56 protein-coding genes, 1 tRNA gene and 1 pseudogene (2 of these 58 cut by a window edge) are annotated in these 55,625 nt (G+C 63.2%); 25 read left to right on the top strand and 33 right to left on the bottom strand.

Annotation, left to right across the window (positions count from 1 at the left end):
• The 3 genes in view from ACFWUR_RS15240 to ACFWUR_RS15230 are tightly spaced (at most 10 nt apart) and all read left to right on the top strand, a layout consistent with a single transcriptional unit that may run on beyond the window.
• On the top strand, positions 1 to 779 hold the end of the coding sequence (locus ACFWUR_RS15240; protein ID WP_378907100.1) for a fatty acyl-AMP ligase. The gene continues 892 nt to the left of window position 1, outside the view; only the last 779 of its 1,671 coding nucleotides appear in the window; its start codon lies off the left edge, out of view; it ends in the stop codon at positions 777 to 779.
• Between the two features lie 10 nt (positions 780 to 789).
• Complete coding sequence (locus ACFWUR_RS15235; protein WP_378907098.1) at positions 790 to 1,056, top strand: acyl carrier protein; 267 nt, start codon at positions 790 to 792, stop codon at positions 1,054 to 1,056.
• On the top strand, positions 1,053 to 5,426 hold the full coding sequence (locus tag ACFWUR_RS15230; protein WP_378907096.1) for a type I polyketide synthase: 4,374 nt from the start codon (positions 1,053 to 1,055) through the stop codon (positions 5,424 to 5,426). Before ACFWUR_RS15235 ends, ACFWUR_RS15230 begins: the two co-directional genes overlap by 4 nt.
• Here ACFWUR_RS15230 and ACFWUR_RS15225 read toward each other — a convergent pair.
• From ACFWUR_RS15225 to ACFWUR_RS15215, 3 genes are all read right to left on the bottom strand, one after another.
• Complete coding sequence (locus ACFWUR_RS15225) at positions 5,420 to 5,821, bottom strand: nuclear transport factor 2 family protein (RefSeq protein ID WP_378907094.1); 402 nt, start codon at positions 5,819 to 5,821, stop codon at positions 5,420 to 5,422. The genes ACFWUR_RS15230 and ACFWUR_RS15225 overlap by 7 nt on opposite strands.
• Positions 5,822 to 5,927: 106 nt before the next feature.
• Complete coding sequence (locus ACFWUR_RS15220) at positions 5,928 to 6,878, bottom strand: RNA polymerase subunit sigma-70 (protein WP_378907092.1); 951 nt, start codon at positions 6,876 to 6,878, stop codon at positions 5,928 to 5,930.
• Positions 6,879 to 6,975: 97 nt separating this feature from the next.
• Positions 6,976 to 8,019, bottom strand: a complete 1,044-nt coding sequence (locus ACFWUR_RS15215; protein ID WP_378907090.1) for a 2Fe-2S iron-sulfur cluster-binding protein — start codon at positions 8,017 to 8,019, stop codon at positions 6,976 to 6,978.
• Between the two features lie 263 nt (positions 8,020 to 8,282).
• On the opposite strand from ACFWUR_RS15215, the gene ACFWUR_RS15210 reads away from it, so the two are divergent.
• From ACFWUR_RS15210 to ACFWUR_RS15190, 5 genes are all read left to right on the top strand, one after another.
• Positions 8,283 to 9,125, top strand: coding sequence for an alpha/beta hydrolase (locus tag ACFWUR_RS15210; protein ID WP_378907088.1), 843 nt, complete (start codon positions 8,283 to 8,285; stop codon positions 9,123 to 9,125).
• Positions 9,126 to 9,127: 2 nt separating this feature from the next.
• Positions 9,128 to 10,027 (top strand): SDR family NAD(P)-dependent oxidoreductase, encoded by a 900-nt coding sequence (locus ACFWUR_RS15205; RefSeq protein ID WP_378907086.1) that lies wholly within the window; start codon positions 9,128 to 9,130, stop codon positions 10,025 to 10,027.
• Position 10,028: 1 nt separating this feature from the next.
• Entirely contained in the window at positions 10,029 to 10,949 is a 921-nt protein-coding gene (locus ACFWUR_RS15200) for a ferritin-like domain-containing protein (RefSeq protein ID WP_378907084.1), read from the top strand.
• The gene (locus ACFWUR_RS15195) at positions 10,946 to 12,466 is read left to right on the top strand and encodes a flavin-containing monooxygenase (protein ID WP_378907082.1); all 1,521 of its coding nucleotides are present in this window, start codon (positions 10,946 to 10,948) and stop codon (positions 12,464 to 12,466) included. The genes ACFWUR_RS15200 and ACFWUR_RS15195 overlap by 4 nt, the downstream gene beginning before the upstream one ends.
• A gap of 92 nt (positions 12,467 to 12,558) precedes the next feature.
• On the top strand, positions 12,559 to 13,311 hold the full coding sequence (locus ACFWUR_RS15190; RefSeq protein ID WP_378907080.1) for a MerR family transcriptional regulator: 753 nt from the start codon (positions 12,559 to 12,561) through the stop codon (positions 13,309 to 13,311).
• 57 nt (positions 13,312 to 13,368) lie between these two features.
• On the opposite strand, the gene ACFWUR_RS15185 is transcribed toward ACFWUR_RS15190, so the two are convergent.
• The 3 genes from ACFWUR_RS15185 to ACFWUR_RS15175 form a co-directional block, all read right to left on the bottom strand.
• The gene (locus tag ACFWUR_RS15185; protein ID WP_378907078.1) at positions 13,369 to 14,529 is read right to left on the bottom strand and encodes a serine hydrolase domain-containing protein; all 1,161 of its coding nucleotides are present in this window, start codon (positions 14,527 to 14,529) and stop codon (positions 13,369 to 13,371) included.
• 139 nt (positions 14,530 to 14,668) lie between these two features.
• A complete protein-coding gene (locus ACFWUR_RS15180; protein WP_378907077.1) occupies positions 14,669 to 15,400 on the bottom strand; it encodes an SDR family oxidoreductase in 732 nt (243 codons plus the stop codon).
• Positions 15,397 to 15,663: an Atu4866 domain-containing protein gene (locus tag ACFWUR_RS15175; RefSeq protein ID WP_378907075.1), complete on the bottom strand. Its 267-nt coding sequence runs from the start codon at positions 15,661 to 15,663 to the stop codon at positions 15,397 to 15,399. The genes ACFWUR_RS15180 and ACFWUR_RS15175 overlap by 4 nt, the downstream gene beginning before the upstream one ends.
• Positions 15,664 to 16,262: 599 nt before the next feature.
• Between ACFWUR_RS15175 and ACFWUR_RS15170 the strand changes: the two genes are divergently transcribed.
• The 3 genes from ACFWUR_RS15170 to ACFWUR_RS15160 all read left to right on the top strand — a co-directional run bounded on the left by ACFWUR_RS15170 (position 16,263) and on the right by ACFWUR_RS15160 (position 21,117).
• Positions 16,263 to 16,640, top strand: coding sequence for a CU044_2847 family protein (locus ACFWUR_RS15170; RefSeq protein ID WP_378907073.1), 378 nt, complete (start codon positions 16,263 to 16,265; stop codon positions 16,638 to 16,640).
• A gap of 173 nt (positions 16,641 to 16,813) precedes the next feature.
• Entirely contained in the window at positions 16,814 to 18,712 is a 1,899-nt protein-coding gene (locus ACFWUR_RS15165; RefSeq protein WP_378907071.1) for an esterase/lipase family protein, read from the top strand.
• Complete coding sequence (locus ACFWUR_RS15160) at positions 18,709 to 21,117, top strand: hypothetical protein (RefSeq protein WP_378907069.1); 2,409 nt, start codon at positions 18,709 to 18,711, stop codon at positions 21,115 to 21,117. The genes ACFWUR_RS15165 and ACFWUR_RS15160 overlap by 4 nt, the downstream gene beginning before the upstream one ends.
• A gap of 652 nt (positions 21,118 to 21,769) precedes the next feature.
• Here the strand turns inward: ACFWUR_RS15160 and ACFWUR_RS15155 are convergent.
• The 8 genes from ACFWUR_RS15155 to ACFWUR_RS15120 form a co-directional block, all read right to left on the bottom strand.
• Positions 21,770 to 21,982 carry a DUF2283 domain-containing protein gene (locus ACFWUR_RS15155; protein WP_378907067.1) on the bottom strand — a complete coding sequence of 71 codons (213 nt, stop codon included), beginning with the start codon at positions 21,980 to 21,982 and terminating at the stop codon, positions 21,770 to 21,772.
• Between the two features lie 38 nt (positions 21,983 to 22,020).
• Entirely contained in the window at positions 22,021 to 22,383 is a 363-nt protein-coding gene (locus ACFWUR_RS15150; RefSeq protein ID WP_378907065.1) for a hypothetical protein, read from the bottom strand.
• 192 nt (positions 22,384 to 22,575) lie between these two features.
• Positions 22,576 to 23,403, bottom strand: coding sequence for an SAM-dependent methyltransferase (locus ACFWUR_RS15145; RefSeq protein ID WP_378907063.1), 828 nt, complete (start codon positions 23,401 to 23,403; stop codon positions 22,576 to 22,578).
• Between the two features lie 686 nt (positions 23,404 to 24,089).
• Positions 24,090 to 24,470: a hypothetical protein gene (locus ACFWUR_RS15140; RefSeq protein WP_378907061.1), complete on the bottom strand. Its 381-nt coding sequence runs from the start codon at positions 24,468 to 24,470 to the stop codon at positions 24,090 to 24,092.
• Positions 24,471 to 24,587: 117 nt separating this feature from the next.
• Positions 24,588 to 25,313 (bottom strand): class I SAM-dependent methyltransferase, encoded by a 726-nt coding sequence (locus ACFWUR_RS15135; protein ID WP_378907059.1) that lies wholly within the window; start codon positions 25,311 to 25,313, stop codon positions 24,588 to 24,590.
• Positions 25,310 to 25,990: a B3/4 domain-containing protein gene (locus tag ACFWUR_RS15130; RefSeq protein WP_378907057.1), complete on the bottom strand. Its 681-nt coding sequence runs from the start codon at positions 25,988 to 25,990 to the stop codon at positions 25,310 to 25,312. The genes ACFWUR_RS15135 and ACFWUR_RS15130 overlap by 4 nt, the downstream gene beginning before the upstream one ends.
• Complete coding sequence (locus ACFWUR_RS15125; protein WP_378907055.1) at positions 25,987 to 26,283, bottom strand: hypothetical protein; 297 nt, start codon at positions 26,281 to 26,283, stop codon at positions 25,987 to 25,989. Before ACFWUR_RS15125 ends, ACFWUR_RS15130 begins: the two co-directional genes overlap by 4 nt.
• On the bottom strand, positions 26,283 to 26,606 hold the full coding sequence (locus ACFWUR_RS15120) for a hypothetical protein (protein ID WP_378907053.1): 324 nt from the start codon (positions 26,604 to 26,606) through the stop codon (positions 26,283 to 26,285). The genes ACFWUR_RS15125 and ACFWUR_RS15120 overlap by 1 nt, the downstream gene beginning before the upstream one ends.
• Positions 26,607 to 26,778: 172 nt before the next feature.
• Between ACFWUR_RS15120 and ACFWUR_RS15115 the strand changes: the two genes are divergently transcribed.
• Positions 26,779 to 27,996: a helix-turn-helix domain-containing protein gene (locus ACFWUR_RS15115; protein ID WP_378907051.1), complete on the top strand. Its 1,218-nt coding sequence runs from the start codon at positions 26,779 to 26,781 to the stop codon at positions 27,994 to 27,996.
• On the opposite strand, the gene ACFWUR_RS15110 is transcribed toward ACFWUR_RS15115, so the two are convergent.
• On the bottom strand, positions 27,993 to 28,301 hold the full coding sequence (locus ACFWUR_RS15110; protein WP_378907049.1) for a putative quinol monooxygenase: 309 nt from the start codon (positions 28,299 to 28,301) through the stop codon (positions 27,993 to 27,995). The genes ACFWUR_RS15115 and ACFWUR_RS15110 overlap by 4 nt on opposite strands.
• Before the next feature lie 112 nt (positions 28,302 to 28,413).
• Positions 28,414 to 32,565 (bottom strand): MobF family relaxase, encoded by a 4,152-nt coding sequence (mobF, locus tag ACFWUR_RS15105; protein ID WP_378907047.1) that lies wholly within the window; start codon positions 32,563 to 32,565, stop codon positions 28,414 to 28,416.
• Between the two features lie 454 nt (positions 32,566 to 33,019).
• On the opposite strand from mobF, the gene ACFWUR_RS15100 reads away from it, so the two are divergent.
• Positions 33,020 to 33,382, top strand: a complete 363-nt coding sequence (locus tag ACFWUR_RS15100) for a hypothetical protein (RefSeq protein ID WP_378907046.1) — start codon at positions 33,020 to 33,022, stop codon at positions 33,380 to 33,382.
• Positions 33,383 to 33,387: 5 nt separating this feature from the next.
• On the opposite strand, the gene ACFWUR_RS15095 is transcribed toward ACFWUR_RS15100, so the two are convergent.
• The gene (locus ACFWUR_RS15095) at positions 33,388 to 35,127 is read right to left on the bottom strand and encodes a recombinase family protein (protein ID WP_378907044.1); all 1,740 of its coding nucleotides are present in this window, start codon (positions 35,125 to 35,127) and stop codon (positions 33,388 to 33,390) included.
• Between the two features lie 105 nt (positions 35,128 to 35,232).
• Here ACFWUR_RS15095 and ACFWUR_RS15090 point away from each other — a divergent pair, with 105 nt between their 5' ends.
• From ACFWUR_RS15090 to ACFWUR_RS15080, 3 genes and pseudogenes are all read left to right on the top strand, one after another.
• Positions 35,233 to 35,883: a transcriptional regulator gene (locus ACFWUR_RS15090; protein ID WP_378907042.1), complete on the top strand. Its 651-nt coding sequence runs from the start codon at positions 35,233 to 35,235 to the stop codon at positions 35,881 to 35,883.
• Between the two features lie 40 nt (positions 35,884 to 35,923).
• Positions 35,924 to 36,293 (top strand): annotated as a pseudogene (locus ACFWUR_RS15085) (SDR family oxidoreductase).
• A gap of 134 nt (positions 36,294 to 36,427) precedes the next feature.
• Positions 36,428 to 36,742, top strand: a complete 315-nt coding sequence (locus tag ACFWUR_RS15080) for a hypothetical protein (protein WP_378907040.1) — start codon at positions 36,428 to 36,430, stop codon at positions 36,740 to 36,742.
• Positions 36,743 to 37,302: 560 nt separating this feature from the next.
• On the opposite strand, the gene ACFWUR_RS15075 is transcribed toward ACFWUR_RS15080, so the two are convergent.
• The 3 genes from ACFWUR_RS15075 to ACFWUR_RS15065 all read right to left on the bottom strand — a co-directional run bounded on the left by ACFWUR_RS15075 (position 37,303) and on the right by ACFWUR_RS15065 (position 38,912).
• Positions 37,303 to 38,046, bottom strand: coding sequence for a DUF2071 domain-containing protein (locus ACFWUR_RS15075; protein WP_378907038.1), 744 nt, complete (start codon positions 38,044 to 38,046; stop codon positions 37,303 to 37,305).
• An 11-nt stretch (positions 38,047 to 38,057) separates the two neighbouring features.
• Positions 38,058 to 38,396: a metalloregulator ArsR/SmtB family transcription factor gene (locus ACFWUR_RS15070; protein WP_378907036.1), complete on the bottom strand. Its 339-nt coding sequence runs from the start codon at positions 38,394 to 38,396 to the stop codon at positions 38,058 to 38,060.
• Positions 38,397 to 38,621: 225 nt separating this feature from the next.
• On the bottom strand, positions 38,622 to 38,912 hold the full coding sequence (locus ACFWUR_RS15065; protein ID WP_378907034.1) for a hypothetical protein: 291 nt from the start codon (positions 38,910 to 38,912) through the stop codon (positions 38,622 to 38,624).
• A 249-nt stretch (positions 38,913 to 39,161) separates the two neighbouring features.
• Between ACFWUR_RS15065 and ACFWUR_RS15060 the strand changes: the two genes are divergently transcribed.
• The 3 genes from ACFWUR_RS15060 (at position 39,162) to ACFWUR_RS15050 (ending at position 40,875) form a co-directional block, all read left to right on the top strand.
• A complete protein-coding gene (locus ACFWUR_RS15060; protein ID WP_378907032.1) occupies positions 39,162 to 39,656 on the top strand; it encodes a hypothetical protein in 495 nt (164 codons plus the stop codon).
• A 166-nt stretch (positions 39,657 to 39,822) separates the two neighbouring features.
• Positions 39,823 to 40,035, top strand: a complete 213-nt coding sequence (locus tag ACFWUR_RS15055) for a chitin binding peritrophin-A domain-containing protein (protein WP_378907030.1) — start codon at positions 39,823 to 39,825, stop codon at positions 40,033 to 40,035.
• A gap of 546 nt (positions 40,036 to 40,581) precedes the next feature.
• Positions 40,582 to 40,875, top strand: a complete 294-nt coding sequence (locus tag ACFWUR_RS15050) for a hypothetical protein (RefSeq protein ID WP_378907028.1) — start codon at positions 40,582 to 40,584, stop codon at positions 40,873 to 40,875.
• A gap of 294 nt (positions 40,876 to 41,169) precedes the next feature.
• Here ACFWUR_RS15050 and ACFWUR_RS15045 read toward each other — a convergent pair whose 3' ends face one another.
• Genes ACFWUR_RS15045 through ACFWUR_RS15035 form a run of 3 tightly spaced genes read right to left on the bottom strand, consistent with a single transcriptional unit; the run spans position 41,170 to position 43,356 of the window.
• A complete protein-coding gene (locus tag ACFWUR_RS15045) occupies positions 41,170 to 41,607 on the bottom strand; it encodes a hypothetical protein (protein ID WP_364582456.1) in 438 nt (145 codons plus the stop codon).
• On the bottom strand, positions 41,604 to 42,242 hold the full coding sequence (locus tag ACFWUR_RS15040; RefSeq protein WP_378907026.1) for a hypothetical protein: 639 nt from the start codon (positions 42,240 to 42,242) through the stop codon (positions 41,604 to 41,606). Before ACFWUR_RS15040 ends, ACFWUR_RS15045 begins: the two co-directional genes overlap by 4 nt.
• Complete coding sequence (locus tag ACFWUR_RS15035; protein ID WP_378907024.1) at positions 42,226 to 43,356, bottom strand: hypothetical protein; 1,131 nt, start codon at positions 43,354 to 43,356, stop codon at positions 42,226 to 42,228. The genes ACFWUR_RS15040 and ACFWUR_RS15035 overlap by 17 nt, the downstream gene beginning before the upstream one ends.
• Positions 43,357 to 43,856: 500 nt before the next feature.
• On the opposite strand from ACFWUR_RS15035, the gene ACFWUR_RS15030 reads away from it, so the two are divergent.
• The 3 genes from ACFWUR_RS15030 to ACFWUR_RS15020 all read left to right on the top strand — a co-directional run bounded on the left by ACFWUR_RS15030 (position 43,857) and on the right by ACFWUR_RS15020 (position 45,928).
• Entirely contained in the window at positions 43,857 to 44,150 is a 294-nt protein-coding gene (locus ACFWUR_RS15030) for a hypothetical protein (RefSeq protein WP_378907022.1), read from the top strand.
• A 217-nt stretch (positions 44,151 to 44,367) separates the two neighbouring features.
• Complete coding sequence (locus ACFWUR_RS15025; RefSeq protein WP_378907020.1) at positions 44,368 to 45,090, top strand: tyrosine-type recombinase/integrase; 723 nt, start codon at positions 44,368 to 44,370, stop codon at positions 45,088 to 45,090.
• A gap of 427 nt (positions 45,091 to 45,517) precedes the next feature.
• Positions 45,518 to 45,928, top strand: coding sequence for a hypothetical protein (locus ACFWUR_RS15020; protein ID WP_378907018.1), 411 nt, complete (start codon positions 45,518 to 45,520; stop codon positions 45,926 to 45,928).
• Between the two features lie 21 nt (positions 45,929 to 45,949).
• Here the strand turns inward: ACFWUR_RS15020 and ACFWUR_RS15015 are convergent, their stop codons facing one another.
• Genes ACFWUR_RS15015 through ACFWUR_RS15000 form a run of 4 tightly spaced genes read right to left on the bottom strand, consistent with a single transcriptional unit; the run spans position 45,950 to position 48,481 of the window.
• Complete coding sequence (locus ACFWUR_RS15015) at positions 45,950 to 46,573, bottom strand: HEAT repeat domain-containing protein (RefSeq protein WP_378907016.1); 624 nt, start codon at positions 46,571 to 46,573, stop codon at positions 45,950 to 45,952.
• Positions 46,570 to 47,865 carry a putative toxin gene (locus ACFWUR_RS15010; RefSeq protein WP_378907014.1) on the bottom strand — a complete coding sequence of 432 codons (1,296 nt, stop codon included), beginning with the start codon at positions 47,863 to 47,865 and terminating at the stop codon, positions 46,570 to 46,572. The genes ACFWUR_RS15015 and ACFWUR_RS15010 overlap by 4 nt, the downstream gene beginning before the upstream one ends.
• Positions 47,866 to 47,871: 6 nt before the next feature.
• Positions 47,872 to 48,159 carry a WXG100 family type VII secretion target gene (locus ACFWUR_RS15005; protein ID WP_378907012.1) on the bottom strand — a complete coding sequence of 96 codons (288 nt, stop codon included), beginning with the start codon at positions 48,157 to 48,159 and terminating at the stop codon, positions 47,872 to 47,874.
• Entirely contained in the window at positions 48,149 to 48,481 is a 333-nt protein-coding gene (locus ACFWUR_RS15000) for a WXG100 family type VII secretion target (protein WP_378907010.1), read from the bottom strand. Before ACFWUR_RS15000 ends, ACFWUR_RS15005 begins: the two co-directional genes overlap by 11 nt.
• 817 nt (positions 48,482 to 49,298) lie before the next feature.
• Between ACFWUR_RS15000 and ACFWUR_RS14995 the strand changes: the two genes are divergently transcribed.
• Positions 49,299 to 50,159: a hypothetical protein gene (locus ACFWUR_RS14995; protein ID WP_378907008.1), complete on the top strand. Its 861-nt coding sequence runs from the start codon at positions 49,299 to 49,301 to the stop codon at positions 50,157 to 50,159.
• Between the two features lie 1,031 nt (positions 50,160 to 51,190).
• Here the strand turns inward: ACFWUR_RS14995 and ACFWUR_RS14990 are convergent.
• From ACFWUR_RS14990 to ACFWUR_RS14975, 4 genes are read right to left on the bottom strand one after another with little or no spacing between them, the layout of a single operon-like run.
• Positions 51,191 to 51,574, bottom strand: a complete 384-nt coding sequence (locus ACFWUR_RS14990; RefSeq protein WP_378907006.1) for a MafI family immunity protein — start codon at positions 51,572 to 51,574, stop codon at positions 51,191 to 51,193.
• 16 nt (positions 51,575 to 51,590) lie between these two features.
• Positions 51,591 to 52,958: an EndoU domain-containing protein gene (locus tag ACFWUR_RS14985; protein ID WP_378907004.1), complete on the bottom strand. Its 1,368-nt coding sequence runs from the start codon at positions 52,956 to 52,958 to the stop codon at positions 51,591 to 51,593.
• 4 nt (positions 52,959 to 52,962) lie between these two features.
• Positions 52,963 to 53,256 (bottom strand): WXG100 family type VII secretion target, encoded by a 294-nt coding sequence (locus ACFWUR_RS14980; protein ID WP_378907003.1) that lies wholly within the window; start codon positions 53,254 to 53,256, stop codon positions 52,963 to 52,965.
• 54 nt (positions 53,257 to 53,310) lie between these two features.
• On the bottom strand, positions 53,311 to 53,631 hold the full coding sequence (locus ACFWUR_RS14975; protein ID WP_378907001.1) for a WXG100 family type VII secretion target: 321 nt from the start codon (positions 53,629 to 53,631) through the stop codon (positions 53,311 to 53,313).
• 497 nt (positions 53,632 to 54,128) lie between these two features.
• Here ACFWUR_RS14975 and ACFWUR_RS14970 point away from each other — a divergent pair, with 497 nt between their 5' ends.
• Complete coding sequence (locus ACFWUR_RS14970; RefSeq protein ID WP_378906999.1) at positions 54,129 to 54,419, top strand: hypothetical protein; 291 nt, start codon at positions 54,129 to 54,131, stop codon at positions 54,417 to 54,419.
• 405 nt (positions 54,420 to 54,824) lie between these two features.
• Here the strand turns inward: ACFWUR_RS14970 and ACFWUR_RS14965 are convergent.
• Positions 54,825 to 54,897 (bottom strand) — tRNA-Asn (locus ACFWUR_RS14965).
• A 211-nt stretch (positions 54,898 to 55,108) separates the two neighbouring features.
• Between ACFWUR_RS14965 and ACFWUR_RS14960 the strand changes: the two genes are divergently transcribed.
• Entirely contained in the window at positions 55,109 to 55,354 is a 246-nt protein-coding gene (locus ACFWUR_RS14960) for a hypothetical protein (RefSeq protein WP_378906997.1), read from the top strand.
• 23 nt (positions 55,355 to 55,377) lie between these two features.
• Here ACFWUR_RS14960 and dnaG read toward each other — a convergent pair whose 3' ends face one another.
• Positions 55,378 to 55,625: the 3' portion of a DNA primase gene (gene dnaG, locus ACFWUR_RS14955; RefSeq protein ID WP_378906995.1), read on the bottom strand. The gene runs 1,678 nt beyond the window's last position; only the last 248 of its 1,926 coding nucleotides appear in the window; its start codon lies off the right edge, out of view; the stop codon is at positions 55,378 to 55,380.

The raw sequence follows: 55,625 nt of genomic DNA, 5'->3' as shown, positions 1-55,625 counted from the left end.
TCGCCGCCGCCGGATGGCGCCCGACCGCACTGCTGCCCGCCTACGGTCTGGCCGAGGTGACGCTGCTCGCCACCGCGGGACCGATCGACGCGCAGCCGGTGGTCACCGACGGGCCCGACAGCGTGCTCGTCGGTTGCGGCCAGGCGGCGCGCGGACTCACCGTCCGCATCGTCGACCCGCACACCGGGCAGCGGGCCCTCGACGGCGCCGTCGGCGAGATCTGGATTCGTGGCGACAGCGTGGCCGCCGGCTACTGGAACCGGCCCGAGGAAACTCGCCACACCTTCGACGCCTATCTCGGCGACGAAGGGCCGTTCCTGCGCACCGGCGACCTCGCGATGTTGCGTGACGGCGAACTGTTCGTCACCGGCAGGCTCAAGGACCTGCTGATCATCAACGGCCGAAACCTCTACCCGCAGGATGTCGAGGAACTGGTGGAGCAGCTGCACCCCGCACTCACCACCGGCGTCGCCGTCTCCGTCGAGGCAGGCGGCCGGGAAAGGCTCGTCGTCGTGCAGGGCGTCAAGACCGCGCTGCTGCGCGGCACCACCCTCGCCGAACTGACCTCGACGATCAAGATCGCGGTTGCCCGCGGATTCGATGTCCCCGCACCGAGCGTCGTCCTCGTCGAAAGCCGCTCCGTGCACCGCACCACCAGCGGCAAGGTCCAGCGCGCCTCGATGCGCGAGGCCTTCCTCGACCACAGCCTCGCCACTGTCCTGCACGAAGATCTCGAACCGGCCCTGAGCCGATCATCGACCGCCGGCCCCACCCGCTGAGGAGCGAAACATGTTCAGCACCGTCCGCACCCACTCCACCACGATCAGGGACTGGCTCGTCGAGCGCGTCGCCGACTACACCGAACGCGCGGCGCACCAGGTGGACCCGACGATTCCCCTCGCCGAACTCGGCATCGACTCGGTGTCTGCGGTGGCGCTGTGCGGCGAGATCGAAGACCGCTGGTTGCTCGACATCGACCCGACCCTGGTCTTCGAATACCCCACCATCGCCGCCATCGCCGCCCACCTCACCGCTGAGACCGCCGTCGCGGCATGACCGACATCGCCGTCGTCGGCCTGGACTGCCGCTTCCCACACGCCGCCGACCCGGCGCAGTTGTGGCAGCTGCTGATCGAGGGAGGCGACGCGATCTCGGAAGTTCCCTCCAGCCGCTGGAACGCCGACGACTTCCACGACCCGGCAGGCGCACCCGGCACCATCAACACCCGCAGCGGCGGATTCATCGACGACGCCGACGCGTTCGACCACGAGTTCTTCGGCATCACCTCCCACGAGGCCGAGTCGATGGACCCCCAACAGCGACTGTTGCTGCAGGCCACCTGGCGCGCCTTCGAAGACGCCACCCTCGACCCCCGCGCTCAGGCAGGTTCACGGACCGGGGTCTATGTGGGCGTGATGGCCAACGAATGGGCCAACCTGCAGATGAGCGACTACGCCGCGATCACACCGCAGCACGGATCCGGCAACGGATACTTCATGACCGCGAACCGACTGTCCTACCAGTTCGACCTCTCGGGACCGAGTATCGCGGTCGACACCGCATGCTCGTCGTCGCTGGTCGCGGTCCATCTCGCCTGCGCTGCCCTGACAGCGGGTGATTGCGATCAGGCCGTCGCGGGTGGCGTCAACCTCGTGCTGACCCCGGCTGTCGGCGTGTTCTACACCCAGGCGGGTCTGTCGGCACCGGACGCGCGGTGTAAACCGTTCAGCGGCAACGCCGACGGGATCGTGCGCGGGGAAGGCGTCGCGGTGCTCGTCCTGCGACGCCTGTGCGACGCGCAGGCCGCGGGGCTGCCGATCTACGCGGTGATCAAAGGCAGCGCGGTCAATTCCGACGGACGCAGCAACGGCATCACCGCGCCGAACCGGTGGGCGCAACAGAACGTGATCGGCGAGGCCTACCGTCGGGCCGGAGTACGCCCCGACGACATCGCCTTCATCGAAGCGCACGGCACCGGAACAGTTCTCGGCGACATGATCGAGGTCAAGGCACTCGGCAAGCTGCACGCCAACCACCGCGCCCGGCCGTGCGGGATCGGATCCATCAAGGGCAACCTCGGCCACACCGAGGGCGCGGCGGGCGTGGCCGGGCTCATCAAAGCCGTTCTCAGCCTGCACCACGGCGTGGTCCCGCCGTCGAGATTCGCCGACCAGGAGAATCCGGGCCTGCGGATGGCGCACCACGGCCTGCGTCTGCTCGCCGACCGCATGACACTCGACGGACCCGCGCACTGTGGTGTGAGCAGCTTCGGGCTGGGTGGAACGAACGTGCACATGGTGTTGGGGAGCGCCCTGGCGACCGAAACCCCCGCGACGTCCAGGGGCGGGGTGCTCACCATCTCGTCGGACAACGAGGACGGATTGCGGCGCAACGCGCTTCGTATGGTCGAGGCATTGAAGTCGATGCGGCACAACCACTTCGATCAACTGTGCTGGACGAGCAATCAGGTCAAATCATCGGGCCGCTACCGGCTCGCTGTCGTCGCTCACGACCGCGACGAGGCGATCGCGCAGTTGCGCGTCGGCGACCCGGACGTGGGCCGACAGTGGCAGGCGCCTCGGGGTCTCGCGCGGCCGGTGCGCGTCGGCTGGCTGTTCACCGGCCAGGGATCGCAGTTCCCCGGTATGGGGCGGACTCTGCACGAGGCGAGCCCCACGTTCCGGCGGGCACTCGAACTGGTCGAGGGCGCCATGTCCGCCCACCTCGGACGCTCGGTCCGCGACCTGCTACTCGATAGGCACGCCGAGATCGACGACACCGCCCTCGCGCAACCGGCGATCTTCGCCATGGAGTACGCGCTCGCCAAGACGCTCGCCGACCTGGGCGTGCGCCCCGCCTGGGTGCTCGGGCACAGCATCGGCGAGTTCGCCGCGGCCGCGGTCGCGGGCGTCTTCGATCTCGACGACGCCTGCAGGCTGGTCGCCGCGCGTGGGCGACTGATGCGAGACCTGCCGACGGGTGGCGCGATGCTGGCCGTGCGCACCACTCCCGAGCAGATCGCCGATCTGCTCGCCCTCGAGCCCGCTGTCGTGGTCGCGGCCGTCAACGGACCGCGCGATCTCGTTCTCTCCGGCGACGCCGCCGCGCTCGCCCGCGTCCGTTCGGTACTGCGTACGCGTTCGGTGATCTCGAAGCCGTTGTCGGTGTCACACGCGTTCCACAGTCCCCTGATGGCGCCGATGTTGAACGAGTTCGAGGCCGTCGCCGGTACCTGCGCCTACCGCGCCGCCGCGCTGCCGATCTACTCGACCGTGCACGGCCGTGTACTCGACGCCGACGAGGTGATGGATGCCGAGTATTGGACCGAACACGTCCGCGCCACAGTGCGTTTCGACGCCGCTGTGCGCGCCGCGCTCGACACGGCCCCGACGCACCTCGTCGAGGTCGGACCGAGCCGGGTGCTCGCCGCGGCGGTGCGCGGCATCGACCCCGAGCTCGGCGCTCGCTGCCTGTGCGCGAGCACCGGTCCGAGCGCCACCGGAGACGAACTCGCCGCTACCGTCGCCGCGCTCTACCGCGACGGCCTCGACCCCGAATGGAACGAACTCTACGAACCGGCGCAGCGCGTGCGTCGGCGGCTGCCGGTGTACGAGTTCTCTGTCGCGCACCGATTCTGGGTGGAGCCACCCACTGTCGGCGAAGTCGGGGCGGCGGTTCCCCCACTGAAACCCGCACCAGTGCAAGCACTTACCGAGGGAACAGAGATGGAATCACTGATCGCGCTCTTCCGTGAACAGAACGCCGTACTGGCAAGCATGCTGTCGGCACCCGTCGAGCGACACGGCCTCGAAACCAGCTCCGCGCCTGGCAATCTCACCACGGACGCGGTCGCGAGCATCGTCCGTGCCGAACTCGCCAGGGTGAGCGGTTTCCCCGCCGATCGGCTGGACGAGAGCCGAACACTCGGTGACGGCCTCGGACTCGATTCGCTCATGCTCACCGATGTGGTCACCGGCCTGGCACGCAAACTCCCCGGCACGACGATCGACCCGGCCCGGGTCACGGCGACGACGACCCCGGGCGAGGTCATCGCCCACCTCACCGGCCAACTCGCCGGGGGAAACGCGCGGACCCCCGGTGCGGACACAGTGCTGATCCGCACCCCCGAAACCGCCCTCCCCGCAACCGAAGCCACGCCTACCACGGTGACACCCGAATACCGGATCTCCGACTTCCCCGAGGTGCGAGCCATCGCCGATCGGCTCGCCGGTGCCGAAGCACTCGGCCTGGCCAATCCGTACTTCCTGATCAACGACGGCGTCACCAGGGACACCTCGTTCATCGACGGCACCCAGGTGGTCAATTTCGCCGGCTACAACTACCTGGGAATGTCCGGCCACCCCGCTGTGGTCGCCGCCGTTCAAGACGCCGTGGCCCGCTACGGCAGCTCGGTCTCGGCCAGCCGCCTGCTCTCCGGTGAGAAGCCGATCCACCGTGAACTCGAGGCCGAACTGGCCGCCCTGCTCGGCACCGAGGACGCGATCGCCCTGGTCGGCGGCCACTCGACGAACGTGACGATCATCGGCCATCTCGTCGGTCCGCAAGACCTGGTGATCCACGACAGCCTCGCGCACGACAGCATCCTGCAGGGCTGTCGACTGTCCGGCGCGACCCGCAGACCGTTCCCCCACAACGACCACACCGCCCTCGACGGGTTGCTGACCGAAATCCGTCACCGATACCGCCGGGTCCTGATCCTCATCGAAGGCGTTTACAGCCAGGACGGTGACATCCCGGATCTGCCCGCGATCATCGCGATCAAGAAGAAGCACCACGCACTGCTGATGATCGACGAGGCCCACAGCATCGGAGTGCTCGGCGAGACCGGCGGCGGCATCGGCGAATACTTCGATGTCGACCGCCGCGACGTCGAACTGTGGTCGGGCACGATGTCGAAAGCGCTCGCCGGCTGCGGCGGCTATGTGGCAGGCAGCGCGGACCTGGTTCAGTTTCTGAAATACACCACCCCGGGCTTCGTCTACAGCGTCGGGATGACACCGATGAACGCCGCCGCCGCCGTGGCCGCGATGCGCCTGTTGCGTGCCGACCGCGAGCCACTGGACCGGCTCCGACACAATGCGCAGCTGTTGCTGCGCCTCGCCCGCGAGGCGGGCATCGATACCGGCGACAGCCACAACACCCCGATCATCCCGTGCATTGTCGGCGACTCGATGAAGACGCTGGAACTGTCCACCGCACTGCTTCGTCGCGCGATCAACGTCAACCCGATCCTGTATCCGGCCGTCGCGGAAGACCAGGCCCGGCTCCGCTTCTTCGTCACGGCCTGCCACACCGAAGAGCAGATCCGCGAGACCGTCAGCGCCCTCGCCGAGGAACTGACCCGAATTTCCCCGCAGAGCATCGTCACTCATCAGCCCGGCGAAATCGACACCGTTACTCAGTGATTCACATCCGGGAAGGAGTGGTGTTCGTGGGCGATCACCCAGCGTCCGCGATCCTTGCGCAGGCCAAGGGTGAGTCGCAACCGCGCACCCGGTTCAGCGGCGATCGACTCCGGAGTTCCGCAGCGCAACAGCGCGTGTGCGTAAGCGACATCGGCGCCCGCGGTCACCTCGAGTTCGACGATCTCGAACACGGCGCCCTGCGCGAGCCAAGCGAAGAACGGCGGCCAGGTGTCGCGATAGGCCTCGATCCCACGCACACCGTTCTGCGGCGGCGGAACATCGAACATCACGATGTCGGCGGGGTGATCGGCCAGTACGCCGTCGAGGTCTGCCTCGCGGACCGCGGTCGCCCACCGGTGCACCATGGCGCGGATCTGGGCGTCGTCTTCGGACATGTCGTTCTCCGTTCGCTGGGCCGAGCCCTCGGGTCTCAGCCGGTGGGGATGTCCCACTGCCTCTATGACCCGGCGAGAGGTGCCGAAGTAATCGTCGGCCGCGAAATCAGTCGGACACAGTCGCGGGGAGGGTGAACCGAGGAAAGAGCGTCGGGTCCAGAAACGACACCACTTCGGCGATCGCCCCGTCGCGCACCACCAGCACATCGAGTGCCATGGCCGCGAATACACCGCTGTCGGCGTCCCACCAATAGGTGCCGAAGGCTGGTTGACCATTGGCCACGGTGGGCAGGAAGCGCCAGCGCCAGCGCAGCGGACCGGTGACGATGAAGTCCCGGATGGCTGCTTGCCCGGCATACCATTCGGGCAGCGGCGGCATGGCGTACCGGGCATCGGCGGCGAGTAGTCCGACGATGGTGTCCACGTCGGCCGCCTCCCACGCGGCCGCGTAGCGCAGGGCCAGGTGACGAGTGTGCGGATCGCCGGGGTCCTGGGAGGACGCGGACCTTTCCTGTGCGACGTGCGCGCGTGCGCGCTGCAGCGCACTGTTGGCCGAGGCGACTGTCACATCGAGCAGTTCGGCTGTTTCCTGTGCCGTGAAGCCGAGGACATCGCGCAGGATCAACGCGCCGCGCTGAACACCCGGCAACTGCTGGATCAACGCCACAAAGGCCAATTCCACGGCTTCTCTGGCCGTATAGCGAGCCTCCGGTCCCGGCTCGCCCACACCGACGCCTGGATAGGGCTCGAGCCAGATCCGCTCGGCCGCAGGCGCATTCGGCGCACTGTCGGTGGGTAGTTCGCGACGCCCCCGCTGCTCGAGCATCGTCAGACAGCGATTCGTGGCGATCTTGTACAGCCACGGCCGGAACTTCCGTGGGTCGGTGAGGTTCGCGCGGGAACGCCACGCACGCAGCAGGGCTTCCTGCAACGCGTCATCGGCGTCGTGCACCGAGCCCAGGAATCGGTAGCAGTGCACGTGCAATTCCGCGCGCAGCGGGCCGACGAGTCGATCGAAGTCGGTCCGGTCGATGGTCGAATCGCCCGCAGGGTCCATCCTGCCGATGATGGCACACCGCCCGAGGCGATGCGGTCGCCTCACCACCCCCTGCCGGACGTCGGCTCGCTCGCACCGGTTCCGCGATGCTCGCGAGTCACTGGTCGAATGCGAGGTCGAGGATTCCACTTCGAGGCAGTGACTGACAGGCAAGTCGAACACCGCGGGCGAGGTCGTATTCGTCGAGGGTGTGGTTCTCGCGCAGGTGGACGTCACCTCGGCGCAGGGTGTACGCGCATCCGCCGCAGGTTCCCTCGCGGCACACGTAGGGCACGTCCAGTCCGCGAGCGAGCAGCACATCGAGAAGCACGGCATCCCTCGGCCAGGTGATGGAATGCACCTCGTCGTCGAGCTCGACCGTTGCGGTCGAGCTGGACGCGCTGTCACAGATCGCAGGCGCGGGTGCGCTGAAAGCGTCGGTGGTCAGCGAAGTGAAGGTCTCGGTGTGAATGTGGGGCGCGGCAAGACCGTTGGCAATCAGTGCGCCGCGAGCTGCCGCCATGAACGGGGCCGGTCCGCAAAGATAGGCGTGCGACTCAGCGGGCGCGGTGAGCCAAGACCGGAGTGCGGCCTCGGTGGGTCGACCGGATTCCGATTCCAGCCACTGCGTGATGGTGAGCCGGTCCGGGTGGCGTCGGGCCAGTGCATCGAGGTCGCGAGCGAAAATGACGGATTCCGCGCAGCGGTTGGCGTAGGCCACCGTGATCGGATTGTCGTGCAGGGCAAGGGCTGTCCGCAGAATCGAGATGATCGGGGTGATCCCGCTACCCGCGGCAACCAGTAGGAACGGCGCGGTCCAGTCTCGCGGGACGAAGCTGCCCGCCGGTGGGAGAACGTCGAACAGGGTGCCGGTCGCCGCGTTGTCGCAGATCCAGTTCGACGCGCGGCCGTCAGGCACGCGCTTGACCGTGATGGTCGGGCGTGTCGGCGAGTGCGGTGCGCTCGACAACGAGTAGCAGCGGGTCAGCGGGCCGTCCGAGCACGGCACGCGCAGGGTCAGGAACTGTCCGGGCCGGTAGTCGAACGAGGCCGACGGGCCCGCCACCGTGTCCAGCGTCAACGACACCGCATCGGCCGTCTCCTGGATGACATCACGCACTTCGACTCGGTAGATATGCGGGTTGAGATCTGTGGCTGACATCGTCGTGCAACTCCCTTGTAGCAGGTAGCGAGCCTCTCGGCCCACCATGGGCCGATAATGTGCCATTGACAAATGGCACATTAGATGATGACACTGAGGCTATGACAACGACAAGGTCAACGGCGACCTCACGGTTGGCGACGACGATCACGAGGAAGCCCTCACGGCGATCCCGATGGGCACTGACAGCGGGCCGCTCTGTGTTGCGTCCCGTCAACTGCGCACTGCCCCACAATCGGCTCGGCATCGCCGCGGCTCGAGGGATGACCGCCGCGATAATGGCCGCCGGCGGCCCGACTCCACGGGGAACCCAGGTCACACCGGTTCGGTCGGGTCCCGTTCGCGGAGACTGGGTTCGCGCCGCGGGTGTCGAATTCGGTGACCGGGCAATCTATTTCGTCCACGGCAGCGGATATGTCCTCTGCTCTGCCCGCACACACCGCGGGTTGGCGGCCCGGCTCTCCCGGGAGACCGGATTGCCGGTGTTCGTGATCGACTACCGGCTCGCACCGGAGCATCGGTTCCCCACCGCGGCCGACGATGTCACGGGCGGATACCGCTGGTTGCTCGACAACGGCCGTCGAGCAACGGATGTGGTCATCGTGGCCGACTCCGCCGGTGGCCACCTGAGCGTGGACCTCCTGCTGGACAACGCCAGGACCTCGACCCCGCAACCCGCCGGTGTCGTACTGTTCTCGCCGCTGATCGATCTCTCGTTCACCTTGGCCGAGCACCATCAACGCCACGGCGCCGAAGCCATGGCCTCGGCGCGCGTCGGCCGCAGAGCAGCTGAGCTCTACATCGCGCAGGAACCAGCCGACTCGCCGCGACTGCGACTGCGAGTCCCGCCGGGAACCACGCTGCCACCGCTGTTCGTGCAGGCCAGCGACGCGGAGATGCTGGTAGGCGACGCCGTGCACCTGCGCGAGATGGTGGTAGCCGCAGGCGGCTCCTGCGAACTCGAGCTGTGGCCCGGACAGGTCCACGTCTTCCAAGCCCTGCCACTACTCGTGCCCGAGGCCACAGCGGCGCTGCGCCGAGCGGCCCGTTTCATCGCCGACGCACTGGCGAATTCGAATACCTCGACCCGAGAGCGAGTGAGCTGACCGTGGGAATTCTGGACTTTCTGCCGGGCAACAGCCGACGATCCTATGGCGCCAAGGCCGTGGTCACCGGGGCGGGCAGCGGTATCGGGCGGGCGTTCGCGCTCGAACTCGCCGCCCGCGGCGGCCAGGTGGTGTGCGCCGACATCGACAAGGATCGAGCCGAAGAGACTGTGCGGTTGATCGCACGCGTGCACGGCGCGACCGCACATGCGCTGTTCTGCGATGTCGCCTCCCGCGCCGACATGGAGAGCCTGGCACTGCACACCGAACTGCTCCTGGGCGGCCCGCCCACGCTGGTCGTCAACAATGCCGGCGTCGGCATCGGTGGAAGCCCCGTCGGCGACATCGGTCTCGACGACTGGCAATGGGCACTCGGCATCAACCTGTGGGGTGTGGTCCACGGCTGTGAGCTGTTCACCCCGCAACTGCGTGCGGCCGGCCGCGGCGGCATCATCAATGTCGCTTCCGCGGCGGGGTTCGCCGCGGCACCGACCATGGGCCCCTACAACGTGTCCAAGGCCGCGGTCATGTCGCTGTCGGAAACGTTGGCCGCCGAGCTCTCGGGGAGCGGGGTCGCGGTCACCGTGCTGTGCCCGACCTTCGTCAAGACCAATGTGGCCCGCGACGGCCGGATCGACGATGCCGCGATGAACCTGGCCGAAACGCTGATGCGCTGGACCGGCTACTCGCCCGAGCGCGTCGCCCGGATGACTCTCGATGCCAACGACCGAGGTCGGCTCTACGTCTTGCCCCAACTCGACGCCCGCCTGATCTGGCTGCTCAAGCGGCAATTCCCCACCCTTTACACCCGCGGCCTCGGCACGCTCAATCGTCTGCTCCCGCATGCCGATTCGAACCCGAAGCCCGCCCCGACCGCCGACACCGAGAAGACAGGAGTCTGAGATGTCCTTCGACTTCGACGACATGCTGGCCAAGATCAAGGCCCGCCAGTGGGCACTGGCCGATATCGACTGGGACGCGCCGGGCGCCGAACTCGTCGACCCCGACCTGCACGCCAAACTCAAGCCGTTCATGGCCGATCTGATGTGGATCGAGAACGTCGGCGCCCGCGGATTCGCGGCCATGGCGCAGAAGGCGCCCACCGAGACGCTGCGCGAGATCTACCGCTACTTCCACGCCGAAGAGCAGCGCCACGCCAATGCCGAGCTGGCGCTGATGCGCCGCTGGGGCATGCTCGACGGCGACGAGATCCCGGAACCCAACATCAACGTCAAGCTGGTGATCGATTTCCTGGACAAGCATGCCGACGGCATGTCGCTGTCCTTCCTCGGCACGGTTATCCCGATGCTCGAGGTCGCCCTCGACGGCGCGCTGATCAAATTCATCACCGACGAGATCACCGACCCCGTCGCGCAGGAGGCGTTCAAGAAGATCAATGCCGACGAATCCAGGCACCTGGCCACCGATTACGCGGTCATGGAGCTGCTCGGCCATTCCACCGCTCGTAAACTGTTCATCGATCTGGTCGGCGGCTGGGCCAAACCATCGCTGCTCATCGGTGTCTTGAGCTATGTGCCGCTGTTGAACAAGATGCGCGACAATGTCGTCGACATGGGCGTGGACGAGGAGCGTCTGTACGCGGCGATGCGGCGCTTCAAGGCCGTCGGTGAACGCAATCCGATCGCCAACCGCGTACCCATGTATCGCATCGTCAAGATGCATGCCAACTGGGTGATCAACCGCGACCACCCCTACCACCTGCTTGCCGACGCGCTGGTGAAAATGACCGCGCGCGTTCCCGACCGCTTCCTCGGACCACAGCCCACCTGGTCCAAGGAACTGACCTACGAGCCGGTCGCGTGAGCACCGCCGAGCCACTGGATGTGGCGATCATCGGCGCGGGTTTCGCGGGCATCGGCACCGCGATTCGACTGCGACAGAAGGGCATCACCGACTTCGCGATCTTGGAACGCGGGTCTCGAGTGGGCGGCACCTGGCGGGACAACACCTATCCCGGTGCGGCCTGTGACATTCCGTCACGGTTGTACTCCTACAGCTTCGCGCCCAACCCGGACTGGTCACACACCTACTCCGGCAGTTCCGAAATTCTCGACTACATCGAGTCGATGGTCGACGGATTCGGCCTCCGGTCCCGGATCAGGTTCGGGCACAACGTCACCGGGACCACGTTCGACGAGGCGAGCGGGCTGTGGAACATCACCATGGCAGGTCGCCGACGCGCGGTGCAGGCACGCACCATCGTCATCGCCTCCGGACCGTTGTCCAATGCCGGCTTTCCCAGCATTCCCGGGATCGACGACTACCAGGGGCACAAAATCCACAGCGCGCGCTGGGATCACGACTACGACTTCACCGGCAAACGAGTCGCCGTGGTCGGCACCGGCGCCAGTGCCGTGCAGATAGTTCCCGAACTCGTGCGCCGAGCCGCGGCGGTCAAAGTGTTCCAGCGGACTCCCGGTTGGGTGCTGCCCCGGCTGAACCGTCCGACCAGCGCACGTACCAAACAGCTGTATCGTCGGCTGCCCGTCACCCAGTCCCTCGCCCGCCGAGGGTGGTTCTGGGGGCACGAATCGGTCGCGCTCGGGGTCGTCTGGAACACCCCGCTGACCCGAGTCGTCGAATCGGCGGCCAAGCTGCACCTGCGCACCCAGGTGCGCGACCCGTGGCTGCGCCGCCAGCTCACCCCCGGGTTCCGCGCAGGCTGCAAGCGCCTGCTGATGACCAGCGAGTACTACCCAGCGCTGCAACGTGACAACTGCACCCTGGTCACCTGGCCGATCGCGCGCATCAGTGAACACGGCATCCGCACCGCCGAGGGTATCGAGCACCGCTTCGACGCCATCGTCTTCGCCACCGGGTTCGAGGTCTCCAAGACCGGCAGCCCGATTCCGGTGACCGGCCGCGACGGACGGGTGCTCGCCGAGGAGTGGCGCAAGGGCGCGTACGCGTACAAGAGTGTCGCCGTGGCCGGATATCCGAACCTGTTCCTCACGTTCGGCCCCAATTCGGGACCCGGCCACAATTCGGCGCTGGTGTACATGGAGGCGCAGATCGACTACCTGACCGACGCCATCGACATGATCCTGACGCGGAAGCTGCGAACCATGGAAGTACGCCGCGACAAACAGGACCGGTACAACGAGCGGCTGCAGAAACGCCTGTCGGCGACGACGTGGAATTCCGGCTGTCGCAGTTGGTATCTCACCGAGGACGGCTTCAACGCCACGATGTTCCCGGGCTTCGGCAGCCAGTTCGTCCGGCAACTGGCCGTCGTCGACCCCGACGACTTCCTGCTCACCCCGTCGGATGCGCAATCGGCGAGCGGAACCAGCGATCGTGCCGTGGTCCCGCTCGGCTAGGGTGACAACGACCCCTGTGTCCATGTCCCCGGGGATGCACCCGGGGACATGGACACAGCCGGTGGCCGCTGGACGAACAGGAGACGAGACGGGTGTCGGAGTACCGCATCGATGATCTCGCCCGCGCCGCCGGGACCACCGCCCGCAACGTGCGTGCTTACCAGGAGCGCGGACTGCTCCCGGTGCCGACCGCTCGCGCCGGGCGCGCCCTGATCTACGACGACTCCCATCTCGAGCGCCTGAAACTCATCGATGCGCTGCTGCAACGCGGCTTCACCACCGCTCACATCGCCGACTTCATCACCAGTTGGGAAACCGGCAAGGACCTCGTCGATGTCCTCGGATTGCCGCGTGCGGCGACCCCCGACCCGGCCACCGCCTCGCTCGAGGTCCCCCTCGAACTCGTCTCGACCTTCCTGGGCGCCGAAGCGAACGATCCGACGATGCTGACCCGCCTCAGCGAACTCGGGGTGCTCCGAGTCCGCGGCGACATGGTGGAATTCACCGATCCACTACTGCTGGAGACCTTCGCCGACCTGCGCGAATACCAGTTCGACCTGCGCCGCCTCGCCGACCTGCAAGCAGTGGTCCAGCATCGTCTCGACGACATAGCCCACCAGATGTTCACCGTCACCCGAGATCATCTCGTCGAACTGCACGGCCCCGGATGGCTGCCCACCACCGACGCTGAGATCAGCGAAACCACCACCATGATCAACCACCTGCGCAACGTCGCCGTTGCCGCCGTGCAGCACACTCTCGTCCAAGCACTCGACCGCGCGTTGACTCAGGAACTGGGCGAATACCTCGCCGCCACCGCAGAGGCTGCCGCAGACCCGCAATAGCGGGTCCAACCAGGTCGGCCGCTGCTCGGCGGAGGTGACCGCAGTGCCCGGCTCCGCTCAGGGAACCGCCGGCGGGCGGTCGGGAACCAGCAGCGTGGCGATCTCCGTGCCGATGCCAACGGCGTTGTTGTTGTCGGCGTCGGAGGACGGACCGAGGGTGGCGTAGACGACGACGGTCGTCTCGGTTTTCGTGTCGTAGAAGGCGACACCGTCGTAGCCGCCGTAAGACGGATTCATGAACAGCCAGTCGCCGAGGTGGACCACGCCGAAGGCGAAGTACTTCTCTGCCGTGAAGGGGCCGAGGCCCGCGGTAGACGGGCCCATCATCTGCTGGAACTGGTCGGGGGTGAGCCGTTCGCCCGTGCCGAGGGCGCGGACCCAGCGGCCCACGTCGGCGACGGTGGAGTTCATGTTGCCGCTGTGCAGGAAAGCGGTGGGGTTCCAGAAGGTGGAGTCTTCGAAGAACCCTCGTTCATTGGTATAGCCGTGCAGGATCGGTTCGTCGACCTGTGGAGTGAGCACTACCTCGCTGTCGTGCATGCCGAGCGGGTCGGTGATGTGTTCGGCGATCAGCTCGCCCAGGGGCTTGCCCGCTGCCTTCTGCAGCACTTCGCCGAGGACGACGAGGTCGCTGTGGGCGTAGGCGAAACTTGTCCCCGGTTCGAACAGGGGCGGACGGGCGTTGGCGCGGTCGAGCAGTTGCGGGGCGGTCCATTCGCGAATCGGGTTCTCGCCGAAGATCTTCAAGAACTCCGGTTCGGTCACGTAGTCGGAGATGCCGGAGGTGCTGTCGGCGAGCATGCGCGGGGTGATCTTGTCGGCACGCGGGAAATCGGGCATCCAGCGGGCGATGGGCTCGTCGATTCTCAGCACACCCTGTCCGTCGAGTCGCCACAGGACTGTCGACAGCATGGGTTCCATGGGCTGGCCGACCCGCAAGCGCATCTGCGCTGTCGCGGGCACACCGAGCGGCGATCCGCCCTGCGCCCCGAGCGCGAGCTGCTCCTCGCCCCGCCATGCGCCGTAGACCGCCGAACTGAGATCGAGTTCAGCCATCTTGGCGCGCACGATGTCGGCGATCTTCGCCGCCTCGGCACTGTCCACCGGCGAGGACGGCGAGCCGGCGGACTTCTCCTCCGCGGCGCAACCGCCCGTGACGACGGCGAGCACGACCGCGACCACCCCCCATGCTCTGCGATACCGGGGCAACACGCTCATGACGGCGATCCCTTCGTCGAGGAATGCTCACGATCAGCAGCGATGTCGAATCTACGCTCCGCCGCCGCTCGACCGGCTGAGGCTCGCGAGATACAGCGATCGACACGATGGACCGTCGCTACCGACCCGAGTTGGTCGGCTATTGGGCGCTGGCCGCGGGGCGGACGACGATCTCGTTCACGTCTACTTCCGCTGGTTGGCCGATGGCGAAAGCGATGGCGTCGGCGATGGCAGCAGCCGGGATCGCGACGGATCGGTAGGACTTCATTTCCTCCCTGGCTGTGCGGTCCGAGATCGACTCTGCCAGTTCGGATTCTGTGACGCCGGGCGAGACCGTCGTCACCCGGACGTCGCCCGCTGATTCCTGGCGCAAACCCTCGGAGATTGCCCGGACGGCGAACTTCGTGGCGCAGTAGACCGCTGCGGTCGGGACCACCTCGTAGGCGCCGACCGAGGCGATGTTGACGAAATGCCCGCTGCCCTGGGTCCGCATGATCGGAAGGGCGGCGGCTATGCCGTGCAGGACGCCGCGGACGTTGACATCGAGCATGCGGTTCCACTCGTCGATCTTCAGCGCGTGCAGCGGTGAGAGCGGCATGACGCCCGCGTTGTTGACCATGACGTCGATGCGGCCGAAGCGCTGGTGGGCGGTGGTGACGAACGCTCGCACGTCGTCGAGGTCGGTGACGTCGACGCTGTGGAAGGCCGCCTGCCCACCCGAGGTGCCGATTTCCTCGACCAGGCGGTGCAGGCGGTCGGTGCGGCGTGCGCCGAGGAATACCTGGTGGCCGTCGGCGGCCAGCTTCCGTGCGGTGGCTTCTCCGATACCGCTGCTGGCTCCGGTGATCAGCACTGTCTTGGGCTTGGTCATGATGTTCGGTCCTCTCGATACAGGACGAGGTGCTCGTGGTACAGCACGCCGTCGCGGATATCCCCGGTCGCGGTGAAGCCGAGGTCGTCGATGTAGTCCAGATGATTTCCGGTCACCGTGTAGCGGCCGGTGTAGGCGCTGCGGCGTGAGCCCCTGGCTTCGTCGTAGCGACCGTCGGCGCGCAATTCCTGCCGGATGTGCCCATCGCCGGTCACCCACATGCCGACGACGTCTGCCCTGTCGATGGTGGTCCTTGAATGCATGACTCGAGTCTGTCCAGGTCCCAGCAGCGCGAACAGGCCGCGACCCACCTGGGTGCCGTACACCCTGGCAAGGCTGAAGCGGCGCCGCTGCCCCCGCTTGGGTAGGTGTATCGCGCCCACCTACGAGCCCGGATCCGGAACTACGCTCGATTCATGTCGTCCAATGAGCTCGGAGATTTCCTCCGGTCGCGTCGCGCGCAGATCTCGCCCGAGCAAGCCGGAGTTCGGACCTACGGCGTTCGTAAAGTAGCGGGCCTTCGGCGCGAGGAGGTCGCGTTCCTCGCCGGGGTGAGATGTTCGTTACACACTCCTTGCTCCTCGTGCGCATGAGGTACTCGACGATGTCGCCCCTTCGCGCATCGTCCTAGCATCTCGTTGTCTGGCAGCCCTCAACGAAACACAGGACCGCATCCGCTCCACTAACAGACTCGTTTTGGGTGAAACCGACTGCAGGTTCGAGTCTTTCGCAGCGAAACATTCACTCGGTACCTCCATCGCAGGCAGCCATTTGTGTGTACGGTAAGTGTCCGTCGCGGCATGTGTGATCCACAGGTTGCGCGTCTCCAAGCGCTGTTCTCTATTCAGTTAGGTGGTATGCGGTGGCTGGTGTCATGAAGGAGATGCGGTTCGGCGATTTGGAGGTGCTGGTAGAAGCGGTTTCGGTTCCCGGCACCGAGCGTACGAGCACTGGGACCGGGCCGTCAGCCGGTCGGATGGTTGATGCGCTCGAACGGGCGCGGGCAGTCATCAACGCAGCGGCCTCCTCGACCGCGAACACGGTGCGGGAGTTGGGGGACAAGACTCGCCCCGATAGACTGGAAGTGGAGTTCGGGGTCGGGTTTTCGGCTAAGGGCGACATCATTGTGGCCAGCGGCTCAGCCAATATGACCCTGAAGGTGAAGCTAATCTACGACGCACACACCGTAGAAGCCACAGAGGACACTAGCGCTGACGACTCCCTGCCACTTTCGTCGTGACCATCGGCAGTACTGCGAATGACCTGGATATGCGGGTACCTGCATATTTAGGCCGGATCCTGTCCGGAGATATTCCTATGGGGACTTGTTTTCAGGTCGCACCTGGGGTATTGGTTACCGCGGCGCACGTCCTAGATCAGGTCGGTGCTCGAGATCGAGATGCAGTCGTGCGGGTGGACGCACTCGCCGGTGGGATGCCAGCGTTCGATGCGCGTGTCGCCGCAGTGGATCTTTTGCATGATCTGGCGGTGCTAACCAGCCTGACAGCTCTGCCAAAATCCATTGAGGGCTGGGCGGCCACCGACTCGGTCATCTTGAGCACGAACACGATCATCACCGGCGTGGTGGAGGTTCCGGACCACGAACACACCTACCGATTCCTTGACGCCCCCGGTTGGTGGGAGGGCGGTACCACGCGTGATGACCAAGTCCGCCTCGGCCGGGTAAAGGCATCGACAGTGATGAGGGGGATGAGCGGGGGTCCAGTTCGCCGCGCGTCCGATGATTTCGTGGTGGGGGTGGTTTCTGCCCGATACAACAGTGTCGACGGTTGGGGCCGTGACAGCGTATTCGTCGCCCGGATCGAAAATCTACAGTCTCTACTGGAGGGGATAGTCAACATTGAGATTGCTGGGCCTCTACCGCTGGAAAGCCTGCCGGTAATACAAGCTGAGGCTGCTCCGGGCGCCCCGATGATTGTCGACCATGCTCTAGTCTTCGTAAACATACAGGAACAGGCCACCTTCCACCCCTTCGAATTTCAGACTTCAAGTTTGAATCTACACAAGCTTCCTGGGTCTAGAAAGTCGCAGTCTGTGATTGTTTTCGTCCACGGACTTAACGGTAACGGCTACAGCACTTGGGGAGAGTTCCCGTCGTTCATATATCACAATTCAGTCGGCGTTCGCATAGACATAGCTATGTTTGATTACTTTAGCGGGCACAGACGAAGATTCAAGAGTCGGGCGAACGTAGACGGCATCACAAGCCTTCTCGCCGAAAGGCTGAGTCAACTCGCCCGGCTATACGACGAAATATATATTGTGGCCCATAGCATGGGCGGATTGGTCGCGCGGGATGCGATCAAAAAATACGTAGACATTTTCGATCGCTCCGAAGGGCTGAAGCCGATAGCGGGGCTAATACAGTTTGATACACCCCTTGAGGGATCCGGATGGTCCCCAAGAATGGCGAGAATCGTTTTTACCGAAGCCAGAATTCTTCACCGCTGGTCGAAGTACCAACTAATGTTGCGCAAATACTTTGACAACCATTTCGATGTGCACGATAGTTCCAACCTTGGTAATAGGAACTACTTAATGCCCATATATGCCGGATATGCGGAGCTGGATTCTATCGTCACAAAGGAAAGCGCTACAGCAGGTATTCCAGAAAGGCAATGCTACGGTTTTAAAACAAGCCACTCGGATATCGTCAAGCCGCAAACATCCAACGATGAACAGGTCAAGTTCGTCTTGAATGCTGTGATAAGAACAATGGGGAATAGGGCAATCCGGCGAGTGCACTGGATGAGAGAGAAGCGAGACCAAGGCGCCAGCGGACAACCGGAGAGCATGGAAACCCGGCCATCCAAACCCAGCGACCTATTGATTACTGACGTTTTCCTGGATCCCGATTCCATCAACTGGAAGCAGATCTATGACGAGGTCTTGCGGTCAGTCTCGGATACTTATCCTCGCGTTCAGGTCGTTGACGTTGCGACAGTTGCTTACGACTGGAAACCCGAGCTTTTGCTATCTATTCACGACTCGTCTCGAATTCGGTCTGGCGACCCGGGATCAATTGAGCTCGTTCGACAAGTCAGGAAAAGATACGATGAGCTCGACAGTGAGACACGGCTAGTATCAGTTGGAAGCGAGAATGAACATGCGATACCTAGAATATCGGTGGCGGCTGGGCTGGACGGAGTCGGCAGTCGTCCGCTTCGCCGGCGCATAATGATAGATTCAGCGGAGGACGACGACGAACTAAGGGAGCGGTTGCACATACACGTGGAGACCTTGGTTACCGAAATTGAGAATCGTCTCGATAAGCCAAAGGACCGTATATGAACCTCGCATGGCTTGTTGCAATCTATAGTCCGCATGAAATCGCCGCTCACCCCAATTTCAACACGGAAATTGTTCGTGCGGAGGCCGAGCTCGCCGCGATTTTGCTGGATCGCACCCCGCCGAGTAAAGCCTTCAAATTTCCCGGGATAAAGCAATCCGCAGGGGTAAACGACCCTGCCGTGGATCTCATTTACGGTTTGATCACCAGCCAGTCGGGTGAAAACGGCCTGGAAGAGCTTGGCGGCGCTATCACTGCGACGGATCCTAATGCAGACCTCGCCAGGATCACGGCCTTGGCAACGGTTTTTTCTACCCTTGGCGGAGACAGCGAACGGTACGATCTAATCGATCGAGTACTCACAGTTACACTCGCGCGATTCAATGGGCGCCACAGCTCGCCATCTAAGCTGTGCCAAGCAGTATTGTACCAACAGCGAGCCTTGCGTAAACGCGACTTTGGGTTCAAATTCTCGGACGACGTAATTTCCGCCGCGCGCGCACTCTCAGAAGTCGAGATCGATTCGTGCCTCAATTTCGAGCTCAATGATGTGACTGCCTATACGCCAGAACTGATAGTAACAAACATTATCGAAGGGCTGAAGCGAGCCATCTGGAGCGTTTATCCCGAACGAAATATCAAATCCTCCGGTCTGACGTCGCTAATCCCCCCTCTGATGAGCCAGATTGTTCAGGTTCGCGCCGAGAGCCTATATGTCATCCACCAAGGTGAGTCTCATCAACTCGGTCGGTTACTTGAAGAGAAATACAAAGAACAGCTAACAAGGAATTCCTCGCAGACTTTCGGAAAATCGGCACCGGATATCTACTTTCAGACACTGGCCTACGGCCTTCTCGGACACGCTGCAGTCTATGCGTCGCGAAAAGAACTCGCTATTATGCGTATAGTTCGCCATCTGCCTGATCTGAGCGGCGTAAATGTTTCCCATTGCCTACGCCTTCTACGGCTCGCGTGCGCCAACTCCGAACTCACGCTGCTGGTGGATAGGCTTATCTATGATGGACCACTCGATGCCTTGATCCAGGATGCAAGCAACATCTTGAATTTTCGGACACACATCGATTCTATTCGCGCCGGCGAACTGCAAGTGCTCAGCGCCGCAGCTGAGCTCCTTTCTAGCACTGACGCCGATCGAGCCTTACATATAGCGTTGAGTGTTCTGGACAAAGGTGGGCCGACTCTGCCACCAGGAAATTGGCAGACAGCCTCCACTTTGAATGAACCTGCCTGGCTGGCGGCGGCGGATCTCGCCTCTCGTATTGGCGAAGATTCCGCTCTCGCCGAGCGCCTACTTCGGGCTATGTCGAGCCCGGATAGTCAGGATGAGCTGTGGGATCGAGTCTTTTCCAAAGTCATAAGAAGAATCCGTTGGGAGCTGGTCGACCTACGATTGCAGAATGAGTGCAAACTGATTTTCGAAGGGCTCCCCGGTGAAGTATTCGAGAGTTCCCGGAATCAGCTCATAAGGGCTAAAGTCTTGGATGATCGACCTCCAACCATATCCAATACGGGAGACACCTATACCGACCTCTCTGATGCGCTTAGCCATTACTTGCGAACGGAGTCTGCACCGCCTCAAGAACTCGTAGATAAGATCGTTCAAACTTCAGTTCGGGGAATGCGTACAGTACGTGAAGAAGCACGTAGCGGACAACATAGTGGTATGGCTGTCGATCCAAGTACACTGGCAGCCTTTGTCGTAGAATTTGATAAGACAAGCGAACTCACTAGCGAATTGCTCGCGTTCGTCACCGACCAAAATGTTTTCCAGTCAGTTCGCAGGCATGCACTGAAGATACTGTCCGAGTCCAACGTATCCATTCCACAATCCATCATTGAGCGCCATCGGGACCGGATACTGTTGGAAATCAGCGCGCCGGACACGAGTTCGATTTCCTGGTTCGAAGAAGCAACTAGGGGAATTCCCAACATCGCTGCACTGCGGTTCGTCGCAGCACACGATATCTTGCCTACGCCCGTAGTGATTCGTACTATTTTTCCGTGGGTCACGTCGACCGACCGTCGACTGCGCAAGGATACCGCGGAGGCGATCGCGCAATTCATTTCGTCGCAGCCTAGCGTGCCGTTACAGGGTATGGCGATCCAAATGAGTTACGATCAGGACGCTGAGGTGAGGGCGGCAATAGTTCCCGGCCTGGTTGCCTCTTCTCAAGCAGCGCTTTTATTCTCAGATGAGTCGAAGGCTAGATTGATAGAAATGTTGGACGATGACGGAATTCTTGTTCCTCTTGTTGTCCTTCGGCGTATTTGCAATCTCCTGGACTCCACATGGCCCAAGCGTGAAAAGATCACAGAGATTCGTTCTAACCACCCGTCACGCAGAATTCGCGATGCTGCCGCCAAGATATCCTTACCTCAAGGATGAGTCCTACCAATTTGCATCGCCACCGATTACCGAGCTACCGATGGTCCGGCACGGGGGAACGATTTTGTGCAGGTCCCAGCATCATCTGAGTTCCCTTCCGGTCGTGGCGGATCGCCAGGCGGCAATATGCGGCCAGCGTTCGGAAAGCCAACATGTTCGGTGTTGAGATTCCCTACGGTGATGACGACGAACCGCTAGACGCCAGCCAGCGGCTTCCGGGGGCTTCGCGCGGGTGTACGGTCTCCCAACGGACGGAGCGACTCGATCATCAATGCCATGACCGCTCCTCACGGGCATGCGTATTGTACGCAGTTCGGACCGCAGGGAGTGCGGAGGTGATGCCACTCACTGGGGAGAGATGTTCGTTACACACTCCTTGCGCCGCGACAGTGCATCACGCGTGAAGTCCTGACAGGTGATTTGTGGCAAGCCCCGAAGGGGTGCGGCAGCCGCTCTGTTTGGGCGGCGAGGCGGGCGCGTGATCTGGGAACTCATCGCGCCCGACTGCCTCGCCGCGTAAACGAGCATAGCTCTCGCCGAGTCGGGGCTCGTCGGCCACGTTCGGCCCCGAAAGGGGTGGTGGCAGTTCGGATGCCACGCGGGTGATTCGACTGCGGAACAGGCGCGAGGCTGCCCACAGTCGAACCAGCGATCAGCTCATCTGCTCGGCTGCGCTGAGTGCCTCCGCGGAGATGACTGCTCGTGCGCCGATGACCTCGATCCCGAGCAGCATGTCATCGGTACCGAAGTCCAGCACGAGGTCCGCCACTTCCAACGTGATGGTTTGCTGCCGTACTGCTTCCCCCGGTTCGATACGGCCGTTGAGGTAGATCATCGCGGCGTTGGCTTCCGCGTCATAGGTCATCCGCACGGGTTCAACTCCTGTCGGGTTGGTCGCACTTGTTAGTTCCATCCTGTCGACACGACGGCGCAGTTTCCGTTCAGCACAACCCATACTTTGTCCCCGACGTATTTGATCGTGTCCTCGCCTTTGCGCTTGTACCGCTTACCGGTGCGGTTGGCCTGGGCGATGGCTTGGTCCATCATGTCTTCGGAGATGCCTCGTGATTGTGCTTGCTGGCGGCCGTGGTTGGTGAAGCTGGCCACACTGTTGCACAGCGCGATGAACGACAGATCCTCGCGCGCGACCACCGCCGCCGATGTGCCCGTACCAGACGACGGGCTTGCCTGGGCTGGTGCGCCCGTGACCACTATGGCCCCCGCTACCGCGATAATGGCGGTCGCGGCCCATTTCATGATGTGCATCGGTTCTCCCCTCGTTCTTCCACACCAACGGTGTGGAAGTCCCTTCAACGGCTTAGACGCCGCGAAGGTGGTTTCGGTTCCCTCGCAGTGGATATCGGTACGGGCCGGGCTCCGGTCGGGTCCAGTAGGTGGAGTGGTCGACGGTGCCCGGTTCACGATGGTGCGGGGCCTCGTCGTCGCTGCGATGAGCGTCTACGGTCGATGGAGCTGGCCTACTGCGGCATACGCGCTCAGCTCCCACGCCGCGCGATGTCGTGGCGTGGAGACGGAAAGTCGGGGCACCCCGTTGTCGTCGCTGTCACTGGGCGCGGGTGTCCATCGGTGCGGGGCGATCAGACCGGGCGCGAGGAGTTGGTACCCGGCGAGCATGGCCGTGATCTCGTCTCGTCCGCGTGGGTGATACGGGATGCCCACGCCGCTCAGGGTTTCGGCGGCGGTCTGGATGTGGTGGGGATAGAACTCGTCGGTGATGTGGGTGAGCACGAGCCATGTCCCGACCGGGAATCGGTCGGCCAACGCGGCGAGCACGGCGGGGGCGTCGCTGATCAATTCCGCGGTGCCAGAGACACACACCGCCAACGGTGCCGTCATGTCCATCACCGTGGTGATATCGCCCATGATGGCGTCGGTGTCGGTGATGTCGATGTCGGTGAAGAACCGGGTAGGCGGTTCGTGCAGCATCGCGCGACCATGAGCGGCCACGACGGTGTCGCAGTCGACGTACAACGTCCGGGCGGTGCTGTTGTGTTGTTCGGCGATGTCGTGGATGTTCGGGGCGTGGGGCAGGCCGCACCCAAGTTCGACGACCTGGGACACCCCGTGATGGTCGGCAAGGTATTCGACCGCGCGTCGGGTGAAGCGACGGGATTCGGTGAGCGCGGGCCTGATTGTGCTGCTCGACAGGGCCTCGGCTAGCGCCTTGTCGGTTTCGTAGTGGTCCTTCCCACCGAGGAACACGCTGTGCAGGCGTGCGGGAGTGGGCTGGTATGGGTCGATCAAGTTCGGTGGGCGGGTGGTCACGGTGGGGGCTCCTGCCGCGTCGTGTGAGACGGAAGGCCCCCGACCAACTCCGGGTGTCCGTGGCGAGGGGCGCACGGTCTGGGGGTTGGTCGGGGCCTTCCGGTGTTGCTGGTCAGTGGGTGGTGTGGGTGCTCCCGGAAGCCGGTTGGGCGGCCTCCGGGAGCGTTTCCCCACCCTCGAACCGGCGCGGCTCGGGGGTTGTCGCCGGTGGTTCGAGGTATTCAGGTGGTCTTGACGTCGCGGCCGTGCCCGTGGCAGGCAGTCGCTTACGTTGGTGCGGATCGACAAGTTTTGTGGACCCCGGACATCGCCACATCGCCGGGTACGAGTCCGGGGCCGCCTTCGCGCGTGCCGTGGTGAGGGTGTCTCGGGCCTCACCGGGTGCGAAGGTCATTCAATCGGTCGGGATTTGCCTACTAACTGTGCAGGTCAGGGCAGTAAAGATAGTTGCTCATTGGGAAGTCGCGGCAGTCCGACACAGTGACCCGAATCGACTGCGACGGTGCAGGGTCGGCGGGCGGCCATGTCTTGCACGAACACCAACGCAGCCGTCAGGCACGCAGCGAAATCCATTCGGACACTAACGAATTGAATCGTGAGGTGGATATCGGGTTCGTCGGGGCACGGCGACAGTACAAATAGATCGGGATTCGGGTGTGGCACGGTCGGTGTCCTTCCCGGCGAGGTCAGTAGGGACCGTGGTTGCGTGGCTTGGCCGCGTCCAGGACGTGGCGGACGCACGCCAGGACCGTGGCCCCGGACGGCCGGAAAGGGGTGGTCGCGGGAACTATCCACGTTCGGTGGGCGTGGTGGTCTGGGCTCGGGGTCGGCAACACGATGTTGCCGTCGCGGATCACGACGACGTGCGCGCGCCAGAGTTCGGCGAGCGCGGCGGGGTCACCGATCGGGCGCATGTCTGCGGTACGGACAAGGTAGGACCATGCTCGCGCGCGCGGGTGGCCGATGGTCGGGCACGGTCCGATGTTGCGGCGGTGCAGCTCGACCTTGACCCGTTGGGCGAGGTCGGTCGGCATCATGATCGCGCCAGTGGATCCGGCTGTCATCATGATTTGGCCTGTCACGGTGTCTACGAACGTCGGCAGGCTACAGATTCGCCGGTAGAACATGCTGCGTGTCAGCGGCGAATCTTGTATGGAGGCCGGGCTTTTCACGTGTGCCATCGTTCACCCCTCGGGTGAGGTGCCAGGAGTCGCGGTGGCGATAGCGACGATGCGGTCGATGTCGGTGACTTCGCAAACGAAACCGGCGGCCTCGAGTAGGTCGGTGAGTTCGCCGACCGTGAGCGGCCATTCGCCGTAGGTCGAGAGCAGCCCAACCGCCTCGGTATGGGGCAGGTGCGGGTAGAACGTTTCGGCCACTGCCGCCCGCATTGCCTCGACCGACAACGGCGGGTCGGGCTGGATCTGGTCGGCCAGGATCAACATGCCGTCTTCGCCGAGCACGCGCCGCAACTCCCGCAACACCGCCAACTGTTGGGTGGGCGGTACGTGGTGGAGGGTGAACGTCGACACAACCAGATCGAACCCGCCGTCATCGAACGGTAGAGCGCACAGGTCGGCGTAGACGAACGACAACGACCCGCGAGCTTTGTGGGGTGCGTGGACTCTGGCCTGGTGCAGCATCGCCGGTGACAGGTCGCAACCGACGATGTCGGACTCGGGGTGTAGCCCCTGGATCAGCCGTGCCATGGTCCGTCCGCTGCCGGTGCCTGCGTCCAGTGCGGTACAGGGCCCGGTGGGCAACTGCCGCGAGATCTGTTCCAACACCTCTTCGCGCACAGGTGCTCGGGTGAAATCGGTGTCGAACCCGTCCGCGCGGCGGTCCCAGTGTGCCTCGCGCGCTTCGATTCCCGGATCGGCGGTCGGGGTGGTGTCGTATTCGGTACTCATGGCTGGGCCTCGAGATCGATCGGTGGCTGTGCGCCAAGGTGCTCGGCCAGCAGGGCCGCGAGTCGGTCTCTGGCGGTGGTGAGGTCTGCGCGGTCGCGGCCTGGGCCTGCGTGGATGATGAACAGTGCGTCGCTGGTCTGCGGGGTTGCTTTGGACTTCTCGCACTGGCGGACCTCGAGGCGGCACAGCACGTCTTCGTGATCGAGGTAGGCGTATTCCCCGGCGGGCACCGGTACGGGTTCGGTGGCACCGAGGGGGACGAATCGTTCATGTCCGGTCGTCATCGCCAACCGCACACCACCGGCGATCGCTGCCAGATCGTGTGCGCCGAACGCCAACCGGGTTTCTGCCGAGACCAGGTTGTAGATATCGACAAGCGGGTTGATACGGGGCAACCGTCCGGCGCGGTGCAGCAACCGCAACAGTGTTTCCGGCGCGGCGACTTCACTTTTCGCGGCCTTGCCGACCTGGGCGTGTACTGCCCGGAAGGCTTTGAACTCGGGTTCGGTCTTGAGGGTCTTCGGGTCGGTCGCGGCGAGTATGGACTTCTCCGAGGTCTCGATCTCGTGGTTGAGCGCGGGGCTGGTCTCTGCTGGCACGCTGATGCCGGGAACGACGAACGCGATGGCGTAGATGCCGAGATCGCTGACCTGTGGATCGATGCTGAACGACTTCATTTCGTCTCCTCGTCAATTGGATGAAATGCGTTGCAAGGGTTGATCAATCGTTGATCGCGTTGCCTGGTCGCATCGTCTGCGGGTGTGGCGGGCGCTGTTGTGAGCCACCCGGCTTCGCGCATCGCGTCGAGCGTTCCGAGTAGTTCGGGCACTGACGGGGGCGTGGACGTGACGGGAAGGTAGCTCATCGCGCGGCCTGCCTTATCGGAGGGTTCGGGCGTTGCCGCGTCGACTGTGGCGGCGGTGTCGGAATGGAGCACGGTCAGTTCGCGTGCCAGGTCTTCATCGTTCATCAGATCTCGCCCGGTTCGAGCTGCCCGACCGATTGGCTTGGGGACATGATCCCGCGCTCCACCAACAGCGCGAACGCACACCGCTTCGCCGGGCACCCTTCTCGGTTGCAGACCCGATGCTGCCGCATCAGAATGCGGGCATAGTCGACCGTGATCGGTCCGCGCGGTGCCGCATGGTCCAGGACCGGCGACGGGCGGCCCTCATCTTCGTGCTCGCTGTTGATGCGGTCCATGATTTCCTGCACCGTGACCGCGTTCGCGGCGGTGCGCGGCTCCGGCATTCGCTGCTGCTCCGGCTCCTGAATTTCGCGCTGTAACCACATGGTGACCTCCCGAGTCCTGTGGTGCTCGTAGTCCCCTACGGCGGGGGCGCAATGTGTGATGAAAGCAACCCGCCGTGGAGGTAAGACCATGATGTCTCAGCGCAAAAGCCTGAAGGGACAAGAAATTTGCTCCTTGTAGCCATACGTTTGGCCCCTCGTGCACACTTGACGTGTGGTAGCACCCCAGGTTGACAGGACCGCATTCGCTGCGCGGCTCAAAGAGGCTCGGAGGCTGGGCGGATACACCCAAAAGTCGCTAGCCCCGGTCGCTCACGTGTCGCTCTCGCTGCTGAAAAAGGTGGAGCGTGGAACCGCGAACCCGACACCGGCGTTCATTTCGGCCGTCGCGGGCGCGCTACGCGTCGCACCCACTGACCTCACCGGGCAGCCCTACGCGCCTGTCGAACCCGAAGACGCCGAAGCGCATTCGGCTGTGGCCGTGCTGCGCATCGAGCTAGCCGCCTACGATCTCGACAACGACCGGGTGATCGAACCTCGCCCGGTCGCCGAATTGGAACCCGTCGTCGCTCAGGTGTGCAAATGGCGGCGCGCGGCTAGCTTTCACAAGCTCGGCGATGCGCTGCCCGCACTCCTCGGCGAACTCCGCGCTGCGGTGCATCGTTGGTCGGGCTCGGACCGGGACCGGGCGTTGGTGATGTTGTGCGAGTGCTACTACTCGGCGCATTCGCTCGCCTACAAGCTGGGGTACAGCGACCTATCCGCCCTCGCCGTCGACCGGATTGGTTGGGCGGCAGGCGAAGCAGGCGACCCGCTGTGGTTGGCGGTGGCGCAGTTCCAGCGTGGCGCGATGCTCACCAGCGGCGGCGACTGGAACGCTGCTCTCCAATTCCTCGAACGATCCCGCGCCCAGATCGAACCCCGGTTGGGCGTCGGCCACCGTAACGACCTCATCGCTTGGGGTGGCTTGCACCTGCAATCGGGTTTAGCCGCTGCACGCTCAGGTCGTCGTAACCTCGCTGACGACCACCTCAGAGAAGCGACCGCGACCGCGCTGCGGCTCGGCGACGACCGCGACAGCATCCTGTCGTTCGGTCCGACGAACACTGGCATCTGGGGAGTGGCGCTCGCTGTGGAGGCAATGGAAAGCGCAACAGCTCTGGACCGTGCACGGTCGCTGGTGATTCCAGCGGGGTCGCCATCGGAGCGCGTGGGGCACCACTACATCGACCTGGGGCGGGCGTTCCTGTTGCATGGCGATCAGCGGCGGGCGTTCGATGCATTGCAGACGGCGCGCAGGATCGCACCGGCGCAGACCCGCTATAACCCGATGGTGCGGGAGACGACGCGGCAGATCGCGCGGGCCGACGCGCGAACAGTCGACAGCGTGCATGGGTTCGCGGTGTGGTTGGGAATCGCGGACCGGATCTAGGCAGGTAGACCTTTCGCGGGCCCGTCGTTGAGGAACTCGACGCGGGCTGACGCAACGTATTCGCTGCGGCCGTCGAGGAATGCGCGGGTGTGTGGCTGGCGTTCGTGTTCGTCGAACGCTTCACGGTCGCGGTAGACCTCGTAGAAAAGGCGCGACAGCGGGGCGTCAGCGACGGGGTGTGTGGAGTAGACGAGGGTGCCGGGCTCATGCTTGACGATCTGAGTGACGAGCTCGGACACGGTGACGTCGAAGGCGTCGGCGGCGGCCTGGTCGTGGAGGTCGAATCGGACGACGAGTGCGAACATGTCCCGACGGTAACGCAATCGGGTTGGTGACATGCATCTTGGGGGGTGGCCCCCGGTCCACTGGGGACGGAACTCCGACTAGCGCCAGCAAGTTCGAGCGTCTTGCGGTGGATTACAAGTCGACTTCGTAGCCGGTGTCAGGCTCCCAACCGGTGTGTTCGAACTCGTCGTCGGCGGTGTCGGCCTCGGACCAGTCGGCGAAGGTGTCGCCCAATGCGGCATCTACGGCGCTGGTAATAGTCTGCGCTTGTGGGTCCGGTTCGTAGGCGGTCGGGTCGGGTGCGTGCTGGGTGGTGATGTCGGCGGACTCGGGCGCAGCGGCGGCGAGGTCGGTGTCGGTGATTTCCAGTCGTGCCCAGAGTGCGGCGGCGGGCATTTCGTCGGGTAGTGGGCGGGCGCCGGCTGCATTGGTGAGCTGGTCTTCTATGTCGAGGCCGGCGCGGGCGGCGGCCTCGATGTTGGTGGCGATGATCGGCCAGGTGGGGTCGGTGCTGATGCGGGGGTCGATGCGGTCGACGGTAGCGGCCCAACGGTGTTGGGGTAGGCGGGTGTTGCCGTCGACTTCGAGGATGCGGCGGTGCAAGTGTTGTTGGTGCGCGCGTTCGATCGCGATGTATCGGGCGGGCCCGGTCGGGCGGGGATCAGCCTCCGGGACGTGCAACCCTGCACGCCAAATGGCAAGGTCTGCAACGAGTTCGGGATCGGTACCGAGCAAGGGTCGCGCCCATTTCGGGGCGGTTGCGGTGGTCCAGGCGCGGGCGGTATTGCTGATCTGTCGGGCGAGTTCGGCCACGATCCGTTCGCGCGCTTGTACGGGCACGGTGTCGTTGTCGGCGGTGGCTGTCTCGGTGGGTAGTCCTGGCGTCCATGCCAGCGGTCCGGGTCCGGCGGAATGGTTACCGGTGGGGTCCAGTCGCCAGTCCAGCACGGCGGCGGGGTCGGTGACGGTGTCGAGTTCGCGGGCGGCGATGGCGGTGCGGAGTTCGGTGATCGGGTCGGCCCCGGATAGGGCGAGCATGGCGAGGTGTTGGCGCAGGACCGAGTAGGCGGGGCTGTCGGTCAATCCGGGTACGAGTTGTTCGGCGATGTGGTCGATGGTGTCGAGTCGTGTTGTGCCGATGGCGTTTTCGGCGGTCATGCCGAGTGTGTCGAGGTAGATGTCTACTGCGCGCCCGATCCGGCGGGCGGGGTCGAGTGCGTCGCGGAGTTCGGTGTGGGCGGAGGTGCGTGCGCCGTCGCGGTCCAATACGTGGTGTAGGTGTTCGACTGCGGTGCGCGGGTAGTGCGCGGGCACGGTGTAGATGTCGCCCTCGTCGCCGTCGAGCGCGGTAGCGATGTAGGCGTGGTTGGCTTGGCGTCCGCGTGTCATCGCGACGTAGAACTGTTGGCGTGACTCACGTCCCGACATGGCGACATGGCAGGAATCCGCGGTGATGCCCTGCGCGGAATCGATGGTCGCGGCATAACCCAGGTGCAGGTGTTCGTTCACGTACTCGCCCGGCAACCGCACCACCGCGTCGGTGTCGCGACCCTGCACGCGCCGTACGACGGTGACCGCGCCGTCGGAATGCACTTGCCGGATGGTCCAGGAGTAGCCGTTGCGCACCCAATCACGCGCGCCGACTCGCAAGCGGGGGTCGTTGCGGCGGGTGCGCACGATGTCACCGGCCGAGGCCACCAACCTGTCAGCAAGGAACACATGCGGGTCGGGCGCACCGGTCGCCGTGATCGCGGGAGCGGTGCGCGCGATCCGGTCGGCGCGTGCGCGCACGTTCAACGCGCTCACGATGTCGTGAGTTGGTGCGAGCATGACCGCGTCCCACCCGTGGGCGATGTCGGCGGCCCACGCTCGGTAGGCGTCTGCGTAGACGGTGCCGAGGTGTCCGGCGTGGATGCGGCCGTTGTCCAGATACCAGGCCAATGCGAGCGGGTCACCCTCGCGTAAGCCGGTCGAGGCCAATGCTTCGCCGCGTTGGGCGAACCGCATCACCTCGGTCAAGGTCGGTGCTTGCTCGGGTGCGGCGTGGGTCATGTCGGCATGGACGCCACCGGCATCGATCGCCGAGAGCTGTCGGTCGTCACCGATACAGCGCACGGTCGCACCGCGCCCGGCCAGATACCGCAGCAACTGGAGACGTTTGGTGGTCGGCAAGGTGACGTGTTCATCGACGATCACCAACGTGGTGGTGTTGATATCGAGGACCCATTGCGGCAGAAACGGCAGGTTCTCGCTGGCGTTGTCGGGGCGGTGGGCGTCGATGACGTGCAGAAGTTTGTCCACGGTTTCGGCGCGGGTGCCGATCGAGTCACCCAGCACGGACGCGGCGGCGGCTGTGGGTGCCATCCCGAGCACGGTTCCGCCGCCTGATTCCCACGCGGTGGCGAGTACTTGCATGGCGGTGGTTTTGCCGGTTCCGGCGGGGGCGTTGGCGGTGTGGACACGCATTCCGGCGCTGGCGAACGATTCGATGACCCGAATCTGACCGGGATTCAAGGGTTGGTCGGGGTGGGCGGTGTTGTAGGCGTTGACCGCGTTGAACACCAGTTCGGGGCTCAAGATGAGCCCGCCGGGCTCGACGGAGAGCGCGATCAGTTCGGCTTCGGCGGCCAAGGTGGATTCGGTGGTGTAGATCTGGGAGTTGGCGCGGGTGTGGATCGGGGTGCCGTCGCGGCGACGCAACCACGCCGGGACCGCGCGTAGGTCGGGTTGTTCGGTGACGTCGGGGTCACCGCGTGCGACCGATGATGACGGCGATAATGCTTGTGCCAGCACCTTTTCGGTCGCGTCGGCCCATTCCGTGGGGGTGATGTTCCCGCGGATTTGGCGTTCGACTTCGGCCCGGAGGTTGAATTCACGCCAGGTCGCGCGCTTGTCCGACACTGCGGCTAGGGCTTGGTCGGCGAGGTGGGTGATGAACGCGTGATCGAGTTCGCGGCGCGGGACGTGCGGGGCGGCGAGGGCGCGCACGAAAATGTCGTCTACCGCGTCGGGTCCACCGAGCAGCGTTTCGGCGTCCGCGCGCCAGAGCGCGCGTTGTTCGGTGCGTGAAGCGGGCGCGTGTTTGCGGGGGCGGGTTTCCAGGGTCGCGCGTTGGCCGAGGTCGTGGACTTCGCCGGGGGTCGGTTCGCGTCCGAACGTTGTTTGGAATGCGGCGGTGAGGGTGTCGAGTCGGTCAACGATCACGACGGTACGTCGCGACCAGTGGTGAATCAATGACAGGGGAACGCCGACGATTTCGCGGACGCGGACTTGGTGGATGTTGCGGTCGGGGCGGGTCTCGAACCGCACCCCGATCGAGGTTTCCAAATAGTGCTCGAGGCGGGTGTCATAGATTTCCGACACCGTGACCACCGCTTCATGGACCACAGTGCCGTTGACGGTGCGCCACTTTCCGTCCTCGGTCCGCACCCGATTCGCGACCAAAACATGGGTATGCAGGTCCGGGTCACCCGCGCGCGAATCGCGGTGATCGAACGTCGCGGCGACCGCTCCTTGCACGTCGACGTGTCGAACCCCGTTGCGACCCAACCGGGTGAACAGCGCATTGTTCTCCAACCACGACAACGCGTCGGTAATCGCGGCACGGTGAGCGGTCTCGATCTTGTGCGCAAGCTCCGGTGTCGCGATCGCCCACAACGCCGACACCGACTTGACGGGGCTGAACGTGAAATCGAAACCGGCCACCGCTGTACGGTCCGGGCGCGAATTCTTTGCGACCCATCCCGACAGTTCGCGCGGGTCCAACGGGCCGCGTCCGTACTCGGTGGTGAACATTTCGGTGGCTACGTCGGTGCGGATCTGTGCGCGTATCGGGTCGGGAATGTGGGCGGTGACGCACTCGCCATGGCTGGTGTTGTAGTCGCGATATGCCTGGGCGGTGGCGGCGGGGAACCCCGAAGTAGTCGAATAGACGGCGAACTTGTTGCCGAGTTTGGTTGCCATCTCAGCCAATCGGGCGGCGTAGGCGGGACGCACCCCGGCCGCGAGATGGTGCGCTTTCACACGTTCGCGGACCTGATCGGCGTTCGGGTGCATCCCGGCACCGAACAGAAACTTCATCTGTTCTTCGGTGACTTCCTCGCCGGGGGTGATCTCGAGGTCGGAAAGTCCGCTGCCGTGCCAGGTTCCGGGGGCTTCGCCGTGCTCGTTGTAATAGTCGGACAGCGAGGCGCGCCCGCGCGCTGTGGTGTCGTTGGCGGCGGTGTTGCGCAGGTAGTACTCGTAGCCGTTGCCTGCGGCGACCTTGTGCATGGTCGCGACCATGCCTCCATGAGACACCCAAAACAGGCAAATTCAAGGCGGCCTAGTCTGTGAATCCTTGCCGCAGACAGCGTTTCCGCAGGACGTTATCAACTCGTTACCCTGAGATGAAAGATGTCTGAATGTGAAGGAGGGAAAAATAGGGGTAGGGGGTATATGGAAATAAGGGTGAGTTTAGTTGTGGGGGTGGGGCATTGATGGGGTGGGGTGAGATGTTTTGCGGGGGTATGGGTGTGAATGGGATGTATTGGGTACCGATGGGATGGGGTCGGTAGGGGCTGAGGCGTTGAATCCGGCGCACGGCGCGGCCGGACGCCGCTCGCGCGCGACGGCACCGCCCGGACGCAACTAGCGGTACCGAAATTTGCACACTTTGCCGACCTTCGACCAATGGCACACTAGAAAGCGGAAGAGCCGCGAGATCAGGGGACAAATCGACAACCGAAAAGGAACACAAATGTCCCTCCACAACAGAAAAGTTCGTCCACACACCGGCAAGTCCGGCGTCTCTCAGTCGGGCCGACCTGACGAGCAGGCTCCGCCGGACTCCGACTCCCCGGCAGCCTCGGCACCGGCCGACAGTGCGGCCACCGATGGCGCGGACTCCGATACCGCAGGCCACAACAACACCGACAGGCACGGGCCCGCGCTGATCGGACCGACCAGCGAAGCCACCCGCCGCTGGGTCGCCGAAAGTCGGATGCGGCAAGGGCTATCGCCTCGCATCACCGATCCCGTCGTGCTCGATTCACTGGCGCTGTTCCTGCGCAACGCGATCGACTCCCTCGACCGCGACCACCGCCGCCGCCGCGACATCTGAGGCGCTCACAACGCACGCCAGACGATTTCGACTGAGGACTTGTCGAAACGCCACACGCGCCCGTTCTGGTCTTCCCACTTCGCGGCGTAAATGTTCGCGGGCCGCACGATCACTTTCTCGATCACGCGGGCGGCGGCTTCGTGCCGCCACCGCGAACCCTTAGTGGTCCATGCCTTGCGCAACTCACCCGGTGTGGAACCGAGGTCGGCCAACACCGCCAGCGCCTGACTCGAGCGCAACGAATCCTGCTCGGCACGCAAGTTCTTCAAGCTGGCTTTGAGTCCGGTGATGGTGCGGTCGATAACCCGCAAGTCGAACTCGTCACCGGCACCGGACAACACCTCGGTGCGGCGGTCGGCCTCGGCGTCCAAGTTCCCTGCGGTGGTCTCGATCCGTTTCTGCAACACGGCGATCCGCTCGGCGTTGTCGTTGCCGCGATCCAACCGGGCGAGGATCTCGGGGTTCTCGTACTCAGCGATCACCGCTTGCCCCACGAACGTCTCCAACGCGTCCGCGTCACGGAACACCCGCCCGCACGCGCACGCGACGTTGAACCCGTCCTTGGACCGGCACCCGTAGCGGCGCTGAACCACCGGGGCACCGGTCTTGCGCTTGCGTTCCAGCGCTGAGCCGACCAACCATCCCCCGCAATATTCCCCCGCGCGGTCGGTGTCGTCTTTCCACGTGCCGCCGCACTCGGCCAACCCGGTCAACCAGTAGAAGGCATTGCGTTGGCGTGGCCGGTCGGGGTTCTTGGACCGGCGGTGCGCGGTCACTGCCGCGCGCATCGCGTCGTGTTCGGCGCGAGTGAAGATCGCGGGCCACTGCGCACGATGACGGGTGCCCGTGCGCTCGTGGAAGCGAATGCCGTTGCCTTCGGGATTGTTCAGGCACTCGCAACGGTCGCCGTTGGCGTCGGTGTGCTCGCCAAGGTCGTAGGTCACATAGGCTTCCAACAGCAGCAATTTGGAAAGCTTGCCCACCCGCCACCGATCACCCTCGGACGTGGTCACACCTCGTGTGTTCGAGTCGGTAATGATCGCGGTCTGTGTCTCACCGTTGATCAACCGGTCACGGCCTTCGCGCAACACCGCGACTTCCTCGTCTCGCAACGCGCACCGGTCCAGGATCTCGGCACCGGTGATCGGGTGCGTGCCCGCGACTTTCCCGTAGCCGAAGCGGCGCGAGCCACCCTGCATGACACCCTTCGCGGCTTCCTCGCTCATCCGCTCCAACAGGTTCTCGGTGTTGACTTCGCGGTACTCGACCGCCTCGGCTACCGCGACCATGAAATTCTTGCGACCCGCACCGGTGGTCAGGTCGTAGTCGGTGGCGTTGACGAAGCAGTACCGCACACCCTCATCGCGACCCAGCTTCATCAACTCGTTGCCCAGGTCATAGTCACGGGTCAACCGGGACACGTCACGAGCAAGGACGACACTCGCCGGACCACCGGTGGCCAACCCCAACACTTCCCGCAACGCGGGGCGGTCCGCGTCGGCACCGGACATGTCGTTGTCGCAGAAGATCCGCGCCAGCGCCAGTTTCTTGCGCTTGGCGTGCTTGACCTGGTTTTTCGCTTGCAGGTGCACGCCTTCGGCACGGTCCTTCTCATCACGGGAGATACGCACGTAGCCATACACCCACTGAGCGGGGTCGACATCGGCCACAGCAACGGCCAAAGCCGCATTGATCTCGGTAAGCCAAGCGGGCTCTACCTGGGTCTTTGTCTTCGATCGCGTCATGTACCAATTTTATGAGAAGGAGTGCATAACGGGTACCTTCCTGGACTCAGCGCCGACTACTACACGCGTTTGGAGCAGGGGCGTGAACGTAACCCCTCGGCCCAGGTGCTCGACGCGCTGTCCCGCGCGCTCGAACTCGACGCCGATCAGGAAATGCATCTGTACCGGCTGGCCCGGCTGGTGCCGGCCTCCCGCGGAGGTGGTGGCCGAGAACCGGTGACCCCCATGCTGTTACAGCTGATGGACACCTACGCCGCTACACCGGCGTTCGTGCTGAATCGGACGCTGGACATCCTGGCCATGAACCGTCTGGCCGAGGCGCTGTACTCTTCCTTCGCCGCTACGGACAACCTCGTACGCATGGTGTTCACCGACCCCGCGGGCCCGGAATTCTTCGTCGAATGGCATCGCGCGGCGCAGGCCACAGTCGCGTCCCTGCGTCTGGCGGTCGGCCACGACCCCCACGACGCCCGCCTGACCCGGTTGGTGGAAGAGATCTCCGCGGCGAGCCCGGCCTTCCACCAGCTCTGGGAACAAGGTCATGTGCGCGGCAAAACGGCGGAGGCCAAAGAACTGCTGCACCCCGATGTGGGCCGGCTCAGCTTGACCTTTCAGGCATTCGACGTGCGGGACAAACCCGGTCAGCAACTGGTGATCTATCAAGCCCAACCCGGATCACCCAGTGACCACGCCTTGAAGCTTCTGGAATCGCTGTCGGCGAATTACCGCGACCACGAGGACGCCGACCTCCCATAGGTAGCGCGTATCGGCCCACCATTCCAGTGGGTGCGCGGCCCTGCAGGCCGCCGCCGATCGGATCCGCACCGAGCTCGGTCACGTCGATCTGGTCTTCGCCAACGCCGGTATCCAGTTGATCTCCGAGATCGTGGACCTGAAGGTGGTGGACTGGGACACGCAGATCGACCTGAACATCAAGGGCGTGATGAACACGATTCAGGCCTTCGTCACCTCCCTCGTCGATCGCGGCGACCCGCGTCCTCGAGAAGTTCCAGGTCTATTCCGGCACCAAGGCCTACATCAGCCAGCTCACCCGTCTGCTGCGCACCGAACTCGGCCGAAAGAATGTCCGCGTCGCCACGATCAACCCGGCATGGTCGACACCGAACTGCCCGACCACGTCACCGACCCCGACGCCAGCACTTTGATGGCCGACCTCGGCCAGAACAGCACCGAACGACGAACGCACTCAACTGCCGAAAAGGCGCACTGTGTGTGGCTATCCGCCGATAGTCTGTGATGGGGTTCCGGCTTGGCTGAATGCACAGGGAGGAACGCCAGCATGACCGTCAATACCTACCCGGCGACCGCCGCACTTTCCGAGAGCATGTGGGTTCTCGAGGTGTATGGACTGCCCGAGGGGGTGCGGAGCGTGACTGAGGGCCACACTGTTCTGGAGGCGCGAGCGGTGGCCCGCGAGGATGTGGCGCGACTGCTCAAAGTCACCACCGACGCGATAGATATCTCTCTCTGGTGTGACGCCTGCCTGCTCGAACATGATGCCGCCGCAGTCAAGGCATACGGCGATGCTGAAGGCGTATTCTGCTCGCCCTGTTCAGGAGGACCACGTTGCGAGTGCTCGTTCTGCCAAGGATGAGAGTTCGCTGCGTGACGCTGGACCGCCTCCGACAACGCACTGAAATGCCGTGATGTGAGCGTTGGCGACCGTCCGAACCGGTTGGCCGACAGCGGGCCCAGTAGCTGGTTCAGTTCGTCATGTCATCGTGCCGCCGTCTCCGAGGCCCACCCAGTCGTAGGCGTCCTCGAGAGGTTTATCGAAGTTTCGAACGCCTGGCGCATCGGCCACTCCGCGCCGTGAAACGTCCGCTCATCCCGCGACCCGCGCGTCTCGGCCAACACCGGCGAGTGGAAGATCAATGGGCCGTGCGACCTCCGGCCGTTGGGTATGCGCGCTCTTGCCGATGAGCGAGTGTCGGTGCCGAATCGTAAGGTGGCGGGGCCGAGCCGAGGGGGCGGATGTCTATGACTGAGACCATCAGGGGGCTGACGGAAGAGGGCTGGCGGACCATCGCGTTCGTGGTGAGCTGCTCGTTGAACGATGCGATAGACCGGGCTGAGCTGCGCAAGTGGTGTGAGCACCTAATCATCACCACGGACGCTGGTCGAATGCCCAAACCGGATGGCGGACACTGCTTCTCAGCGGGCGCTGGACCCGCCGGTGGCGTAGTCGGCAACGACGTGCTGAGGTTGCAGGGGCCGCCAGGTCACCGGGACTTGGCGCATCAGTAGCGCACAGTCGAGTTCCGCGCTGCCCGGCGGGAACCGGTCCGGGTCGTCGAAGATCGTGGACCGCACCGATTGGACGTCGACGGGCTCGACCTGCCATGCGTCTGTTCGAAGCTCGAGCCCGTCCAGGCGTTGGCCGCCTCGGGTGGCCGAAAATCCGGCCGAGCCCTGCCTGAAGAACTCCGATGCCTGCGCTAGATCGGCGAACAATTCGCTGCCCTGGAATCGCTCGGTGGTCCGCACGTCCACACTCACGGAGATGGTTTCGTCGCGGGTGCGGTAGGCGACGTGGAGGTCCTGCGCTGTTTCGCGGACGTCGAACCGCGCAGCATTGTGCTCGCCGGGAAAGAGTCGACCACCGGCCAGGACATTGATCAGCGAGCCGCTGTCGCGACGTGCGATATATACACCGGTCGCGCGTCCCTGCGGGCCGTCCCATTCGACCGCGATGCGATGTGCCGCGTTCTCGGTACGCAGTCCGGCCCAGCCCGGTAGCGCACTGGGCCGGAACTGTCCGAGGCGGATCAGGCAGATGCCGGCGACCGCCCAGCCGTTGACCAATTGCGGTCGCATTGTCGGCGGCATCAGTGTTGCGGCGATCGCGGGGTCGACTCGGTAGTTCACAAGCAGGCGTCGTTCTATGACGCTGGACATTCGCGGTGGTCTCATCCGGGTTCCTCGTTCTTGGTGGTGCGGGCTCTGCGTTGCCTGACGATGACCTGTTCGGGGCAGATAACGCTCAGAAATCTGCCGACGCACAACGCCAGGCGCTCCTCGTTTAGCGAGTAGAAGATTCGATTGGCGTCTCGACGCTCCCGGACCAGCCCGGCGGCCTTGAGCACGCCCAGATGCCGGGAGATCGAGGGGCCACTGATCGGGAATCTCGCGGCGATGTCACCCGCGGTCAACTCGCCGGAGCGGAGGTCCTCCAAGATCTGGCGGCGCGTCGAATCGGCCAGTGCGAGGAATACTCCCGCTTCGTCGGCAGGGTCGATCTCGGTCATGTTCGCAATTTAGCACTCTAGCTAAGTAGCGAACAAGGGTCGCGACAGGCGGTGTCGACAAGATCACCCGTCATACCGCGGCCTGACGAGCGCGCGCTTCGTCGTCCTACGTGTCGGTGAGGAAGGCGCACTGATCTGCCGATTCAGTGCGGACTGCGGCGTGCGTGCCAGACGGATCATGGCGCTTCGAACGATGATCTTTCAAGGAAGTGATTCACCAGACTGTCAAATGATCGGAGAGGGCACCCTCGATATTGCCGCGATCTGCGCATCATCAACCGAACGGTGCGGCCCGGAAGCAGGCCAGAAAGACGCATTGTTGCGGAGGGCTTCGAACGACAGGTAGTAGGCGTGCCCGGCCGAATCAAGGAACGGCTCCTCGCCCGCCTCGAGTGTGCCCTCTTCTCGGGCCACCTCGTACCAGAAGTCGTAGTCGAGGCGGACAACGAACACTGGCATGAGAACGACGTCGGCATACAGCCACGAACCCGTAGCTACGATCTCCCGCCTGTTCATGACGCCCAGATGCTACGCAGGGGTTGAGAGACCCTCGCTTCGGTGCTTGGCCAACGTCCTGTATTGCCGCGACCCGCGCGACTCAGATGACCGCGGCACCAGCCGACAAACGCACTCAACCGCCGGTTTGCACTCGATCAGGAGATAGGCGAGAGACCCCGCATTTTCCCTTCTGCCTATGCTGGCCTCTTCGCCGTGTGCAGGGCTGCTCTTGCAAAGCATACGGTCGGTGTGGCAGAGGGAGGGGTTTTGGCGCATATCTGGGTGGTTGTGTGCTTGCCGCCGGAGGCGATCGACGGCGTGGAGTCTGCCCTCACTCGAGCACTCGCTCCGTTCGAGATGTACGAACAGCCCCCTGAGCGAGGTATGTGGGACACATGGCGGATTCGGGGCGGTGGTGAAAGAGCCGGGTTCTATGTACGACCGGGCTATGAGGATGATCCCCGGTTGATCCACGACACCCCCAACTACGCAGGCGAGGTGTTGCCCACCAACCGCGGCGAGTGCGCCGGCGGGCCAAAGGCATTGCTGGACCTTGCAAGGCAAACTCTCGAATGGTTCGACGTGCTCACTCTCGACGGTTGGTGGGTGGAGGACAGTGGTGGCGGCTGGCACAGAGACGATGACGAGCACACGTCCGACGAAGTCAGGCCTGGGTGCCCGATTCCTCCTGGCGGCAACAAGAACTACCTCGCGACGCTCCCCGAAGACACGGTGCTTGTACGGGTTTATTGCCACGGTTGACAACGCACTCTCTTGCTGTCTATCGCGCGAAGTGGTGGGTCATGAACGAACTGTTCTGCCCCACCGGCGACCGAGTCGGCATCCGCTGGAAATCGACATCTCGCACACCACACCCATTGGGGCGCAACCCGTGTGCGATATCGACGGGTTGGAGGATCATTGGTCTATGGCTGATCAGACTCAAGCAGACGGCATGTACCCCCACCCGGACGACCTGACCAAGATGTACCGAATCATCGACGGTAAGCGCCACGATTTCCAGTGCGGGCCGAACACCTACTATCACCCGGAACTTGAGGCCTGCGTCCACGCTTGGCAAATGCCGGAGGGCCTCAGGGATCAACTCCCGCCCGGGGCGCTCGCTGATCCCGAGTCCTGACCTGCCCGGAACAGCCCTTTCCGACCGCCGACACCATCACCTCTCGGGCGAGGTCCGGCGGTCAGGACCGGCATTGCGCAAGGGCTCACCGACCGCGCTGTCGTGGTTCGCTTATCGGAGGCCAGTCGGACGTCCGCTCATGCCGCTGAGCGCGCATCCCCTGTGACCACCACTGGCCCAGTTCCGTTCTATTGCTTACACCGGGCCTTGGTTCCATCGGCATTCTCCGACATCACTCATTGTGATTTCGTCGTCGGGGTTCCGATCGACATCAACGGCTCACCGAGAACGTCGAATGGTGGCACCGCTGTAGCGGGCAGAGGGTGCTGTTCTGGTCGTCCAGCTCCCACACCGCCAATGCCCGCTACCGGGGTTTTCCGCCGAACCCGGCGGATGTATCCCGTAACGCGGGTGGGTGGGGGGTCAACGTGTTCCTAGTGGGCCGCCGACTGGACTGCTAGGTGAATTCCGGGTCAGTCCGTTCTGTGCTGCACTACACCTGGCGGGTACTGCGAGGAATGCCTGGCTCGATGTGGGCTCGGGGGTTTGGCGGACGCGATCGACGAGCTGATGGTGGCGATCGTCGGACCGGCCGAGCGAAGGTGGAGTGGTGACGTCGACATGCTCGGCGAGCAGTTGGTGGTGCGGCTGATTCGACCTGTGGACTTGGGTGTCTTGCTCGTCGAGGTGGTCGAAACTCACGAGCACGGCGACGCAACCTTGGATGCCGCCCTACGTCCGGTCCGCGCCTCGGGAGTGAAAGTGCACCGTCAAGTTCTCTCCGGTGGAGGGGCATTGACGCGTTTCGAGGTGTCGATTCCTGGTTTGGTGAGGCGCTGATGTGGGAGTTGACTTTCCCTGTCACGCCTTTTGAAGGCGACGGTATCTTCGGCGACGGAGGCGCCGTTGTAGTCGTCGATAAGGGTGACAACAACTTTGCGCGCCATAGCTATACGTCCTGTTCGTTGTGTACGAGGAATTGCGTGCGCGTCGCCCGAACCGGTTGAGCGCGGTCGTCGGCAATCGTATTGCTGTTCGGCTTGACGAGAGGTTCGGCGTGTGCCGGGCATTCCCGGGGCCCGTCAGCGCCTCGATCTGCGCTCGTGTCGACACCGCTTGGCATTGGCATTGTGCTCAGCAGTTCGCGCGGACGAAGAGCCTTCGCGTCTCGCCGCCGCTGTCATGGATGACTACGTACCGCCGAGGTTCCTTGTCGTCTTTCGCCGAATGTTCGTTGACGGCGTTGTTCGCCAGCGCATCGACCATGCCTGTCGCGTCCCAGTACGACTTCCACGACGATGGAACACCCGGGGCGAACGGGGCGAAGCCGGAGCGCTGTTTGAACTCGTCGACCGAGCTACGGGGTATGTCAACCACCGCTACAGAGGTCCATGTATTGAAGCCGCCGTCGCGGTCGAACCAGACTGTGTTCGATCCCTCCGGGAAGATGACACCTGAGCACTCGGACATATTGCGCAGGCCTTCTGCTTCCTGTGAGCACCCGCTCAAGGCGATCGTGGTGGCGCAGACGGATACGCAGAGCCCGAGGACTCGGGTGATGGCGTGCCTCACAGCTTTCCGATCCATCGTAGTAGCCTTGTCGCTTCACCTCGGGAACGAAAGCTGCGCGCCCATCCAGCCTCCTCGAGCTGGCGCATCTCGTTGTTGATATCGGTCCCGATATTGAGGCTGAGCGCTTCTCTCTGCAGCTTGTCGAAGTTGTAGAAGTCGTAGACGTAGACCTTGTAGATGATCTCTGCCTGCAGGCCGCCATCCACCTCGGTGACGGTGGTGTCGCTTCCGACTGCCACGTCGTAGTGACCGAGCGCGTAGAACAGGTCACCCTCTGTCTCCTCCGCGCCCAGCCATTGCGACGTCAGCTCGCGGGTGACGCCGATCTGGGGGTCCTGGCGGGCTTGCTCCCTGATCTCGTCGAGGCCCTCGGCGATCTTCTGCCTTGCACTGCTGCTGGCGATAGTTCTCTCGAATTGCGCTGAGCTGATCTCATTTTCGAAGCCGGAATCATTGTTGCCCAGAAATATGCTCAGGAGATCTTCGGCGAAGTCGTAGCCCATCACGTCGAACCAGGACTGGACCGCTGCCGCGTCGACGCTGTTGGCAGCGGCTTCTGCCTTGTCCAGAGCGCCGGTCTTCGAGCCGAATACGGCCCGGTCGGCGGGCAGTGGGCGGTCAGGCGGGCGATGCAATGCTGCTCTCCCACCACACGTTGTTCCCGAACCCGTACCGGGACGCACCAAAATCGACGACCACTTTGTCGGGCACCTCGTATTCATTCGCGGAGAAGGTAGGAAGTGTGCGCCCCGGCGTGTAATCGAGCGCTTGGGTCAACTTTCCGATCATGGACGTGATCGCGTCTCGTCGCGCGTCAGCCGCCGATCTCAACGCATCGACCGCCGAGACGATCTGAGACTTGTTGGAATCGCTCATCGGTCGGTCGATGAGTTGGGCCCACGCTCCGAGCGGCAGGGTGAAGCCGAGGAAACTCATCGACTGGGACAGCCCGCTGCTCCAGCCCATCGCCTGGTTGTACACCAGGCGATGCAGGCAAGCGCCACCGTTGGTGAGGATCTGCGCTACGACATCCAAGTCGGAACTTCGCATGGAGATGGCCTGTCCGAGGGCACTCGCGCTTGTCGCGAAGGACTCCGCGGTGTTTCCGGACCAGCTGCCTTGCAGCCACCGGAGGCCGCTCGATAGGTTCTCCGACGCCACGAAGTCGTTGATGCCGAGCTGTCGAATCCGGCTCCCCAGTGTCTCCAACGTTTCCCAGTCCGAGGCCAGCGGCACGAGGTACTCGGCTGCTGGCTTGATTCCGATCGCCCGGCTCAGTGGTTCGTCGAAGTGGGTGATCAGCTCGATCGCTGAATCGACCACCTTGCGGACAGTGAACTGGCCGTCCTCGATCGCTGGGAGCGTCGGCAACTGCAGACCCGCGAATCGGGTGACTCCGCCCGCTCCGCCGGACGACCCGCTGATCGCTAGATCGTTCGTCGTGCTCGTGGAGATGGTCGAGATCGCTTGTGCGGAAGCGTCGTCGGTTCCTTTGAACTGGCGTGAAGCACTGGAAAGGCTGGTGCCATACGAAGAGATGTTGGTCAGATCCTGTTGGTATGACGTGGTCAACGTGCTCTGAAGGTTCTCGAACGACGATGTCAGTGAGGCGAGCAGCCCGGACGTTCCGCTGGGCAGCGATACTTCCGACAGCAAGCGCGATGCGTTGGACGAGAAGTTGGTTCCCAGGTCTTGCAGGTCCAACCCGAATCCATCGAGACTGGCCACCTGCACGGTGAAGTCGTTCATACGTTCCCCCTCGGCGCAACGGTAGCAGTGTAGCGATGCCGATAGTCGGATGATCGATGCGCGCTAGGCGGCGACCACTCGCCGAACATGTTGTTGCGGAGAGCATCCGCGTGGTGAGACCGCCATCATTCGACGAGCGGGACTCGCCCTCGAGCAGCATTGCTCGGATTCGTAGTCGTTCTCAACAGGCGATTCCGTAGATGACCTCGTGCTGGTCGAAATCGTCGAGGTGGATTCGGATCTCGTGGGTGGAGAGGCGGGTGTCGTCGTCGGTGGACACGAGACGGCAGGAGGATGGCAGCAGGTCTCCCAGGTGCCGCCCTTTGCACGGGGGAACAAGATTCGCGGAGTCCAGATTATCGGCAAGGCAGTTCCGGCCGGACGTCCTGTGTAGCCATTCCGTATGGCTGACGTCGTGAGCGTCGGCGGATGAAGCCGCATCGCCCGAGGCGCTGAGAGTATGTCGCGGTGGCACCGTCGATCACGGCGAACATCGGGATGTGAGCCGTCGCCACGAATCACTGTGGCGGCCGCGCCAAGCACTTCCCATCGGCACCTACGGCACGATCAAATCCACCCGGCAGCGCAACGGCAGCTGGCGAGCAACGACGCGCTACCGCGATGAGGACGGCATCAGCCGGCCCGTCGACCGCTTCGGTGCCACCAAGGGCCAAGCGCAGAACGCACTCCGCCGCGCACTGGCTGAACGTACGAACTCGCGCGGCAAGCTCATCACCCGCGACACAACGCTGACCGAACTTGCTGACCTGTGGCTCGCCGAGAAGGCCGTCTAGGACGGCATCACGCCCCAGTCGCTCGACCTCTACCGTCGCGAGATCGACGTCTCGACCGACAAACGGGCCGAACCCGACGCGATCAAGATCAAATCCGCGTTGGGCGGGCTACGTGTCCGGAAAGCCTCGACATCGCGACTTGATGCCCACATCAAGCGCATCGCGCTCGACGGTCATCGGGAGAAGGCGCGGCGCCAGCGCTTCATCCTCTCGGAACATGGCTGTCCGTCACGACGCGATCGACCGAAACCCCGTCCGCGAGGTGGCAGACCTGCCCCGCAAACACACCAAACCGCGCGCCGCCGATATCGAGGTTCTCTACGAGTTGCGCCAGCACCTCGACGAGTGGGTCAACGGCGCCCCACTCGACGGGTCGCCCGGATACACCTACGGCCCCAAACGCAATCGACGAGCCCTCGATGTCGCCGATGTCGAACTCGGGACCGGCCCGCGTCCAGGAGAAGCATTGGCGTTGATTTGGTCCGATGTCGACCTCGAGGCCACACCACCGCGGATCAACTTCTCAGGCACCATCGTTCGCATCAAGCGCAAAGGCTTGATCCGTCAGCCGCGAACGAAATCCGACTCGGGTTATCGCACCGTGTTGATCCCGCCGTTCGTCGTCGAGACCCTGCGCCGGGTGCAAGCCGAAGCCACTCCCGACGACCTGGATCTGGTCTTCCCGAACCGCGACGGCGGTATCTGGGACCCGAACAACTTCAACCGTCTCTGGAAACAGGCGAGGGGAGACAAGGTCGCCTGGATCACCGCCAAGACCTTCCGCAAGACCGTCGCCACGATGATCGCAACCGAGCACAGTCCCGAGGATGCGGCCCGCCAACTCGGCCACGCGGGCGATGCGGTGACCCGCCGCCGCTACATCGATCAACCGACGCAGGCACCCGACTTCACCGCCACGTTAAAGCGACTGAAACGGTAAAAGATGTTGTTTTCGTGTAGTGAGGGCCAATAATAGTCAAAAACCAGGGTCAAACGATGACGTTTGCCCTGGTAGATGCTCCCCTATCTGGACACGAACCAGAAACATGCCGCTCTAAATGCTTTGTGTCCCAACGATTTTCACTGTTGCTCAAAACAGCCTATCATCTGCAGATTTGGCGTTCGAGGGGTTCCCGCTGGATCCCGCTCGGTCTCATTGATTCCCGATGAATCCGTGTCGTTTTCGTGTTGCAGTTCGAGTCCTGACAGCCCAGGTGATCGCGGGCGGGCTGCACTCCATCGCCGTACTAAGGGACGCAACCTGTCGGCTACACGTTCAACAGTTCCGTCGTCGGCTTTGCGTACGATCGTGACTGACTTCGTCGCCAGCTCGGCGTCGCGACCGACCAACCGAGGAGAGATCATCGATGTCCTGGCGGGACACCACACCCCAACCGGTCCAAGACGATATGGACGACCTGCTTGACGCTGCGCTGATCCTGGCCGAGGAGCAGCTGACCCAGCGTGGCGAGTTCTATCCCTTCAGCATGGCGATCGATGTCTCCGGCGATAGGAAACTCTTCGGGGCGGGGACCGGGGACGCTCGGCGTGCCAAGGAGATGAGTTTCGGCGCGCTCAGAGCGATGCGAACCGACATCCGGGCCGCTGCGGTCGCGGTCGACGTCTCTTTGCCGGAAACCGGCACGAGCGGGATCGAGGTGCATATCGAACATTCCAACGGCCCGGCGATCGGCGTGCTCAAGCCCTACACGATCTCCAACGGCGCAGTCACCGCCGAACCGTTGGAGGGCTTCACCGCCCAACATCTGATCTGGTGAAGCCTCCCAGCGGAGGAAGGGTCAGCCCTCGTCGTAGCGGATGATGCGCTCCGCATTGCGCCGATGCCAAGGAAACTTCGAGGTCAGGAACGGCTCGACCAGATCACGCACGCCTTGAGCTCGCATCTTTGACAGCGCATCGAGAGCATGCCCCTGCACGGTCTCATCGTCGAGTTGGGCGGCAGCGACCGCGGCCGCATCGGGATGTTTCGACTTGCCGAGCCAATCAACCACCATCTGCCGATCAGCCCCGAATCGGCGGTCCGCAGCGATGGCGGCGAGTTGCTCGAAGTACTCCTTGCCGGCCGGAATCTTGTAGAGGGCGTTGCCCGCCGCCCACCGCACGCGCGCGCTTGCCGCCTTGGCGTGGTCGAACTGGCTGATCAGCGCCGGGATCGCCGCGGTCTTGCGCGATTCCTTGCGGTTCAGTGCATTCGTCAAGCTCAGCCGCGCCATGTCGCGGCCGTCAGTTTCAAGGCCCGGCCACCGGTCTTCGAGTTCGGTGAGCCACTGAGTGATCACCACAATGACCGCCGGCGAGTTCTGCAGGCGGCTGCCGATTTCCGGGATCGTGTCGGCATATCCGCCTGCCCGGCGATACTCGTCGAGTAAACGGGTCGCAGCTTCGTCGTCAGCGGCGGTCAACTTCGGAAGTCCATCGTCGTGTGTTTGATCTTGCCCTGGTTCACGAGATCTTGTAGCTCCTGGGTGAGGCGGGTTTTGTGGTCGGTGATCAGGACGAACTGATACCCATTGGCCTGGCAATACGCCATGTCATCTTTGAGCTGCTTATCGTAACTCTGGTACTGAACATTCTTGACCTCGGTGAGGCGTTTATTGGTGTGGTCGAGGTCGTCCGGTATGGCATTGCGCCGACCGGTCACCGAAGGGATCGCTTCCTTCGTTTTGTTGGTATCGATGCCGGCTCGCGCTTCGGCCTTCGCCCCCTCGAGCTTGTTCCGGCGCGCGGTCGCTGGTCTCGTCGGTGCTGGGGGATTCTTCAACTGTTTGTTGAGAATAGGCGTGAACTTGGTGTTCACCGCGCTGACTACCGTCGCAGACACTGCGGTGAACGTCCCGCACGACACGCGTTGTGCATCGGCGAGACCATCGAGCATTCCCTGAATCTTGTTGCGAGAGTGCTCAATCTCCACTTTGGCTGCGTCCAGGATCAGCTTCTTGATAGGTCGTCCGATAGTTGCGGCGTTGACGGTATTGATTGCCTGAGTCACAGTTTGAAGTTGCATCTCCCATTCCGCGCCTTCCTGCGCGGCTCGTAGAACGACGGCGTACCCATCGACCGCACCGGCCTGCTGACGGAGTGCATCGCCGAGGATCTCCAACCCGTCAACCACGGATTTGTGGGCTTCGTCGATGTCGGGAATTTCCTCGCTGGTCGAGCAGGCGAGGGTCTTCATCGCCGGATTCAGATCAGTGTCGAGCGTGCTGTAGACCGAAGCAACGGTCTGCCAGCTCGTCGCTACCGATTGCATCCGGTCGGCGTTGCCATCGATCCACTTCGTGGTGCCCATGACGATTTCCCACCCGACCGGTTTCGGCCGGGTGCCGCCTGATGGGGATTTCAGTGGCTTATGTATAAATGTCTTCGCTCCCGGATCGGCGGAGGGTAGCTGCTTGCCGGTGTTGTAGTCCTCGGCGTTTTCGGATTGGTCGTGGTTGACACCGCTCTGGCGGATCAGTGCTGCCATCTTCGCGAGGACGTCGGTAGCTTTGCCTGCGGTGACGACGGCTTCGATGCCTGAGGTCCAGTAGCCTTGCGCCCACAACGCACCGCTGTTGTCGTTGCCACTGATATTCGTCGCGTCACGGAGTTCTTGGTCCATGTTCGTCAACGCGGTTGTCGCCGACCGGCTCGCGAGACTGTAGGCGCCGGACAGTTCGTAGAACGCTTCCGGGTTGACGTCGAGTTCCGCCACACCCGATCAGCTCCGCCACATCGCCACGTTGGCAGCGATCGCCTCGGTGTAGTTGCTATGCGCTGCCTGCGCTGACTGCCGCATGTCCTCGATTCCGTCACGAATTTCCTTCGCAGCGGCCATGAGTCGACTATGAGCGGCCTGTTGGGCGGAGGCGGCGTCACCTTCCCACCCGGTCTGCAGTTTGCTGATCGCGGTATCGAAGGCTGTGATCTGCTCGTCGAAGAACCCCCCGAACCCCGTCATCCTCGCCACGATCGAGTCCAGTAGGTCGAGGTTGACGCTATGAGACATCCGGCAGATCCAATGACGAGGCCACCGATTCGATCGCTGCGGCGTTGACGCCATCTTGACCGAGGTAGGCCTCCGAGCTGGCATCCAACGCAACGGTCGTGTCGCGGATGGCATCGAGCAGCTCCGACAGCCCCTCCCGCACGTTGGAGAATCCGGCAGCGAATTGTTCGCCTTGGCTGCCCTTCCATGTATCCGTCAGCTGGGTGACGTCTCGGTCCAGCGACCCGAACCCACCGGACAGACCGTCGAGCAAACCTCGTATCGCCTTGGCTGCAGCGACGAGCTCGTCAGGCGCGGCCACGAACTTCTCGGGTGTTGTCATTCGATCCCCCTCGATGATGCTGGCCAAACATAGCGCATCATCCGCAGCGAGGCGGCAATGGCAATGGACTTCCAATGGGCACGCGTAACGCTGAACTGGCCCCTCACCTGGTCAGATGCGATTCGTAGTTCCCGCAATGACGTAGTGCGGCGACTGAATCCGTCACAACATCGTTGGTCCACGCCATCGCTTGCCGGGACCGTCGGGGCTCGACAGTGGGCGAATCGTGCTCTCGACCAAGGAATTCGGCGCTCGCGAGATACCGAACGAGCTGTAAGTACCGAGATCGGTTGCTGCTCATATCATCCCGGTCCGCAGACGACAGCCGAGGTGAGATTGTCGGCTCATAGCAGCGTGAGCGATTTGACTTTTCACACCACGGTGCGAATTGACTGAGCGGCGTTCCTCCAGGCTGCCGTTCGTCAACGCTTCTTGGGCTTTGTGGGCTTGTGCCGCTTCGTCGTCGTAGCACGGTGCGGCCTGCCTGGCATGAGTCCGTGATTACCTACCTCGTCAAGCTCTGGCTGAAATCAGCGGCAATGCCGGAAGGTCGCGGGGGAGTATGCCTGCGATTTTTTGCGTCATCAATACTGTTGGGGTGCAGCAGCTTCCGCGTGAAAGAGCTGCGGTCGATCATGAGGGTGCCTCGCCTCGGTGCGGCAGAGTGATATAGGACCTGGTACACAGGTTCGGCGTGGGCGGGAGGAACATCGTGGACCAAGCTAGAGACATTCGACGCGGGGTCACGGTAGATGCAACTGAACTTGCGTATACCCGTGCGACCGGGCCGTTCCTGTGCATCGGATGCAAAGCTTCGATGATTCCGGTCGCAGTGGGTTCGACGAAGGTCATGCCACACTTTCGCGTACAACTCAACCACGAACCCACCTGCAACGTGGCTGGCCGCCCCGCTCCGATCGCGCCAGCAGATTCCTTGGAGGACGCTCAGACCGAACGCCTCGGCGGGGTCGCCATCGCCTACAAGCTGATCCGGCCGACGGTTCACGAAGAAGTTGATCCCGACTCGGACTCCGAACCTCGGCAGCGATCGACCCGCTCGACCTCCAGCTCATCGGATTCCGAAACCAGCCCCGGCTACCGGGAGACCGCCGCCTCGACAATCCGCCCGTTCTGCCGGACCTACATCGAGCACCCGAACCTCCGTGCGCGCCTCCGGATCTCGATCCCTGAGATCGAGGTGGACTACTACCAGTTCGCCTTCAAGAGGCTGGAACACGACAAGATCGTGGCACATCCACACCGCCGAATCTTCTACGCACAGGTGGCGTGGAGCATCGATCCGAAATTCACTACCGATACCGCGGAGATCGCCCTATACGCCGGCGAGCGCGATCCCGAGCGACCCGCGCGAGTTCTCCGCGGATACCGGGTTGTGGTCGATTGGTCGAGCTGGAATCTGACCACACGATCAGCCCTCCAGCGGGAAATCGATGCCGCCCGCGCCACCGCTCGACAGCGTGCAGGGACAGCCGCGAAGACGTGGCTGTTCTTTCTCGGTACGCAGGATCCGTTCGAGGATGCAAACCTGTGGGTCGATCACCATAGCGACTATGTATTCCTCTCCGCCGACATCACCTATCCGAAACCAGCGAAGATTGTCCAACGTCCCGGACGACGTCGGCCCGGCCCCTCTCCACGACGTCGCCGACCTCGCTGAAACCGATCCGGGGTTAAGTGCCTCTCACGGCAGTTAGGAGCCGACCGAACTCCACAGAATTCTCGACGCGAAACCACCTGAAGCCTGAGCCGCCCAAACGTCGAGCGCCACGGACGGTTCTTGCCGGTGCTGAGAGCGGCAACGCGCAATCCAAAACGTGTTGATTTTGTGTCGCCCTTCGCGGCAGACCTCGCATCGTTGGCGATTCCGCAGGTCAGAGATATTTTTCAAGCGTTGTCAGACTCGACCTCGAAACTGAGCGGTAGACGAGTCGAGTCGCACAGAAGGCCAGGTGAGAGCTCTTTACTCTTAGTTCAACATAAAAAAAGAGATTCCAACGAATACGGATAACCGTAGGTCAGAACCTCTTTTTCACTGCTCCCCCATCTGGACTCGAACCAAAAACCTGCCGGTCCAAATACCTTGAGGCCCAAAACGTTTCAACGTATCCCAAAACGACCCATCGCCTGCGCGAGTTAACATTCAAGGAGTTCCCGCTGAACCCCACTCGGGGCCCGTTGATTCCCGTTGAATCCGTGTCGTTTCCGTGTTGTGGGTCAAGTCGGGGGTAGCGCCGCTGCAACCGCCGGGGGCACCTTCCGCCGCCCCTGCGTGTCAGGGTGAGGTGAATCCACCGGCACTCAGCAAATGTGGGCCGACGCCGGGGCGCGCTCGGACCTACGTCTCCACACTCGCGTTGCGCAGAGGCTGTTCTGCGGGGAAGTGCTCGAAGCGCTGGGGCATGATGCCGGCGGCGTGCAGGATCGTGGCGCAACCCATCGACCCGCCGATGCAGTCGACGGGACCTTCGGCATCGACCTCGTCGAGCGCTGCCAGCTGATCACCAGCCAGAGCGGGCCAAGGTGTAGTCCGCTGCCTGCGGCCAGCCGGTCGATCGACCGTGACCGCATGCGTCGTACCGGCACCACGATGTGGACCGTCGGAGTGACCTCATCGAGGGGCGACCTAACGAGAAGGCCGAATCACCGACCGCAATGCCTGACCAGTCACACAAAAACTTGCCGACTGACTCAAAGGTGTTCGCCATCAACGTCAATCTTTGGTAATACGTTCAGCTTCCTCAGTACCCGCTGATAATCATCTATATAAAACATATTCATATTGTCTTTTGGGTCCCCAAACAATGCCAGCAGCTCGGCCAAGGCATCACGTTCGGCCGGGCTGACCAAAACTTTGCGCTTCACAAGGGTGGCACACAGATTGTCGACCAATAAGGTCCACTCGCCGACGTCGCTGAAAGATCGGTAGTCAGCCAGCACTTCGGGCTCAAGTCGATCCGCGAACCGTTCAAGAAGTTCCCGGGAGTCATTGCTCAGCTTCGCGAATCTGGCCAATTGTTCCGGAGTGAACTGTCGCCTCTTGCGCTTAGCGCTGGGCCTATCATCAGAATCCATCTGTGTCACCTAACTCTCATTTGATCGGGACGCCATTTGCGTCGTTCCTATAGACGCCGGGACCGCTTACCGGATGGCCCGTCACAATGTTACCGGATGAGTCCACGATGGCCGTAATTTGAACACCATCCCGCGTGCCGGTGACTTTCCAAGTTCCATGATCCTGGAGCACCGGAGGTTGATCGGGATTCTTAGCGACGTCCTGGATGCTGTTGATGATGTGGTCATCGGTCCATAGCGGGATGTCTGGGAATTCAGTCTTACCTGGCATTCCGGTGCCGGGAGCGTGCCCACCGGTTCCATCGTCGCCGCCGTCAAGGATATGAATCCTCCGGAGCTGGGATATAGAAATACTGGTGGGAACAGGCCCCGATACCAAACTCCATTGGGCTCCGAGGCCATTGGCGGGTTTAGATGCAGGGGCATTATTCTTGAGTTCTTTAATGCGCTGAAGATTTGTCCGCGCTGGTCCGAGGTCTCGGGTTTTCTTGACCCCGGACGCAATACCTTTAGTGTCGGTCCATTCGACGACAATGCCGCCGATGCCATCGGCCAAACTCTTGGCCCTGTCGCCGGTCAATGCCGCTGCTGCATCTGGCCTTCCCAGCAGAATCAGGCCGGCGGCTCCCACTTCACATACAACCGTAACACCGGCGTCCCTGGCAGCATCTTCTACCGCTTTGGTGATTCTATCCCGAAGTTCTATCAATGCGGCACGGTGGTCGCGGCACGATCCGGCGAGTTCACCGCAGGCGTGTTGAAGGTCAACCGCGGCGCTGTGTAGTTGTTTCAAGTCCCCCGAAACGGCGGTAATGTCGTCGGACTTCTGGCCGTCGAACGTGCTGGGTAGCTTTTGCAACTTATCGATAGTAGCGACTATTACGTCGCCGGTAGCCATTGTTTCCCACACGGTACGTGCCAGATCGAGCCTATCAATATTGCCGTCAGGAACTGAAACCCCGAGCTTTTCTATCACCCCGATCCCAAGTTTGTCGACCAATCCCTGCCCCGGACCACCTGCGGAAGGTGGCGATATCTGCGCGACACCCTCGAGCACCGGGAGCGCCTTCGGCGGGTCATCATTATCGGGGTTTTTGTCCGCGAGGGCATGAACATAACCCAGGCCGGTGACAATCCCACTGTAGTTCGCCAATGCATTTACCAAATCGGCAGCGAATGCGGTTAGTTCGCTGGCTCGGCCATCATATGACCGTGACCAATCACTGGCCGCCGCAAAGCTGCCACCCATGGTCTTGCATTCACTCAGCCCGCCCATTGCGAGGGTGAAATAGGAATCGAACGCACCTGCGGCATTAATGCAATCAGTGCCAGCATCGTAGAACGTCTTTGGAGTAACTATAATTTCTTTTTCGGAGGGCGCCACTAGGTTATCGCAATCCCAATGTTCGTAAGTTCGTTTCAATCGCGTCGATATAGCTGGCGTGCGCGTCCGCGGATGCATCACGCATCGCCGCTACCCCCTCGGCGACCTCACCTGCAGCCGTCATCCACTGCGTGAACGCTTCATTCTGCGCGGTAGCCGCATCACCAGACCAAGTCTGATGCAGGGCAGTCATTCGCAGCTGTAAACCCTGCAACGTATCAGCGAGGAAGCCTGAAAACCCCCGCATCCGCGCCGTAATCTGTTCCAGCTCATCAAGATTAACCCGATAGCCATCCATGTGCTCGCCCTCCCGACTGGTTACAGACCATACCCATACACCGCGTTTCGACGCTCAGGGAAGATCCAACGAACTGGTCTGCTGTGCGTTGTCAGTGTCAGTGGTGACGTAGGTAGCGCTTGTCACGCCCAATAGTTCCGCCATCTTCGCCAGTGACGCAAGCACTTTCATAGCCCCCCGCTTTGTTTCATCCCACCCCTCCCGATACGAATCCGCCCGGCCACCCTGCCACGACTCCAACGCCCGTTCCACATCCGTATCCAACGAGTGCAAACCAGTCACCAACGTCTCTGACACCGTCTGAACGAACTTCCCCGCATCGGAAACCTCCGTCGGAACCACCCAAAGCTCCGACCCTCCATCATCGGCCGTCATGGAATCCGAACCCCTCCTTGTACTACGGCCGTAAGCTGAAGAGCCACAGCATGTTCCGCTGCGCTGGACCGGTGACCGGATCAACTTTCGGAGTTGTGAAGATGACCGAAACTATCACGGCCACCTCAGTTGCCAGAGTGGACGAGTCGCCGTCGAGGCCAGGGGCTGTCCTGGGACAGCACTGCCCCGAACTACCCGGTTTCGATACCCGGCCGATGGAAGGAACTGGAGCGATCCGTTCACGGTCGATCCCTGCGAGGGCTCGAGTCGGTTGTTCATGATTGACCAGCCTGAGCGCCGCTCCCGGCGGCTGACCAGGCGAGAGCGGCTCGGTGTCCGCCCAGGGCGGAAGGTAGAGCCGTTCGTTCGGAAGTCTCGGAAGTCCTGGGCAGTTCCGCAAATCGACTGTGACGGAACATGTTCGGTGGTAAGCAACGTCGCAACAGAAGACCGGTACGACAGGGACCGCGTCGGCCAGTGCCAGCGTTGTTGTCGCTATGCCACTTATCGTCGTCGCCGGTGTCGTGGCATTGGTGGCCTTCGTGCTGCTCGGTATCGCCGCCGCCGTGGCTGGACGCTGGAGCGTCTATGTAGACACGCTGTCCGCATTGCGGGCGACGTTGTCGGCGACGAGGCAGGTGCACTATCCGACGCCACCCGCGCAGCGTGAGCAGGTGCCGTCCGCCGCGCCGAGTTGCTCGCCGACCGTGACGCGCTACTCCAGCGGCGCGACGTTCGGCGCGCATTGGTTGATCTTGACGAGCTGTAGCGTGGCGATGGCCGATTAGTCGTCATATAGGCCAGGAGGCACGCCGAGCGTTGTTTCCCCCCACCTACGCATCTGTTCGGCGAGCGGGATCTCTTCGCCGTTCGGTAAGCACACCATCCATCCCACGATGGTGTGGCCTCGGACGAACTCTCCCGGGTCGGGACGCGTAACCCACTTACCGACTAGGACTACTTCCTCGACGTCACCGTTTCGCGGTCCATAGACACTCGCCGGGGCGGTTCGATTGGCAGATATTCGGTATGGGTCATGGCTGCCAGTATGCGAGTCATGCGAACCAAGAGACGTGAGCGACACCGCCCCTGAAACGAACAAGGACGCAGACCGGGAAACCCGATTTGCGTCCATTGCGTCATGCGGAGAGAATGAGGCTAGCGGGAACCCGCGCTGACCTGCACAAACAATGCTCCCCCATCTGGACTCGAACCAGAAACCTGCCGATTAACAGTCGGCTGCTCTGCCAATTGAGCTATAGGGGATTGCCCTGAGTGGTTACACTCAGGCGGTCTGCCTTGGCGGGCTGACCGAGATGAAACTTTAGCGCATCGTGTCGCGGGAACCCAAATCGGGGCGCTACCTGCGGACATGCGGCGGATGTCGATGTGGCGCGGAGGGGTGGCCGGATCGACAGGGGTGGGGCGGCTGGGGCAGGATGGAGCGCGCACACAGACGTGGGAGGAGCTCCAGGAGATGCTGCGGTTGATCATCGGCGTAGCGGCCGGGTACGTGCTTGGAACCAAGGCCGGGCGCGCGCGCTACGAGCAGATCAGTGCGGCGACGCGGGCCGTCACCGCGAGTCCGGTGACGCGCAAGCTGGTGTCGGTGAGTCGGCAGAAGCTGTCGGACAAGTTGAGTACGCAGCCGAAGCTGGAGCCGATGGAGCCGATCGACGAGCGCACCACGGTGTTGATCCCGCACGACCAGCTGCGTCGCTGAGCTGAATTCAGCGCAGGGCGCGGTCAGGCTCCGGCTGCGTAGCCCTCGTTGCCCATCGCCTGGGCTGCGAGGCTCTTGCGGTACTGCTCCAGCGCCACCAGGTCGCCGAACAGCGTCATGTAGGTCTCGGGCTCCTCGCTGGCCGAAAGGCGCTGCAGCTTCGATTTGAGCTCGGCGATCTGGCGGCCCACCCAGGCTTCCTGGGTGCGGGCGAGGATGCCGGTGATGAAGCGTGGAGTGTCGTTCTGGGTGCGCACCGGGAGCTGCTCGT

It is taken from the genome of Nocardia sp. NPDC058633 (genome assembly GCF_042717045.1).
Classification (GTDB): domain Bacteria; phylum Actinomycetota; class Actinomycetes; order Mycobacteriales; family Mycobacteriaceae; genus Nocardia.
This window is presented reverse-complemented; position numbering and strand designations above follow the sequence as displayed.

Excerpts from the sequence above, each read along its gene's own strand:
- ACFWUR_RS15235 (WP_378907098.1), top strand. The coding sequence starts at position 790 with ATGTTCAGCACCGTCCGCACCCACTCCACCACGATCAGGGACTGGCTC.
- ACFWUR_RS15230 (WP_378907096.1), top strand. The coding sequence starts at position 1,053 with ATGACCGACATCGCCGTCGTCGGCCTGGACTGCCGCTTCCCACACGCC.
- ACFWUR_RS15225 (WP_378907094.1), bottom strand. The coding sequence starts at position 5,821 with ATGTCCGAAGACGACGCCCAGATCCGCGCCATGGTGCACCGGTGGGCG.
- ACFWUR_RS15220 (WP_378907092.1), bottom strand. The coding sequence starts at position 6,878 with ATGGACCCTGCGGGCGATTCGACCATCGACCGGACCGACTTCGATCGA.
- ACFWUR_RS15215 (WP_378907090.1), bottom strand. The coding sequence starts at position 8,019 with ATGTCAGCCACAGATCTCAACCCGCATATCTACCGAGTCGAAGTGCGT.
- ACFWUR_RS15210 (WP_378907088.1), top strand. The coding sequence starts at position 8,283 with ATGACCGCCGCGATAATGGCCGCCGGCGGCCCGACTCCACGGGGAACC.
- ACFWUR_RS15200 (WP_378907084.1), top strand. The coding sequence starts at position 10,029 with ATGTCCTTCGACTTCGACGACATGCTGGCCAAGATCAAGGCCCGCCAG.
- ACFWUR_RS15185 (WP_378907078.1), bottom strand. The coding sequence starts at position 14,529 with ATGAGCGTGTTGCCCCGGTATCGCAGAGCATGGGGGGTGGTCGCGGTC.
- ACFWUR_RS15180 (WP_378907077.1), bottom strand. The coding sequence starts at position 15,400 with ATGACCAAGCCCAAGACAGTGCTGATCACCGGAGCCAGCAGCGGTATC.
- ACFWUR_RS15175 (WP_378907075.1), bottom strand. The coding sequence starts at position 15,663 with ATGCATTCAAGGACCACCATCGACAGGGCAGACGTCGTCGGCATGTGG.
- ACFWUR_RS15160 (WP_378907069.1), top strand. The coding sequence starts at position 18,709 with ATGAACCTCGCATGGCTTGTTGCAATCTATAGTCCGCATGAAATCGCC.
- ACFWUR_RS15155 (WP_378907067.1), bottom strand. The coding sequence starts at position 21,982 with ATGACCTATGACGCGGAAGCCAACGCCGCGATGATCTACCTCAACGGC.
- ACFWUR_RS15150 (WP_378907065.1), bottom strand. The coding sequence starts at position 22,383 with ATGCACATCATGAAATGGGCCGCGACCGCCATTATCGCGGTAGCGGGG.
- ACFWUR_RS15140 (WP_378907061.1), bottom strand. The coding sequence starts at position 24,470 with ATGATGACAGCCGGATCCACTGGCGCGATCATGATGCCGACCGACCTC.
- ACFWUR_RS15135 (WP_378907059.1), bottom strand. The coding sequence starts at position 25,313 with ATGAGTACCGAATACGACACCACCCCGACCGCCGATCCGGGAATCGAA.
- ACFWUR_RS15130 (WP_378907057.1), bottom strand. The coding sequence starts at position 25,990 with ATGAAGTCGTTCAGCATCGATCCACAGGTCAGCGATCTCGGCATCTAC.
- ACFWUR_RS15125 (WP_378907055.1), bottom strand. The coding sequence starts at position 26,283 with ATGAACGATGAAGACCTGGCACGCGAACTGACCGTGCTCCATTCCGAC.
- ACFWUR_RS15120 (WP_378907053.1), bottom strand. The coding sequence starts at position 26,606 with ATGTGGTTACAGCGCGAAATTCAGGAGCCGGAGCAGCAGCGAATGCCG.
- ACFWUR_RS15110 (WP_378907049.1), bottom strand. The coding sequence starts at position 28,301 with ATGTTCGCACTCGTCGTCCGATTCGACCTCCACGACCAGGCCGCCGCC.
- mobF (WP_378907047.1), bottom strand. The coding sequence starts at position 32,565 with ATGGTCGCGACCATGCACAAGGTCGCCGCAGGCAACGGCTACGAGTAC.
- ACFWUR_RS15100 (WP_378907046.1), top strand. The coding sequence starts at position 33,020 with ATGTCCCTCCACAACAGAAAAGTTCGTCCACACACCGGCAAGTCCGGC.
- ACFWUR_RS15095 (WP_378907044.1), bottom strand. The coding sequence starts at position 35,127 with ATGACGCGATCGAAGACAAAGACCCAGGTAGAGCCCGCTTGGCTTACC.
- ACFWUR_RS15080 (WP_378907040.1), top strand. The coding sequence starts at position 36,428 with ATGACCGTCAATACCTACCCGGCGACCGCCGCACTTTCCGAGAGCATG.
- ACFWUR_RS15075 (WP_378907038.1), bottom strand. The coding sequence starts at position 38,046 with ATGTCCAGCGTCATAGAACGACGCCTGCTTGTGAACTACCGAGTCGAC.
- ACFWUR_RS15070 (WP_378907036.1), bottom strand. The coding sequence starts at position 38,396 with ATGACCGAGATCGACCCTGCCGACGAAGCGGGAGTATTCCTCGCACTG.
- ACFWUR_RS15065 (WP_378907034.1), bottom strand. The coding sequence starts at position 38,912 with ATGAACAGGCGGGAGATCGTAGCTACGGGTTCGTGGCTGTATGCCGAC.
- ACFWUR_RS15055 (WP_378907030.1), top strand. The coding sequence starts at position 39,823 with ATGGCTGATCAGACTCAAGCAGACGGCATGTACCCCCACCCGGACGAC.
- ACFWUR_RS15035 (WP_378907024.1), bottom strand. The coding sequence starts at position 43,356 with ATGAACGACTTCACCGTGCAGGTGGCCAGTCTCGATGGATTCGGGTTG.
- ACFWUR_RS15025 (WP_378907020.1), top strand. The coding sequence starts at position 44,368 with ATGGCTGTCCGTCACGACGCGATCGACCGAAACCCCGTCCGCGAGGTG.
- ACFWUR_RS15020 (WP_378907018.1), top strand. The coding sequence starts at position 45,518 with ATGTCCTGGCGGGACACCACACCCCAACCGGTCCAAGACGATATGGAC.
- ACFWUR_RS15005 (WP_378907012.1), bottom strand. The coding sequence starts at position 48,159 with ATGTCTCATAGCGTCAACCTCGACCTACTGGACTCGATCGTGGCGAGG.
- ACFWUR_RS15000 (WP_378907010.1), bottom strand. The coding sequence starts at position 48,481 with ATGACAACACCCGAGAAGTTCGTGGCCGCGCCTGACGAGCTCGTCGCT.
- ACFWUR_RS14995 (WP_378907008.1), top strand. The coding sequence starts at position 49,299 with ATGATTCCGGTCGCAGTGGGTTCGACGAAGGTCATGCCACACTTTCGC.
- ACFWUR_RS14990 (WP_378907006.1), bottom strand. The coding sequence starts at position 51,574 with ATGGATTCTGATGATAGGCCCAGCGCTAAGCGCAAGAGGCGACAGTTC.
- ACFWUR_RS14980 (WP_378907003.1), bottom strand. The coding sequence starts at position 53,256 with ATGGATGGCTATCGGGTTAATCTTGATGAGCTGGAACAGATTACGGCG.
- ACFWUR_RS14975 (WP_378907001.1), bottom strand. The coding sequence starts at position 53,631 with ATGACGGCCGATGATGGAGGGTCGGAGCTTTGGGTGGTTCCGACGGAG.
- ACFWUR_RS14970 (WP_378906999.1), top strand. The coding sequence starts at position 54,129 with ATGCCACTTATCGTCGTCGCCGGTGTCGTGGCATTGGTGGCCTTCGTG.
- ACFWUR_RS14960 (WP_378906997.1), top strand. The coding sequence starts at position 55,109 with ATGCTGCGGTTGATCATCGGCGTAGCGGCCGGGTACGTGCTTGGAACC.